Here is a 56623-nt window from a genome sequence, read left to right on the forward strand (position 1 = left end):
GCCACTGGGGCGGGGTCAAGGCGCTGACCGATGCCGAGCAGCGCGGCGACGCGGCGGCGAAGCAGAAGGCGATGGACGATCTCGTCGCCAACGGCAATGCGATCGCGGGTTTTCTCGCCTCGGCGAATCCGTACCTGAAAAAGGATGCGGTGCTGTCGCTGCTGACCACGCACGTCGGTCACCATGCCGTGCAGATCCGCGAGATCATGCAGGGTGACATGCAGGCCGAAGCGAAAACCTGGAGCGCGATGCAGGCGCACATGGACGTGATCGCCGATGCGCTCGCCGATGCCATCGCCCGGCAGTTCCCGGCCAGGGCGGCGTGAGGCGATGAGTCAGGCCCTGCGCCGGTTCGGACCTAGCGCGCGCAAGCTGTTGCGCACGCTGCTGGCTTCCGCGCAGGGCGCGAGCGTGGAGACCCTGTGTCAGGCGCTCGGAGTCACGCACAACGCCGTGCGCCAGCATCTTACCGCGCTGATCCACGCCGGTTGGGTCGAGCGTGGCGAAGCGCGGCAAAGCAGCGGCCGGCCGCAGATGCGCTACCTGCTGACCGAAGCCGGCCGCGAACTGTTCCCGCGCAACTACGCGCTGATCACCACCGGCATCCTCGATCGCCTGTATGCGAGTGCGGGGCCGTCCGGCGTGCAGGCAATGCTGACCGGCCTGGGGCGTGAATTGGGTTCGACCTCCGCGCGGCGCGTGCATGGCGACGATGCGGACGAAACGGCGCGGGCGCTGGCTGCCCAGCTCGACGCGCTCGGCTACGAGGCGCAAGCCGTGTCGCGCGACGGTGAAACACAGATCGAGGCCTACAACTGCGTGTTCCACGTGCTGGCACGTGCGCATCCGGAAATCTGCCGCTTCGACCTGGCTTTCATGGAAGCGGCAAGCGGGCACAAGGTCCAGCATCTGGAATGCATCGTGCGCGGTGGTGGCGCGTGCCGCTTCCGTCTGGGTGGGCGCAGCGAGGGGAACTGAAACGCGTCGCGGTCAGTTCGCTTCCTTGACCGCGGTGGAGTTGATGCTGTTCTCGGCCAGCGCGCGCTTCGTGGACTCGGTTTCGCTCGGCGACGCGAACGGCCCGAGGCGCACGCGGTGCCAAGTTTTGCCATCGACCGTGCCCGTATAGACCTTGGCGCTGAAGCCGAGCATGGCGAGCTTGGCCTTCAGCGCGTCGGCGGCGGCTGCATCGCTCGTCGCAGTGACCTGCAACATGTAGCGGCCGCCGGCCGCGACCGGTGCCGCCTGGTTGTTCGGATTCGCCGCATTCGCCTGCGTCTGCTGCTTGGCGCGCTGCTGTTCGGCCTTGGCCTTGGCCGAGAGTTCGGCATCGGGAATCACGACTTCCTTTTCCGGCAGTGTCGTGTAGAAGTCGTAATTGCTTTTCGGCGGCGCGGGTGGCGGCGCCTTGGCGGTGTCGTCGGCCAGCGCCTTTTCCGTTTCCTTCGGCGCGACCGCCTCGGGATTGGGTTGCGGCAGGTTCTTGCCGCCGCGCAGGGTCGGAATCCTGCCGCCGTAGAGCACGGCAACCGAGCCGATCACGCCGAGCGCGACGCCGAGCAGCACCATTGCCCAGGCCGGTATCTGCCGGCGGTCGCCGTTGCGCGAGGCTTGTGAATTCCGCTTTGCCATTACATCTGCTCCGGGGCGGAAACGCCCAGCAAATCCAATCCGTTCGCGAGAGCCTGTTGCGCGGCAACGGCCAGCGCAACGCGCGCGTCGCGCAGGTCGGCATCGTCGACGATGAATTGATGCGCGTGATAGTAGGCGTGCAGCGCGTTGGCCAGTTCGCGCAGATAGCTCGCGATCAGGTGCGGCTCGAGATTCAGCGCCGCGGCCTCGACCACTTCGGGATAACGCGAAATCTCCACCATCAGCGCGCTCTCGTGTTCGTTGTCGAGCCGCGCAAGTTTTGCCAGCCCGTTGTCGCGGTTCCATTTCAGCCCGCGCTCGTCGAGCTGGCGCAGCACGCTGCACACGCGCGCATGCGCGTACTGGATGTAGTAGACCGGATTGTCGTTCGACTGCGAACGCGCGAGGTCGATGTCGAACACCATCTGCGAATCGGACTTGCGCGCGATGAGGAAAAACCGCGTTGCGTCGCGGCCGACTTCATCGATCAGGTCGCGCAGGGTGACGTAGCTGCCGGCACGTTTGGAAATCTTCACTTCCTCGCCGCCGCGCATCACCGTGACCATCTGGTGCAGCACGTATTCCGGATAGTCCTTCGGAATACCCATGTCCAGCGCCTGCAGGCCCGCCTTCACGCGCGCGAGCGAACCGTGATGATCGGCGCCGAGCTCGGTGATCGCGCGCTGGTAGCCGCGCTGCCACTTCGACAGGTGGTAGGCGACGTCGGGCAGGAAGTAGGTGAACGTGCCGTCGGACTTGCGCATGACGCGGTCCTTGTCGTCGCCGAAATCGGTCGTGCGCAGCCACAGCGCGCCGCCTTCCTCGTAGGTGTGGCCATGCTTGACCAGTTCGCGCACGGTTTCCTCGACCTTGCCGTCGCCGTACAGCGAGGATTCGAGGAAGTAGACGTCGAACTTCACGCCGAACGCGGCGAGATCGGCGTTCTGCTCGCGACGCAGATAGGCGACCGCGAACTGGCGGATCGCATCGATGTCGTCGGGATTCTTTGCGCCGGTGACGACGTGATTTTCGAACTCCACGCGGTCGCCGCGCAGATAGGCCTCGGCCACGTCGCCGATATAGTCGCCGTTGTACGCGTCCGCCGGCCAGTCGGCAGCGCCGGGTTTGCTGCCCTTCGCGCGCGCCTGCGTGGAGCGCGCGAGATTCTCGATCTGCACGCCCGCATCGTTGTAGTAGAACTCGCGCGTCACCTCCGCGCCGCTCGCGGCGAGCGCACGCGCGAGGCAGTCGCCGACCGCAGCCGCACGGCCGTGGCCGATGTGCAGCGGCCCGGTCGGGTTGGCCGAGACGAACTCGACCTGGGTCCTGCGTCCCGCGGCCGTCGTGTTGCAGCCGTAGCGCACCCCTTCATCGAGCACGCGCCGCGTTTCCTGGTGATACGCCGCCGGACCAAGGAAGAAATTGATGAATCCCGGCCCCGCGATCTCGACCTTTTCCACCAGCGCGTTCGGCGCCAACGCCGCCACCAGCGCCTGCGCGAGCGCGCGCGGATTCGTGCGCGCGGGTTTCGCCAAGGCGAGCGCCGCGTTCGTGGCGAAATCGCCATGTTCGCGGCTCTTGGTACGTTCGAGGACGAAGGCGGCGCTGGCGTCGGCCGGCAGCGTGCCGGCGCTGCGCAGGCGGTCCAGCGCCTGCTCGATCAGGGTGCGGAGTTGTTCTTTCACTTGAAATCGGGATATCCGGTGCGTCGTCTATTGTACGGTCCCGCGGCGATTTGCGCGCGCCCGCGTCGGCCGGGCACTAACGCTTCGCGCTTTCGGCCCCGTATAGTCATGGCCGGGGCAGAATCGGGCAGCGGATGGACACGGTGCGGAAAGACAGGCATGCGCATACTCGTGATTGAAGACGACGCGCTGGTCGCCGATGCCATGGTGCGCGGGCTGGTGCAGAGTGGCTTCGCGGTCGACCGCGTCGATCGCGCGGAGCTGGCCGAGGCGGCGATGCAGCAGGAGACGTTCGACCTGCTCCTCGTCGATCTGGGCCTGCCGGGCATGGACGGCTTCGAGTTCGTGCGCCGGGTGCGGCGCGCGAACGGCACGGTGCCGGTGCTGATCGTGACCGCGCGCGATGGTCTTGCCGACCGCGTGAACGCACTCGACATCGGTGGCGACGACTACCTGGTCAAGCCGTTTGCCGTGCCCGAGCTCGCCGCGCGCTGCCGCGCGTTGATCCGGCGCAGCAAGGCCGCGGGCAACCCGCAGCTGGCCGTGGGCAGCCTGTACATGGATTTGCCACGGCGCGAGGTGCGCGTCGGCGGCGAGTCGCTCGAACTGACGCCACGCGAGTGGGCCGTGCTCGAATGTCTCGCGCTGCATGTCGGCCAGGTCGTGCGCAAGGAGCGCCTGCAACAGGCCGTGTCGAGCTGGAGCGACGACATCACGGCGAACGCGGTCGAGGTCTACGTATCGCGCCTGCGCGGCAAGCTCGGCGACGCGGTGTCGATCCGCACCGTGCGCGGGCTCGGCTACCGGCTCGACGAACCCTGAGGCCGGGGCAAGGGACTCGCATGGTCGCCGCCCGCGCGTTCTCGGTCCGCCGTCGCCTGCTGCTGCTGCTGTCGGCACCGCTCGGGCTGCTCCTCGCCGCCGGTGTGCTGATCGACTACTACTCGACCGCGTCGCCGCTGCATGCAGCCTACGATCAGGTATTGGCGAGTTCGATCGTCGCGGTGGCCGCGCATTTGAATATCGGCGTCGACGGCAGGGTGAAGTCGGAACTCTCCGATCAGGCGATCGCGGTGCTGCGCGCCGACAACCACGACGAGATCTACTACCTCGTGCTTGGTGCCGACGGCGAGTTCGTCGTCGGCGACGCGGGTCTGCCGGTCGCGCCGCCGGGGCGCGACAATCCCTCCTTCGCCGACGCGGAATTTCGCGACGCGCCTGTGCGCGTAGCCACGTATCGGCTGACGAATGCGAGCGGGGTCATTGCGATCAGCGTCGCCGAAACGACCAACAAACGCCGTGAAGCCCTGCACAGCATGCTCAGTTTCATCGTCGCCAGCGACCTCGCCCAGCTGCTCGGCACGTTGCTGCTGGTCTGGGTGGGTGTACGTGCGGGGCTGCGCCCGCTGCTCGCGCTGCGCGACCAGATCGCACGCCGTTCCGCGCGCGATCTCGCCGCACTCGACGAATCGCAGGTGCCGGGCGAGGTGCGCCCGCTGACCCGGGCGCTCAATCGCCTGTTCGCGACCGTCGCCGAGGCGGCGAACGCGCAGCACAGGTTTCTCGCCAATGCCGCGCACCAGCTGCGCACGCCCCTTGCCGGCCTGCAGGCACAGCTCGAATTGCTGTCGAATGACCTGCACGAGCAAGGCGCGAGCGATCCGGCCCTGCGCGAACGCGTAGCGCGCCTGCACGCGGGCATGCAGCGTCTCGGCCACACGGCGAACCAGCTCCTTGCCCTTGCGCGCGCGGAGCCTGCGGCGAACCTGCCCGGTGACTTCCGCGAACTGGATCTCGCCGACCTCGCCAAGGATGTTGTCGCCGCACACTTCGACCGCGCGCTCGCCGCGCGCATCGATCTGGGTCTCGACGCCGAGTCCGTGCGGGTACAGGCCAGCGATTGGCTGTTGCGCGAACTTCTGGCCAACCTGATCGACAATGCGTTGGCCTACACGCAGGCAGGTGGCAACGTCACCGTGCGCTGCGGGGTCGAGCGTGGATCGGGGAAAGCGGGATCCGGGCTGGCCGTCCTCGAAGTCGAGGACGACGGCCCCGGCATTCCCGAGAACGAACGCGCGCGCGTGTTCGAACGTTTCTATCGTATCGCCGGCGGCGAGCGCGAGGGCAACGGGCTTGGCCTTGCCATAGTCGAGGAGATCGCGCGCGCGCACGGCGCGACGGTCGAACTCACCGCCGGCGCCGGCGGACGCGGCACGTGCGTGCGCGTGCGCCTGGCAGCGACCCCGCCCGGGTATGGATGATGGCGAAGCGACAGCGCAGCCGAAAAATCACGAATTTTTGCCCCGGCCCAAGGTAAAGTACCGGCATGTATCTGGAGTTCTACGGCCTCAAGGAGGCTCCGTTCTCGATCACCCCCGATCCGCGCTACGTGTTCCTGTCCGAGCGCCACCGGGATGCGCTCGCGCATCTGCTCTACGGCATCGGCAAGGGTGGCAGTGGCGGCTTCGTGCAACTTACTGGCGAGGTCGGTACGGGCAAGACAACCCTGTGCCGGCTGCTGCTCGAGCAATTGCCGGAAAACACGCGTGTCGCGCTCGTGCTCAATCCGCGCCTGTCGCCGATCGAGTTGCTGGAATCGATCTGCGACGAACTGAAACTCGACATCGGCGACCGGAAGGGCAGCCTCAAGGGCCTCGTCGACACGCTCAACGCCTATCTGCTCGACGCCTATGCGCAAGGCCTGCGCGTGGTGCTGATCATCGACGAGGCGCAGAACCTGTCGACCGATTCGCTGGAGCAGGTGCGCCTGCTGACGAATCTCGAAACGCCGACGCAGAAACTGCTGCAGATCATCCTGCTCGGTCAACCCGAGTTGCGCGACAAGCTCGACGATCCCGAGTTGCGCCAGCTCGCCCAGCGCATCACCGCACGCTATCACCTGACTCCCCTCGACCGTGACGAGACCGAGGCCTATGTGCGTCACCGCCTTGCTGTGGCGGGGGCTTTGCGCTCGCCGTTTTCACGTCTCGGATTGCGTGCGTTGTACAAGCGCTCCGGCGGCGTGCCGCGCCTGATCAACATCATCGGCGACCGGGCGTTGATGGCCGGCTACGCTCGCGAACAGGCTGCGATCGGCGAGCGCCTGGTCGATCGCGCGGCGGACGAGACGCTGCCCGGGACGACGCGCTATCGCGTGCGCCACTACGGCCCATGGGCGGCGGCGGCGTGCCTGGTGATCGCGTTCGGCGCAGCGGCGTATTTCTTTCCGCAGTGGAAGCCGCCGCCGGCAATAGCGCCACCCCTGCCCACCGCGCCTGCCGCGACCGGGAGCGCGCCTACCACGGCGGCAGCCGAAGCGGCCAGGCCGGAGGAAAACCCGGCACAACGCAAACTCGCCGCGCTCGCCGAAACGTCCGCCGATTCCGAACTGACGGCATGGACCCAATTGCTCGCGCGCTGGCAGGCGACGTCGGCCGAGACTTCGGTGCGCGACGCCGCGCATTGTCGTGCCGTCGTCTTCCCGGGCATGAACTGCCTGCGCGGGCACGGTGCGATTGCCCAGCTCGTACGCTTCGACCGGCCGCTGATCCTGCCGATCAAGTGGCGGAACGCGAGTGCCTATGCGTTGTTGCAGGGCGTCAGCGGCGATCAGGTGCAGCTGAATCTCGCCGGCGAGAGCTTCCGCGTCGGCAAGGGCGATCTTTCCAGCGTGTGGGACGGCGAGTTCTTCGCCCTGTGGCGTCTGCCCGCCGACGTGCCGACGCAGCTGCACAACGGCGATGCCGGCCCGGGTGTTGCCTGGGTGAAGGCCGAGCTGGCACGCATGGACGGCGGCGCGGCCGATGCCGGACCGGCATTCTTCGACGACGCGCTCGCCGAGCGCGTGCGCAAGCTGCAGACCGCGTACGGTATCAAGCCCGACGGCATCGTCGGTCCGGAGACGTTGTTCGCGTTGTCCGCGCTGGATCCGGCCGGTCCGCATCTGATCCGCGGCGTGCAGTAGACGTGCGCCATGCGCAGAACGGTATAGCAGCATACGAATGACGAGCCCATGTCGCTGATCCTCGAAGCCCTGAAGAAATCCGAACAGCAGCGCCGGCTCGGCGAGATGCCGGATCTCGGCACGCCGATCGCGGCGACGCGGCGGCGGCGCAGCCCGCTGCCATGGCTGGCGGTGGCCGTTGTGTTCGCGCTGGCCGCGATCGGTGGCTGGCGCCACCTGCGTCCGCGCCCGGCGCCGACACCGGCGTCGGCGTCGCCCGCGCAACCCCGGACGGCGCCGGCCGCCGCGGCGATGCCTGCCGACGGTGTGGCGCAATCGCCGACACCGGTGCAGCGGGTGCCCGCGCCGAAGTCTGCCGCAACCCCGCCGCCGGCCGTCGTTGCGTCCGTACCGCCGGCCGCGGCAAGGAAGGAGCCTGCGCAGTCGCCGATCGCTGCGCCGCCGCCCGCCCTCGCTACGCCGCCGCCCACACCGCCACCCACACCGCCACCCGCACTGCCACCCGCACTGCCACCCGCACCGCCACCCGCACCGCCCGCCGCCGCGCCAGCGGCGAACGACGTGCCTACGCTCGACGATCTGCCGGCAGGCCTGCGCAGTGCGCTGCCCGCGCTGCCGATCACGATGCAGGTGTACTCGCCAGACCCCAAGCGTCGCTTCGTCATCATTGACGGCGCGCGCGTGGTCGAAGGTGACAGCGTGCGCGGCGTGACCGTGCAGGAGATCCGGCCGGCCGGGCTGGTTCTCGTGTTCAACGGCCATCGACTGCTGCTGCCGCGGCCGGGGTCCTGAGCGTAGTGTTCGTCACCGTCCACCGCCAGCACAAGCCAGCACTGCCCTGGGTGACACTCGCGCTCGTCGCCGCCTGCGTCGCGTTGTTTCTCTGGCTCGTGCTCTTGCCCGAGGCCGCGCGCTGGCAGTTCAGACGCGAGTGGGGCACGGTGCCTGCACGCCTGTTCGACACCGGCGTGCCGCTGGCACAGCAATTTGTCGGGATGCGTTGGCTCGGCCTCGTCACCGCGTTGTTCATCCACGCCGGCTGGCTGCATCTGGCCGGAAACCTGCTGTTCCTGATGATCTTCGGCGTTCCGGCCGAGCGTGCGCTCGGCCACGGGCGGTTCCTGTTGCTGTTCCTGCTCGGCGGCGCTCTCGCCAACTTGTCCGAAGCGGCAATCTTGTCGAGCGCGAATGCGCCGATCGTGGGTTCGAGCGGTGCGGTGTCGGCGATCATCGGCGCCTATCTCTGCCTGTTTCCGCGCGCGCGTCTCGGCCTCGTGCTGCCGCTGGGCATGTTCCTGGAATTCGTGCGCATCCCCGCGTCGCTGCTGATTGGATTCTGGGCGCTGTTGCAGGTCGCTTTCACCTTCGTCGGTCCGGCGTTCGGCGCGGTCGCGTGGTGGGCGCACATCGCCGGCTTCGTCAGCGGCGTGCTGTTCGCGCTCGTATCCAGGCCGGCGATTGCGCGCAGGCTGCGCTCGTAGCGCGTTGCGCCGCTTCACGAGCGTGCGAAAATAGGCGCATGAAAAACAAGAAACTGTTCAAGATCACCTTCCTCGACCAGGGCAAGACGCTGGAGCTTTATGCCCGCCACGTCGCCTCGAGCGCCCTGTGGGGCTTCACCGAGGTCGGCGACATCGTCTTCGACCAGCAGGAAGGCTTGGTGATCGATCCGACCGAAGTGCGCTTGCGCGAGGAGTTCGGCAACACGCGCGTGTTGCACCTGCCGATCCAGTGCATCGTGCGCGTCGAGGAGGTGCAGAAGCGCGAACCGCTCGTGATCCGCGACGCAGTCAGCGGCGAGAGGGTGGTGACGCCGTTTCCGCTCGCACCGTCGTTGCGCAAACCCTGACGGCGCGGATCTCTATCCTTTTTTCCCCGGCGTGCCGGCGGCCGCGTCGCGGTGCAGCGCCAGGCCCTTGAGCACGTTCATCGCCTCGCTGAGCGCGTAGTCGTCGGTGTTGCCGCGCTGACCAGGCGGCTTGTCCGCCACGTTGTCCTTTTCTTCGTCGCCCTTGAGGTGGTTGGGCAGGTCGCGCTCGCCGGTGATGAAGCTCGGCGGCGTGTCGCGCGCGACCAGCTTGAGGTCGCCCAGTTCGATGTCGGGCTGGATGCCCGCGGCCTGGATCGAGATGCCGCTCGGCGTGTAGTAACGCGCCGTGGTGAGCTTGATCGCATGCGTCTCGTCGAGTGGCAGCACGGTCTGCACCGAGCCCTTGCCGAACGTGCGCCGGCCCATGATCAGCGCGCGGTGGTTGTCCTTGAGCGCTCCGGCAACGATTTCGGCGGCCGAGGCGGTGCCGTTGTCGGTGAGCACGACGATAGGTGCGCCGTCGATCAGGTCGCCGGGCGTCGCGTTGAAGGCGAGGTCGGACTGCTTGAGCCGGCCCTTGGTCGTGACGATGAGGCCCGAGTCAAGGAAATCATCGCTGACTTCGACTGCAGAGGTGAGCAGGCCACCGGGATTGCTGCGCAGGTCGAGCACGAGACCCCGGATCCGCTCGCCGCCGCCCGGCTGGCTTTTGTCGCGCAACTTGGCCAGTTTGCGCTTGACCTCGGAGCCGGTGTCCTCCTGGAACTGGGCGATGCGCAGATAGGCATAACCGGGTTCGACCCAGCGCGCGCGCGCGCTCGCGACGCGGATCGGCTGGCGTGTGAGCTTGATCTCGACCGGTGCGCTCGCACCCTCGTGGACCACGCCGAGCGTGACCTGGCTGCCGACCTTGCCGCGCAGCATGTTCGAGGCCTCGCCCGCGTTCTCCGAGGTGATCGGCTTGCCGTCGATGCGCACGATCGTGTCGCCCGGCTTGATCCCGCCGCGCTCGGCCGGCGAGTCGTCGATGGGCGCGACCACGCGCAAGCTGCCGTCGACCGTGAGCACTTCGATGCCGAGGCCGTTGTAGCTGCCGGTGGTGTCCTCGGACAGCTCGGCCATCGCCTTCTCGTCAAGATACTCGCTGTGCGGATCCAGGTTGGCGAGCAGGCCCTTGACCGCCGACTGCAACAGGGTCTTGTCGTCGACCGGCTCGACGTACGCCTGTTTGACCAGCGCGAACACGGCGGCGAACTGGCGCACGTCGTTGATGTCGACGGTGACTTTCTTCGCCGCCTCGTTCGCGGGCGCGGGGGGCGCGTCGGGTCGGGCCTCGTCGGCGCGGGCGAGAGTGAGGCCGGCAACGGCGACGAAGGCAACAGCGAGGACTTTGGCCGACATGGAATGCACCTAGGGAATCAGCATGAGCAGTAGAACATAAACGCATCGGATCGAAGCGCGCGGACACGAGCGGAATCTACTCCTGCGCTTCGTGCGTCGCACGGCCGTCTTGCCCTGCATGCGGCCCGTCGCACGGCAATCAAGGCTTGAGCCAGGCGCGCGGATCGATCGGCTTGCCCTGCGCGCGCAGTTCGAAATACGTCCCCGGCGTCTTTTGTCCGCCGGTACTGCCGCTGGTCGCGATGGTTTCGTTCGCGTTGACCCAGTCGCCGACGTCCTTGAGCAGGGTTTCGTTGTAGCCGTACAGGCTCAGGTACCCGTCGCCGTGATCGAGGATCAGGAGCAGGCCGTAGCCGCGCATCCAGTCGGCGAACACAACGCGTCCGTGCGACACCGCATGCACCTCGGCACCGGCCGCTGCCGCGATCACGATGCCGCTGCTGACGCGCTCGCCCGCCCGTGCGCCGAACCCGTTCAACACCTTGCCGCGTACCGGCCAGTTCAATCGACCACGTTGCGAGGCGAACGGTTCCGCACCGGCGAGTTGCCTGGGGATGTCGGCGAACACATCGCGCAGCTTGGCGAGCAGGTCGGATAGCGCCTTTTCGTCCTGTCCAAGCGCGGCGAGGCGCGCCTGGTCGTACTTGAGTTGCTTCTCCAGGTCGGCCAGCGCCTGCGCACGTTGCATGCGCTCGACGTCGAGTTGCCCGGCCTCGTCGGCGCGTTGCGCGCGCGTCGCGGCGAGTTGCGTGGTCTCGGTGTCGATTGCCCTGTGCACCTGGGCGAGCGCGTCGAGATCCTCGAGCAAGGCCTGGATCTGGCCGACGCGTGCGCGCTCGAAGTAGTGGAAGTATTCGAGCATGCGGCCGATCTTGGCGATGTCTTCCTGCGCGAGCAGCAGCTTCAGTTCTTCGCCCCGGCCGACCACGTAGGCCGAACGCAGCAACGCCGCCAGCGTCTCGCGCTGCGCGGCGAGCTTGATGTCGAGCGCATCGCGCCGGGCTTCCAGTTGCCGCAGCTTGTCCTGCTGGTCGGCAAGCTTCTGCTCGATGGCGCGCAAGTCCTTCGCTGTCGCGGCGACTTTGAGATCCTGCTCGCGCAACGCAGCGACCGCAGCATCCTTCTGCGCGCCGGTTTCCTTCTGCGCGTCGACGATTTTCTTGATTTCGGTGCGGATGGCTTCCAGTTTTTCCCGGGTTTGCGCCTCCTGCGCGGCGTGCTGGGTTTCGTCGCTTTGCGCGTGGGCTGGACGCATGCCCGATGAAACCAGAAGCATCAACGTGATCGCCGCAGCGGCTTTGCTTGTCATTCCCGCGCAGGCAGGAATCCAGTTCTTATCTTGGCTTTTGATTTTCTCTGACCGCCTCCCTTCGCCTTTCCGTACGCCTCCTGCGCGCGATCCTGCGGACGTTTCCGTCACGCCCTCGCCGCCGCAAACGGGGACCCGAAGGCCAAAAGACGGATCAAGTGCCGAAGCTTGGCGCGCTGGAGCGTGCTGCTTCTGCTTTCGGCTCCCCATCGCCTCGCGGCGGCAGCGGTCGACAAGGCCCCGAAGGGGTGCGCGCGAGGATCGCACGCATTCCGCCGTTGCACGGGGATGTGCAATCAGCGGAACCCGGCCGATGTCGCGCACCCTTTGGGCAGGACGCGCAACGGGTGCAGGGCGCTGGGGCGTGCTCCCTTTGGTGACTTGGTCTTGCGCGAGCAAGAGAAAGTCACCCGCTCGTCCGCAGGACGGGTGGAAGTTGTGGCTCCTAACCAACCCATGATCAAAAACAAAGACACCGGATTCCGGCTTTGCTCGCGCCATCCCGGCGCCCGCCCTTCGAGCCAATCGCTGCGCGAATGTTCGCGCGCGCGACTGCGCCCGCAGTCGCCGGAATGATGAGAAAAAGCGGAGCAGTGGAACCCGATTCAAGCGAGGCGCACGAGCGAATGACCGGTCATCTCCGCCGGTTGCGCCAGCCCCATCAGCGCCAGCGCGGTCGGCGCGAGGTCGCGCAGCGCGCCGTGATCGAGCGTCGCCTTGCGCCCGACATAGACCAACGGCACCGGGCCGACGGTGTGCTGGGTGTGCGGCACGCCGTTTTCATCGAGCATCTGCTCGAAGTTGCCGTGGTCGGCGCTGATCAGCATCTCGCCGCCGGCGTCGAGGATCGCGGCGAGGATTTTCGCCAGTGCCGCGTCGACCGCTTCGGCGGCCTGGATCGCCGCGGCCAGTTTGCCGGTGTGGCCGACCATGTCGGCATTGGCGATGTTGCAGACGATGAAGTCGTAGTGCTGGCCGCGGATCGCCGCGACGAGCTTGTCGGCGACCTCGGGCACGCTCATTTCCGGCTGCAGGTCGTAGGTCGCGACTTTCGGGCTCGGCACGAGGATGCGTTCCTCGTGCGCGTACGGTTGCTCGCGACCGCCGGAGAAGAAGAAGGTCACGTGCGCGTACTTCTCGGTTTCGGCGATGCGCAGCTGACTCAGACCCTGCGCTGCGAGATATTCGCCAAGCGAATTCGTCAGCGACTGCGGTGGGTAGGCGATCGCGGTCACCGGCAAATCGGCGCTGTACTCGGTCAGGGTGACGAATGCGGACAGCCTGGGCTTGCGCGCCTCGAACCCGGCGAACTTGGTATCGACGAAAGCCTGGGTCAGCTGGCGCGCACGATCGGAGCGAAAGTTCATGTAGATCACCGCGTCGCCATCGGCGATCTTCGCGCCGGCGCCAATCACCGTCGGCTTGATGAACTCGTCGGTCTCGCCGCGCGCGTAGGCGGCAGCGAGTGCCGCGAGCGCATCGTCGGCATGGAACCCGGCCTGCGCATCGACGATCGCGTCCCAGGTCAGCTTGACGCGCTCCCAGCGCTTGTCGCGATCCATTGCGTAGTAGCGGCCGCTGACCGTGGCGATGTGTGCGTTGCCGAGCGCGACGCATTTCGCCTGCAATTTTTCCAGCGAGGCGCGCGCGCTTTGCGGCGGCGTGTCGCGGCCGTCGAGGAAAGCATGCACGGCGACGCGGGCGACACCGTGGCGCCTGGCCAGATCAAGCATGGCGAAAATGTGTTCTTCCTGACTGTGCACGCCACCGGGCGAGAGCAGACCGAACACGTGCAGGGTGGATGCCTTCGCCGCGGTGCAGGCGCCGACCAGGGCGGGATTGGCGTAAAAGCTGCCGTCCTCGATCGCCGCGTCGATGCGGGTCAGATCCTGATAGACGATGCGGCCGGCGCCGATGTTCATATGGCCGACTTCGGAATTGCCCATCTGCCCGTCGGGCAGTCCGACGAAGCGGCCGTGCGTTTCCACCAGCGTGTGCGGATACGTCGCGAGCAGGTGCCGCCAGGTCGGCAGCTTGGCCTGCGCAAGCGCGTTGTCGGCGGGGTCGTCGCGATGGCCCCAGCCATCGAGGATCAACAGAAGGACGGGTTTCGGAGCGGGCACTGCGAGTTTCCTTGAACGGTACGGCGGTATGCTCGCCATGGTAACGGAATTCGGCTTCGTGCCGACGGCAACTAAACCGTTTCCATCGCTGCCGCATCTGAAGATAGGCTTACACCACACCAGGGAGACTCCCATGATCCGCATCAAGCTCGCTCTGTTGCTTGCGCTCGGCTTCGCCGCACCCGCGTTCGCCGACGATCAGGGCGACGTCGACAAGGTCAACGGCGCCATCGCCGTCGACGACGGCGCCAACGGCGGCAAGCTGACCACGGTCAATGGCGGCATCCGCATCGGCGCGAACGCGCACGTGAAGAGCGCGGAAACGGTCAACGGCGGCATCCACGTCGGCGCGGGCTCGACGCTGGATTCGGTCGAGTCGGTGAATGGCGGCATCAAACTCGGCGCCAACGCCAAGGTTGGCAAGGCCGTCACCGTCGTCAACGGCTCGATCACGCTGGAACAAGGGGCCGACGTCGCCGGCAAGGCATCGAACGTCAACGGCAGCATCCAGCTCGACGCCGCGCACGTCGGCGGTGGCATCGACACGGTCAACGGTGACGTCACCGTCGGCGCGAACTCGCGCGTCGAGGGCGGCATCTTCGTCGACGAGAACCACAGTTGGTTCTCCTCCAGCTCGCGCAAGCCGCGCATCGTGATCGGCCCGCATGCGGTCGTGCAGGGCACGCTGAAGTTCAAGCGTGAAGTGGAGTTGTGGGTCAGCGACAGCGCGACGATCGGCACGGTCGACGGCGCGAGCGCGCAGAAATTCAGCGGCGAGCGGCCGCCGAACTGATCGCCCCATCACGTCCAAAACAAGAGCATTTACCGCGGATCAGAGCGGATAAAAGCGGATCTACGCGGATAGAGCTTTTCAGTTTTGCTCTATCCGCGTCGATGCTTTGCAAATCCGTCCTGATCTGCGTTAGAAATCTTCGATGCGGCGAGCGAATCACGCATGACGCGGTTTGTTATGATCCGCGCCCATGCCGATACTCGTCCTCGTTTCGCTCGCCCTGCAGGTCGCCTGCGCCGTGCACGTCGTGCGCACGCGCCGCGAGCTGTACTGGATCTGGATCATCCTGATCGGCTCGTTCCTCGGCGTCGCCATCTACGTGATCGCGAACGTGCTGCCCGACCTGCGCCACGACCCGCGCGCGCGCAAGACCGCGACGAAAGTACTCGACACCGTGGCGCCCGAACGCCGGCGCAAGCAGATCGAACAGCGTCTCGAACTCGCCGATACGGTCGACAACCGCCGCGCGCTGGCGGAGGAATGTCTCAACCTCGCCGACTACGCCAACGCCGCCGAGCTGTACCGCTCGATCCTGACCGGGATCAACGCGAACGACGCCGGTTTCTCGATCGGCCTCGCCCGCGCGCAGGTCGGCCTCGACGATTTCGCCGGCGCCAAAGAAACCGTGGACAAGCTCTACGCCGCGAATCCGCAACTGCGCTCGAACGACGCCGACCTGCTGCGCGCGCGCATCGACGAGGCGCTCGGCGATCCCGACGTGGCGCTCGCGCGCTATCGCGATCTTTCGACGAGCTATCCCGGCGAGGAGGCGCGCTACCGCTACGCGACGCTGCTCGTGCAGCGCTCGCACTTCCGCGAGGCGCGCGAGGTGTTCAACGACATGCTCAAGCGCGCGAAAGTCTCGCCGATCTACTACCGGCGCAAGGAAGCGCGCTGGCTCGACGCGGCCAAGCGCGATCTCGCCAGCCTCGGGCCAGGCTGACGCCGCGACGCTCGCCTCTGCGGAATCCCCATCCTTGAATCCCCGTTCCCTGCCGCCTGGCGCGGCAACGCGCGATCGCAACCGCGGCATCGATGCTTTGCGCGGCGCGTCGATTCTGCTCGTCGTCTTCAACCACCTCGGCATCCGCATTCCGCTCGCGAAAACCGCATTGGCGCAGATTCTGCCGATCTGGCTTCTGCGCGGATTGAACTGGAACGGCTACGAGTCGGTATTCCTTTTCTTCGTCATCTCCGGTTTCCTGATCGCACGCCGCTCGCTCGAACGCTGGGGCGAGTTGCCGCGCACATCGCTGCGACAGTTCTATCTGCTTCGCGCTTCGCGCATCCTGCCCACGCTCGTGCTCGTCGTCGCCTTGTTCGCCGCGTTCCATCTTGCCGGCGTGCCGAATTTCGTCATCGACAAACCCGGGCAATCGCTGGCCGGCGCGATCGCTTCGACCTTTGGCCTCTACCTGAACGTCTACGAAGCGCGCTACAACTATCTCGCGGGCGGCTGGGACGTGCTCTGGTCGCTGTCGATCGAAGAAGTTTTCTACCTCGCCTTCCCGCTGCTCTGCGTGACATTGGGCCGCGTGCGCTGGGCGTTTGTCGCCACGCTGACCGCGCTGGCCCTGTCGCTGCCGTACACGCATGCGCTGTTGCGCGCGGAGTACCTGCAGTCGCATTCGGACCTCGCCGAGATCTGGCTCGAAAAAGCCTATCTTCCCGGCATGGCGGCCATCGCGTTGGGCGTTCTCACCGCACTGCTCGCGCAGCGCGTTTCCTCGCCGCCGAAGGGGCTTCCGCTGGCCTGCTGCCTGATCGGCCTCATCGGCATCGGCGCGATTTTCTTTGCCGGTCAGCTCGTTTTTCCGTGGCTGCACGACGCCTACATGCTGCTGCTGACCGGCTCCGCGGCGAGCCTCGTGCTCGGCCTGCACTGGCAGGCGGCATCCGGCACGCCGTGGCGTCTGCGCGCATTCGGCTGGCTGTGTTCGTGCGGAAAACTCAGCTACGAAATCTATCTGTTCCACATGTTCGTCATGTTCGCGTTCGTCGGCATCGCGCGCGCGTGCGGACTCGACAAGGAATGGGGCTGGCTCTGGTACGCACCCGCGGCGGAGCTGTCGTGGCTGCTCGGCCTCATCGTATCGCGCGGCTTCTCGCAGCCGATCGAGCGCAGGATGCGGCAGCGGTTTGCGGGCAATAGCGCAAACACCGACCTGCAGGCAGCGACCGCAAGATGAACCGACGAGTGGCAAAACAAGCTTCAGCATTGCGGCGCTGGCATGTTCTGCCGCCAGCTGCGCTCGTTGCCGCATTGTTGCTTTTTATACTTTTCCACAAGTCGACAACCCAATCGCCTCCTACGTCCGCGCCCAAACCCGAACAGACCGCTACCCAACCGAAGCCGACCGCCGCGGGCTGGCCCGCACGCATCGCCCTCGTTTCGGGCGACGGCATCGACGGCCTGCGCGACGGACCGGCCGCGCAGGCGCGCTGGTCGGATCCCTGGGGCATCGCGATCGACGCGCATGGCGCGATGTACGTGGCCGACGCAGGCGGCAGCAATCGCATCCGCCGCATCGCGAGTGACGGCGTGGTCTCGACATTGGCCGGGGGCCGCGAAGGCTTCGCCGACGGCATCGGCGCCGCAGCCATGTTCCACACGCCTTCGGGCCTCGCGCTCGACAAGGCCGGCAATCTCTTTGTCGCCGACACCGGCAACCATGCGATCCGCAAGGTCACGCCGCAAGGCGCGGTGACGACGCTGGCCGGCACGGGCACGGCGGGCTGGCGCGACGGACCGGCCGCACAAGCGCAATTCAACGGGCCGATCGGCGTCGCCGTCGACGCGGCCGGCAAGGTCTACGTTGCCGACACGTACAACGACCTCATCCGCGTGATCGATCTCGACGGCATGGTGACCACGCTGGCCGGCGGCGACGCACCCGGCTACGCCGACGGTATCGGCGCCGCGGCTGGTTTCGATACGCCCTGCGCGCTCGCGGTCGACGCGGCCGGCACGCTTTGGGTCGCCGACACCGGCAACGGTGCGATCCGCCGCATCGCGCGCGACGACAAGGTCGACACCTTCGCGCGCGCGACGATGCTCGGCGACAAAGTGTTGCTGCGTCGGCCGCTGAGCCTGGCTTTGACCGACGACGGCTATCTCTACGTCGGCGACATGGCGCAGGGCAGGGTGCTGCAATTCGCGCCCGATGCGCAGATGGCGGTGCTTGCCGGCGCGCGCGACGGCGAGCGTTTCGTCCGCCCGGCCGGCATCGCGCTGGTCGCGGCCGGCGGGTTGCGCCTGACCGACGCCGCAAGCCATCGCGTGCATGAGCTCGTGCCTGCGGCGACCACGCCGGGAGTGCCATCTCCGCAGTCGATCGGCCCGGCGGCCGACGCGCCGCCGCCGGACACCGACGGGCGCTGGCCGGTGCGGCCGCAGAACGTGCGCCATGAAATCGTCGGCACGGTCGGCGAGGCGCGCGGTGCCTACCACGGTGATGCGCTCGATCATCTGCACGACGGCCTCGACATCCACAACAACGTCGGTGCCTCCGTGCTCGCGATCGCCGATGCCAAGGTCGAGGATCCGCTGCCGGTCTGGGGCGTCGGCGAACTGCGCGAAGGCCTTAGCATCGAGGCGTTGAGCTACATCCACATGCGCGTCGGTCGCAACCTCAAGGACGAAGCGCTCGATCCGGCGCGCTTCCAGCTGCTGCGCGACGCGGCCGGCGCGCTCGAGCGCGTGCGCGTGCGCCGCGGCACGCGCTTCAGCGCCGGCGACGTGCTCGGCACGACCAACGCGATGGCGCATGTGCACCTGACCTGGGGCGACTGGGGCTATACGCGCAACGCGCTCGCGCTAGGCTTCCGGGACTTCGTCGACCATGTACCGCCGCGCATCGACGGCGTGCAGATCGAGGACGCCGACGGCAAGGCGTTTGCGCAGAAGCGCCGGGGACGACTGGTTGTCCCCAGGGGCGCCCGCGGCGTCGCCATCGTCGTCGAGGCCTGGGACCAGGTCGACGGCAACGAAGCGCGACGGCGTCTGGGCCTCCACTCGTTGGGCTACCAGCTACTCGACAAGGACGGCAGTCCGCTGCCCGGTTTCGAGCAGCCGCGCATGACGCTGGTTTTCGACCGCATTCCGGCCGACAGCGCGGCAACGAAGGTTGCGTACGCGGCGAACAGCGGCATCACCGTCTACGGCAGCGCGGCGACGCGCTTCCGCTACGTCGTCACCAACACGGTGCGCGACGGCAACTTCGCGACGGGGTCATGGCGGACCGACCAACTCCCGGCCGGCGACTACACCGTGCGCATCATTGCCAGCGACTACGCGGGCAACGTGGCGAGCAGGGGTCGCGACCTGCCGATCGCGCTGATGGAACCCGCGGACATCGCGCCACCCAAGCCCGCGCGCAAAACTCCGCACGCGAAAAATTCGAACCGCTAGCGTGCTTCGATATCCGCGGGCGGTTGTGCCGAGAATCGCTTGTAGTGCCACTGGTATTGGCGCGGCGCGAGGCGGATGCAGTCTTCCACGCCGCGGTTGAGCGCAGCCACGGCCCGCGGCAACTCGGGATCGGCAATGCCTGCCGGCGCCGGCAGGATGTGCAGCACGCAGCCCGCGCCGCGCGGCAGACGTTCGGCGAAGGCGAACAGCACGGTCGCGCCGGTGCGCTGGGCGAGGCGCGAAAGCAGCACCATGGTCAGCGCCGGACGGCCGAAGAACGGGGCGAACTCGCCTTCGCCCTGCTTGGGTTCCTGGTCGGGCAGGATGCCGACGACTCCGCCCGCCGCCAGGCGCTTGAACAGCGTGCGCACGCCGGCCGTGCCTTCGGCGCGCACCTGCTCCGCGGCGAGGCCGCCGCGCGCCCGGATCAGCAGCGGCTCGAGTTCCGGTTGCCGCGGTGGCCGGTAGGCGATCGCGATCCGGGTGCGGCTGCACAGCCAGTAGTTGAGCAGCTCGAAGCAGCCAAGATGCGGCGCGGCGATGATGACGCCGCGCCGGGCCGCAAGTGCCGCATCGAACAGGTCGCCGCCGCGCACCTCGCGCACGAGGGCGAGCGTGCGCGCCGGATCGGCGGTCCAGATTTTCGCAACCTCGAAGAACGACTTGCCCGCTTCGACCAGTGCCGCGCGCAGGAAATGACGCTTTTCCTCGCCGAACGACGTATCGATTCGGGAAAGGGTGTGTTCGGCCTTGCGCCGCATCGGGTTGTCGGTGCGCGCGAGCAGCCCGCCGAAACCCGCGCCGAGTGCGTGCAGCGCGCGCAATGGCAGGTAGCCGAGCAAGCGCAGCAGGCCGTAGATGATCCAGATGTGCCAACGCATGGAGGAAAAGCGTGAAAAGAAGCGATTGTAGCCGTGCCTCTTCGGTCGCGCCGGCATTGACGCCGCCGCCTCGGCCCGCGAGCATCGACCCTGGCCTCCCTGTCGCGGCCGGCGCCGCATCGGAAACCCATGATCGCCCTGATCCAGCGTGTAGCCGAGGCACGCGTGGAAGTCGAGAACGAAACCGTTGGCAGCATCGGGCCGGGCCTGCTTGCGCTGGTCGGCGTGCAGCCGGGAGACGGGGAGATGCAGACCCGGCGCCTGCTCGAGCGCATGCTCGGTTATCGCGTGTTCGCCGATGCCGATGGCAAAATGAACCTTTCCCTGGCCCAGACCGGCGGCGGTCTGCTGCTGGTCTCGCAATTTACCCTGGCTGCGGACACGCGCTCGGGCATGCGCCCCGGCTTTTCGACCGCGGCGACCCCCGTCGAAGGCGAACGCTGGTTCAATCGCCTGATTGAATCGGCAAGAATTCGTCATCCGACCGTGGAAATCGGCCGTTTCGGTGCCCATATGAAGGTCAGTCTCGTCAACGACGGACCGGTGACGTTCTGGTTGGAGGCGCGTTAGTCCGCGCCGTAAACCGCGAAGGGTCGAACGATGGTTTCGCAACGGCAATTGGCCTCACTTTTGCTAGTCGTTTCAAGCGATTTCCCGACCGGGTCCGCGATTCCGGGCCCTCCTTGACACCCCTCCTATACTTTCCAGTCTTTGATCTTTGAGCCGTAGATTCCATGAACGCTGAAACCCGCAGCCAGCAGCAGTCCGAAATCAAGACCCTGATCATCAAGGGCAAGGAACAAGGGTTCCTCACCTACGCCGAGGTCAACGACCATCTGCCCGATGACATCGTCGATCCCGAGCAGATCGAAGACATCATCGGCATGATCAACGACATGGGCATCGAGGTGCACGAGGTTGCGCCCGAGGGCGATACGATCCTGCCCGATGCGCCTGTGGCGACGGACGACGAAACCGCGACCGAAGAGGCCGTGGCCGTGCTGTCCGCGGTCGACGCCGAAGTCGGCCGCACGACCGATCCGGTGCGCATGTACATGCGTGAGATGGGCACGGTCGAATTGCTCACGCGCGAAGGCGAAATCGCGATCGCCAAACGCATCGAGGAGGGGCTGGGCCAGGTTCAGTCGTCGCTCGCCAGCTTCCCGTGGTCGATCCAGCTGCTGGTCGAGGAATACGACCAGCACGTCGAAGGGCGCAAGCGCCTGTCCGAAGTGCTGACCGGCTTCGCCGACATCGAAGTACCGGGGCTCGAGGTCAACGAGGAGATGCTCGAATCCGAAAGTTCCGGCACGGCAGCCAAGGACGACGACGATGACGAGTCGGCCGACGGCGAAGAAGCCGGCCCCGGCGAGAGTGGCCCCGATCCGGCCGAGGTGACCCGGCGCATGGAGGAGTTGCGCACGCTCTACGTCAAGTTCCAGAAGAGCGCGGCCAAGGTCGGTACCCAGGACAGGAAGACGCAGAAGATCCGCACGCAGATGGCCGAGGCCTTCCTCAAGCTCAAGCTGCCCTCGATCATGATCGATGCCTTCGTACGCAAGCTGCGCGAAGTCGTCGCCTCGGTGCGCCAGCACGAGCGCGTGATCATGGACGTCTGCATCAAGCAGGCGCACATGCCGCGCAAGGACTTCATCAAGGCATTTCCGTCGAACGAGACGAATCCGAAGTTCGTCGACGACATCATCCGCAAGAAGCAGAAGTGGGCGTCGTCGATCAAGGCGCACAAGGAAGAAATCCTCGCCGAACAGGAAAAGCTCGTTGCGCTGGAACAGACGCTTTATCTGTCGCTGGCGGACGTCAAGGAAATCAACCGCGCGATGTCGATCGGCGAAGCCAAGGCTCGGCGGGCGAAGAAGGAGATGGTCGAGGCCAACCTGCGCCTGGTCATCTCGATCGCGAAGAAGTACACCAACCGTGGCCTGCAGTTCCTCGACCTGATCCAGGAAGGCAACATCGGCCTGATGAAGGCGGTGGACAAGTTCGAGTACCGTCGCGGCTACAAGTTCTCGACCTACGCGACCTGGTGGATCCGCCAGGCGATCACGCGTTCGATCGCCGACCAGGCGCGCACGATCCGCATCCCGGTGCACATGATCGAGACGATCAACAAACTCAACCGCATCAGCCGCCAGATGCTGCAGGAAATGGGTCGCGAGCCGACTCCGGAAGAGCTCGCGGTGAAGATGGAAATGCCCGAGGACAAGATCCGCAAGGTACTCAAGATCGCCAAGGAGCCGATCTCGATGGAGACGCCGATCGGCGACGACGAGGATTCGCACCTCGGCGATTTCATCGAGGACACCCAGGTCGAATCGCCGGTCGAGGCCGCCACCGGCACCGGCCTGCACGAAACCGTGCGCGACGTGCTCGGCGGCCTTACCCCGCGCGAGGCCAAGGTGCTGCGCATGCGCTTCGGCATCGACATGAATACCGACCACACGCTGGAAGAGGTCGGCAAGCAGTTCGACGTCACCCGCGAGCGTATTCGCCAGATCGAAGCCAAGGCGCTGCGCAAACTGCGCCACCCGAGCCGCTCGGAGCAGCTGCGCTCGTTCCTCGATCTGGAATGACTTTCGTTCGGATCGCTTGATGAGAAAAGGCTGCATTGCAGCCTTTTCTTTTCGCATCGTGGCAGGCGAGTCGAATCAGGTACGCAGCGTGAACGGCGTGAACTGCGTATTGCGATCGTAGTAGTCCTCGTTCTCCGCACGTTTGAGCGCGGCGATGAGGCGATAGGTCAGTGGCGTGGCGAGGATTTCCCAGACCACCTTCATCACGTAGTTCGACACCATCACGCTGAGCACGAGCCTGGTCTCCCACACGCCGAAGAATGCGATGGGGTAGAACACGAGACAGTCGACGCCTTCGCCGGCGATGGTCGAGCCGATGATGCGCGACCACAAGGCATTGCCGTTTGTCCACAATTTCATTTTTGCCAAAGTGTACGAATTGACGAATTCGCCGAGAAAGAACGCGGTGATCGAAGCGAACACGATGCGCGGGGTCTGGCCGAAGATCGATTCGTAGGCTTCCTGCCCGTGCCAGCCGGCGGCCGGCGGCAGCTTGACGACCACGGTCGCCATGACCGAAGCGAACACGAGTGCGGTCAGCCCCGACCAGATCACGCGCCGCGCGCGCGCGTAGCCGTAAACCTCGGTGAGGATGTCGCCGAACACGTAGGAGATCGGGAAGAACAGCACGCCCGCGCCGAAGCTGAAGTCGCCGATCAGGGGCAGGTGTGCGGTCGCCACCTTGGCCGGGCCGATCAGGTTCGAGCAGAGCAGGACACAGACGAACGCGCCGAGGATGAAGTCGTAGTAGCGATAGGTACGCGGCGCGGGAGTGGATGCGGGCATGGCGGGATCGATGGATCGGCGTTGGCCGCTAGCATGCCGGCTCGCACCGCTTTTCGCCAGCGTAAGGTTTCGCGCCGCAGCCGTGTCTATTGGGTACCGGCGCCACATGCATCCGCGGCGCCAGCAGAAGGAGATTTCCGCGTGAAGCGCGCACTGCTTTTCATTCTCTTCGCCGGCCTGGTCGGCGTATCCCCTGGCGCATCTGCGCAGGACGACGCGATCGCCTGGCAGGGCAGGACCGCGGACGGCACGACGATCCACTTCGATCCGCGACACCTTGCGCGCCCCGCGATCCTGCTGTTCTGGGCGACCTGGTGCCCGTACTGCGAGGCGTTGATGCCGTACGTGCAGCACGTCCAGGATGCGGCCGGCAGGGACCGGCTCGATGTCTACGCGATCGACATCAAGGACGACGGCGATCCGGTCAAGACGCTGCGCGGGCGCAAGCTCGGTTTCACGCCGATTCTCGATGGCGATGCGATCGCCGACCGTTACGCCGTGCAGGGCACGCCGGGGCTGTTTCTCGTCGATGCACGCGGGAAAATCATCTACCGCCGCAGCGGTGGCGATGCGCCGGAAAAAGTCGAGCAGGCGTTGCGCGCGAAGCTGCATCTCGCGGCCCCGACGCGTTGAAGACGCGCGGCATCACAACGTCCTAGTGGGCGACGAACAGCGGCACGTCGCTGTGCTGGAACAGGTGGCGGGTGGCGCCGCCGAGCACGAGTTCGGCGATGCGTGAGTGGCCCCAGGCACCCATGACGATCAGGTCCGACTGCGCCACGTGGGCCGCGTCGAGGATGGCTGCGCCATAGCCGCTGCCCACGGTGAACGGACGAAATTCCGCGTTCACGCCATGGCGCTCGAAATGTGCCGCGAGATCGAGCGCCGGCAGATGGCGCGCGCCGACCAGGTTGGTCTGCTCGGCACCGTCGAGCACGATCACCTGTTGCGCCCGACCCAGCAGCGGCAGCGCACCATGGATCGCGCGCGCGGCCTCACGGCTATGGTTCCAGGCGACGAGCACGCGTTCGCCCACGCTCGTCGGCTTCGCCGTCTCCGGCACGACGACGACCGGAACGCCCGCGCCGAACACGGTGCGCGAGACCACACCCCAGCCGACCGGCGCTTCGGCATTGAGCTGCGGGCGTTCGGCAACGACAAGGTCGCACCAGCGCGCAGCATGGCAGATCGCCTCGACCGGCTCGCCCTGGGCGACCAGCCACTCGCCCTCGACGCCCGCTGCGGCGAGACGCCGCAGCCAGCCTTCCTGCTGCGCCAATGCCGCGTTGTACAGATCGTCCGCCTCCTGCACCTGGAACACGACGGTTTCCAGCGTCGAGTAGGCGATCGTGCCCAGCGAAGCGACATGCAGGCCGCTGAGGTGCGCGTCGAGTCGCTTGGCCAGCGCGAGCGCAGCCGCGACGGCGAGCGAATCCCCTTCATGACGGCGCACGTGAACCAGAATATCGAAGCGAGCCATGACGTATCCCCGTTTCTGTCCGGAAACGCTACTTTACGCCTATCGAATCGGACGGTGCGGAGAAGCAGGAGCCCGGCTTGCGGAAGCCGCACGCGACCCCCGGCGCACTCCGCGTTTGCGCTTTCGTTCCGTTCGGGGAGGTATGATCGACGCTCCCTCAGCGCAAGGAGAAAGTCATGCGTACATGCCATGTGGTTGCCCTCGCCCTGATCGCCGCCGCATCGATGGGCTTGCCTGTCCCGCACGCCGAAGCAGCCGGCAAGATCGATTGCGAGATGCGCTTCAACCTGTCCGGCTGGGCGGCGATCTACAAGCACGCCGAAGGCAGCGGCACGATCACCTGCGACAACGGCAAGAGCTTCAGAGTGCACATAACCGCGGTCGGTGGCGGCCTCACCGCCGGCAAGTACAAGGTCGAGAACGGCAAGGGCAAGTTCGCCGAAGTGTCGAGTACCGATCAGTTGTTCGGCAGTTACGCGCAGGGCGAAGCCAATGCCGGGCTGGTCAAGTCGGGCACTGCGCAGGTGCTGACCAAGGGCACTTCCACGCTCGCGCTGTCCGGAGCCGGCGAGGGCGTCGACATCGGCATCTCGTTCGGCAAGTTCACGATCACGCGCGCTAAGTAACCCCATCCGCGCAATTTTCTTCGCCATGCTGCCGCGCTATGCTGGCCGGCATGGCGAAGATACTCACGATCGAGGACGATGCGCTGACCGCGCGCGAGATCGTCACCGAGCTTGCGAACAACGGCAACGAGGTCGAAAGCGTTGGCAACGGACGCGAAGGCCTCAAGCGCGCGCTGACCGGCGCTTACGATGCGATCACGCTCGACCGCATGCTGCCCGAGGTCGACGGCCTTACTCTCGTCACCGAGCTGCGCCGCGCCGGCATCGACACGCCGGTGCTGATGATCAGCGCTTTGTCCGACGTCGACGCGCGCGTGCGCGGTCTGCGCGCGGGCGGCGACGACTACCTGACCAAGCCGTTCGCGCCCGACGAGATGGCCGCGCGCGTCGAGGTGCTGCTGCGTCGCCGGCGTGCGGCGGCGCCGGAAACCCATCTTGCGATCGGCGACCTCGACCTCGATCTGATGACGCGCACCGCGAAACGCCGCGATGCCGAACTCGAACTGCTGCCGATCGAATTCCGGCTGCTCGAATTTCTCATGCGCAACTCGGGGCAGGTGCTCACGCGCTCGATGATCTTCGAGAGCGTGTGGGGTTACACGTTCGATCCGGGCACGAACGTGATCGACGTGCACATCGCGCGCCTGCGCCGCAAGGTCGACCCGGAAGGCCTGCCGCCGCTGATCCACACCGTGCGCGGTCGCGGCTACTGCATCGGCGGCGTCGATTGAAGCGGTGCGCATGATCCGGCCCGAGACTCCCGCGACCGCGCAGTCGCCCGGCGGCCACTGGCGTTCGGGCACGGCGCGGCTGATCCTGCTCTACGGCGCCTTCTTCCTTGTCTGGACCGTGCTGCTGGTCGCGCTGATCAGCTGGCAGACTTACCACTATCTCGAGCGCGTCGTCGACGAAATCCTCGAACAACGCATTGCCTACCTGTCCACGCTCGATCAGGACAAGTTGCCGACCGCGCTGGCGACGACCGCGGCGATCGACCTGCGCGGCGTGATGAGCTTCGGCCTGTTCGACGCAAGCGGTCGCTACGTCGCGGGCAACCTCGACAAGCAGCCGCCCGAGCTGCCGGTCGACGGCGGCATCCACGCGCTCGCGCACGGCGTCGTACGCACTGACGGCGAACACACCGGGCCAAGCCGCGGCGTCGCGCTGCAACTCGGCGGCGGCGAGCGCATCGTGCTCACGCGCACCACCCACGTGATCGACCGCGTCGGCATCATCATCCGCAACGGCTTCATCTGGGCGTTGTCGCTGACCCTGATCCCGGGCGTGCTTGGCGGCTTCCTGCTCGCGCGCGGCTCGCTCCAGCGCGTGCGCCGCATCGAGACCGCGGTCGCGCCGATCATGCGCGGGAGCCTGGGCGTGCGCCTGCCGATCTCCGAGCGACGCGACGAGGTCGACATGCTCGCGAGCATCGTCAATCGCATGCTCGACCGCCTCGAAACCCTGCTCGGCGAGGTCAAGGGCGTGTCCGACAGCATCGCCCACGACCTGCGCACGCCGCTGACCCGCCTGCGCGCGCAACTCCATCGCCTGCAGCGCGAGACGCCGGCCGACGACGCGCACGCCGCGACGATCGAGCGCTGCATCGCCGACACCGACAACCTGCTCAACCGTTTCCGCGCACTGCTGCGCATCTCCGAACTCGAGGACCTGCAACGCCGCGCCGGCTTCGGCGATGTCGACCTCGGCGAGAAGCTCGCCCGCGTGCACGAGCTCTATTCGCCGCTGGCCGAGAACAAGCGCATCGCGTTCACGCTCGAACTGCCCGCAAACCTGGCCAGCGTGCACGCCGACGGCGGCCTGCTGTTCGAGGCGATCTCCAACCTCGTCGACAACGCGATCAAGTTCACCCCGGATGGCGGGCGCGTCGTGCTGCGCGCGATCGAGGAGAAAACCGGACCACGCATCGACGTGATCGACAGCGGCCCCGGCATCCCCGCCGCCGAGCGCGAAGCGGTGCTGCACCGTTTCTATCGCACCAGGACCTGTCGCAACGAACACGAATGCGAGCCGGCCGGCTTCGGCCTCGGCCTGTCCATCGTCTCGGCGATCGTCAAACTGCACGACTACCGCTTCGAGATCGCCGACGCCGACGCGCCGCCGGGCACGCGCATGAGCCTGTATTGCCGGCACCCGGCATGATCCGGGCGCATCGTGGCCGGCATGAACGAAATTTCATGCAGTGGAAGTTGCGCTGCAAATCCTTGTCGGCTCGGGCGTTTGATGCCGTCGCGGACGCATCGGCCCTGCCCATCTAAACAATTCTTCATAACCGCAATGATGAAAACCGGCGGCGTGACAGCATAATTGCCTCGGCAAGTTTCTGTCCCAGGGTGTTTTCGTCCATGCAAGGCCTCGTCCGCATCGCGCTGTCGCGTCCGTACACGTTCGTCGTGCTGGCGCTGTTGATCCTCATCATCGGTCCGCTCGCCGCGCTGCGCACGCCGACCGACATTTTCCCGAACATCAACATTCCGGTGATCGGCGTGGCCTGGCAGTACACCGGCCTGCCGCCGGACCAGATGGCCGGACGCATCACCACGCCGTTCCAGCGCGCGCTGACCACGATGGTCAACGACATCGAGCACATCGAGGCGAACTCGTATACCGGCTTCGGCATCGTCAAGATCTACTTCCATCCTGGCGTCAACATCGCCACGGCGAACGCACAGGTAACTGCGGCATCGCAGACGATGGTGAAGAACATGCCGCCCGGCACGACGCCGCCGCTCGTGCTCAACTACAGCGCTTCGACGGTGCCGATCCTGCAACTCGCGTTGTCGGGCAAGGGCCTGACCGAAGCCAACCTGGCCGACCTCGCGATGAACTCGCTGCGCACGCGCCTGGTCACGGTCGAAGGCTCGGCGATCCCGTATCCGTTCGGCGGCAAGGCGCGCCAGGTGCAGATCGACCTCGACACGGCGGCGCTGCAGGCACGCGGGCTCACCGGCCAGGATGTGGCCAACGCGCTTGCCGCGCAGAACGTGCTCACGCCGGTCGGCGCGCAGAAGATCGACGCGTTCGAGTACGCGATCAACCTCAACAACGCGCCGTCGGATCTCAAGGATATCGCCGCGCTGCCGATCAAGGCGGTCAACGGCGCGATGGTGTACGTGCGCGACGTAGCCAATGTGCGCGACGGCAACGCGGTACAAACCAACATCGTCCACGTCGACGGCGGCCGCTCGGTGCTGATGAACGTGCTCAAGAGCGGCGCGACCTCGACGCTGGCGATCGTGGACGGGATCAAGTCGATGCTCGAGGAGGTCAAGCCGTCGCTGCCCGAGGCGCTCGTGGTCAAGGCAGTTGGCGACCAGTCCGTTTTCGTGCGCAATGCGATCGGCGGCGTGGCCAAGGAAGGCGTGATCGCGGCCGTGCTGACCAGCCTGATGATCCTGCTGTTCCTGGGCTCGTGGCGCTCGACGACGATCATCGCGATCTCGATTCCGCTGTCGATCCTCGGCGCGATCATGATCCTGTCCGCGCTCGGCGAAACGCTCAACATCATGACCCTGGGTGGCCTCGCGCTCGCGGTCGGCATTCTCGTCGATGACGCCACGGTGACCATCGAGAACATCAACTGGCACCTCGAACACGGCAAGGACGTGCGCACGTCGATCGTCGACGGCGCGCAGCAGATCACCACGCCGGCGCTGGTTTCAATGCTGTGCATCTGCATCGTGTTCGTGCCGATGTTCTTCCTCGAAGGCATCGCGCGTTTCCTGTTCGTGCCGATGGCCGAAGCGGTAATGGCGGCGATGGCGTGTTCGTTCCTGCTCTCGCGCACGCTGGTGCCGACGATGGCGAACTACCTGTTGCGCCCGCACGCGGCGCATGCCGGCGAGCACGGCAACGGCGCACGACTGCCGCCGTCGCGCAATCCACTGGTGCGCTTCCAGCGCGGCTTCGAGGCCCGCTTCGAGCGCATGCGTGCGGGCTACCATGACCTGCTCGGCCTCGCGCTTGCGCATCGCCGGGCGTTCGTCGGCGGTTTCCTTTTCTCGGTCGCCGCTTCGTTCCTGCTGGTGCCGTTCCTCGGCCGCAACTTCTTCCCGTTCGTCGACGCGGGCCAGATGTCGATCCATGTGCGCGCGCCGGTCGGCACGCGCGTGGAGGAAACCTCGGCGCGCTTCGCCGCGGTCGAGCAGGCGATCCGCGAGATCATCCCGGCGCGTGAAATCAACACGATCACAGACAACGTCGGAGCGCCATTCCTGTCCTCGATCAACACCGTCTACAACAATACCGGCACGATCGGCGAACAGGATGGCGACATCCAGGTCGCGCTCGCCGAAGGCCACGCGCCGACCGCCGACTACCTGCGCCGCCTGCGCGAGGAACTGCCGCGGCGTTTCCCCGGCATGACCTTCGCTTTCCTGCCAGCCGACATCGTCAGCCAGATCCTCAACTTCGGTGCGCCTGCGCCGATCGATCTGCAGGTGCGCGGCAACAACCTCGCCGAGAACTTCGCCTACGCGAACAAGCTGCTTGCGCAGATCAAGCGCATACCCGGCATCGCCGACGCGCGCATCCAGCAGACCGGCCGCGCGCCGGCGCTCAAGGTCGACGTCGACCGCACGCGCGCACAGTACGCGGGCGTGACCACGCGCGACGTGACTTCGAGCCTCGTCGTCAATCTCGCCGGGTCGAGCCAGGTCGCGCCGACGTTCTGGCTCAACCCGGCCAACGGCGTGACCTATCCGATCGTGATGCAGACGCCGCAGTACAGACTCGACTCGCTGGAAAAGCTGCGCAACCTCTCGATCAACGCGCCCGGCGGCACCACCGCCGTGCTCGGCGGCATCGCCGACATCAACCGTACCCAGGTCAACGGCGTGTTCAGTGAATACGACATACGCCCGCTCGTGCAGATCTACGCGACCACGCAGGACCGCGACCTCGGCGGCGTCGCCGCGGACATCCAGAAGATCATCGACGCCAACGCGAAGGATGTGCCCAAGGGCGCCAACGTGGTCCTGCTCGGCCAGGTGAAGACGATGAACGGCGCATTCTCGGGCCTCCTGTTCGGTCTCGCCGGCGCGATCGTGCTGATCTACTTTCTCATCGTGGTCAACTTCCAGTCGTGGAGCGATCCGTTCGTCATCATCACCGCGCTGCCCGCGGCGCTGGCCGGCATCGTCTGGATGCTGTTCGCCACCCACACCACGTTGAGCGTGCCCGCGTTGACCGGCGCGATCATGTGCATGGGCGTGGCGACCGCGAACAGCGTGCTCGTGATCTCGTTCGCGCGCGAGCAGCTCGACGAACTCGGCGATGCCACCGCGGCCGCGCTCGAGGCCGGGTTCGTGCGCCTGCGTCCGGTGCTGATGACCGCGCTCGCGATGATCATCGGCATGGCGCCGATGGCGCTGGGCCTCGGCGAAGGCGGCGAGCAGAACGCGCCGCTCGGCCGCGCGGTGATCGGCGGTCTCGTGTTCGCCACGATCGCCACGCTGTTCTTCGTCCCGGTCGTGTTCAGCATCATTCATCGGCGGCACGGTGAGAAGCCGGCGCCGCGAGTTTCGTTCGGAGAGTCCCATGCCACAGCCTGATCCCATCCCATCCACGCCACGCCGTGGCCTGCGCTTGGCCGGTATCGCAGCCGCGCTGATCGCCGCCGTGATCGTCGTCTACGGCATCGCCACGCGTGCCGCCGAGTCGCAGCGTCTGCACGACTGGACCGAGGCGCAGGCGTTGCCCACGGTCGCGGTCAATCCGCCGTCGGCCGCGGCGAACGCGGCCGGCCTCGAACTGCCCGGTCGCATCGAAGCCTGGCAACGCGCGCCGATCTACGCGCGCGTGCCCGGCTATGTCCGCGAGTGGAAGTACGATATCGGCGCAAAGGTGAAGGCCGGCGACGTACTCGCCGAAGTGGAAACGCCCGATCTCGACCAGCAACTCGCGCAGGCGCGCGCCGACCTCGCCACCGCGCAGGCGAACGCCTCGCTCGCGCGCACGACCGCGCAACGCTGGCAGACGCTGGGCAAGACCAACGTCGTCGCCAGGCAAGACGTCGATGAGAAGACCGGTGACCTCGCCGCCAAGCAGGCCGGCGCGAATTCGGCGCAGGCAAATGTGGCGCGCCTCGTCGCGATGAAGGGCTTCGCCCGGCTCACCGCGCCGTTCGACGGCACCGTCACCGCGCGCAACACCGATGTTGGCGCGCTGATCAACGCCGGCAGTGCGGCCGGTTCGGAACTGTTCGTCGTCTCCGACACGCACAAGGTGCGCGTCAACCTCGCCGTGCCGCAGAACTACGCGACCAGTGTGGCGCCCGGCACCAAGGCGACGTTGAGCGTACCCGAGTATCCGGGCAAGACCTGGACGGCCGAAGTCGCGGCATCCTCGCAGGCGGTCAACGTGCAGTCGGGCACGACACAGATGCAACTGCTCGTCGACAATCCCGACGGCGAACTGTTGCCCGGCGGCTACGCCAGCGTGCGCCTCGACGTGAAGGGCAAGGCCAACGTGCTCAGCGTTCCCGGCAGCGCGCTGATCATCGACGCCCGGGGCATGAGCGTGGCCACGGTCGATGCGAACAACAAGGTCGTGGTCAAGCCGGTGACGATCGCACGCGATCTCGGCAAGGTCGTCGAGATCGGCTCCGGTCTCGCGGCGACCGATCGGGTGATCGAGAACCCGCCCGACGGCGTTGTCACCGGCAGCGAAGTGCGTATCGCCGGAACCACCAAGGCCCAGGTCGCCGAGAACGGCAACGCGAAGGGCAGGAAAGGTTGAGCCACAGCCGACCGCGCGCATCGGCGCGGTCCCGGCGAATCGCGGGGATTGAAGAACGGGGGCGCCGGCCGAATCTCCCAGGCATCCACCGCTGGTTTCGTTCACTCCATGTCCGACCTTCGTTGCGCCGCTGCGCCGCTCTCCATCCTCGACCTCGCGCCGATCTGCGCGGGCGGCAGTGCCGCACAGTCGCTGGCGAACACACTCGATCTCGCACGGCACGCCGAGCGCCTCGGCTACCGCCGCTACTGGCTGGCCGAGCACCACAACATGCCCGGCATCGCGAGCGCAGCGACTTCGGTGGTGATCGGCCACGTCGCTGCGGGCACGCGCACGATCCGCGTCGGCGCAGGCGGCATCATGCTGCCGAACCACGCGCCGCTGGTCATCGCCGAACAGTTCGGCACGCTGGCGACACTGCATCCGAACCGCATCGACCTCGGTCTCGGCCGCGCGCCGGGCACCGACCAGCGCACGATGGTGGCGTTGCGCCGCCATCTCGCTGGCGACGTCGACCGGTTCCCGCAGGACGTGCTCGAACTGCAAGCGTACTTCGCCGTGCCTGAATCCGGTACCGCACCGGCACCGGTGCGCGCGATTCCGGGTGAAGGCACGCGGGTGCCGATCTGGATCCTCGGTTCGAGCCTGTACGGCGCGCAGCTCGCCGCCGCGCTCGGCCTGCCGTTCGCGTTCGCCTCGCACTTCGCGCCGGTCGAACTCGACGATGCGCTCGCTCTGTACCGCCATCGCTTCAAGCCATCGGCTACGCTCGCGCAGCCATATGCGATGGCTGCACTCAACGTGTTCGCCGCCGCCAGCGACGACGAAGCACGGCGTCTGTTCACGAGCCTGCAGCAGGCCTTCCTCAATCTGCGTCGCGGCGCGCCGGGACGATTGCCGGCGCCGATCGAAGACATCGGCATGGTTGCCACGATGCCGGAGAAGGCGGTGCTCGAACAGTCGCTATCGTGTTCGGTTGTTGGCGCCGCCGACACGGTACGCAAGGGCGTAGCCGATTTCCTCGCGCGCACGCAAGCCGATGAGATCATCGTCACCGCGATGATCCACGACCATGCCGCGCGCCTGCGTTCATTCGAAATCCTCGCCGAGGTCGCTGCGACATGACGCCGCGGCTGTATTTCAAACGCGACGTGGGTTAAGGTCGCGCGATGAATGTATCGATCGCCGCCGTGCAAACCGACCGCGAGGAAATCGCCAACACGCTGACCCACGGCCTCGGCATCATCCTCGCCGTCGCCGGCACAGCCGTCCTCCTGACTGCCGCGCAGGCGCGCTCGGCGCCACATGCGACCATTGCCTGCGCGGTGTACGGCGCGACCATGATCGTGCTCTATCTCGCCTCCACGCTGTACCACGGCGCCGGTATCCAGCACGCGAACGGTACCGCGCCGCCACGCCCGCGCCTGCGCGCGTTTGATCACATCGCGATCTTCCTGCTCATCGCCGGTACCTACACGCCGTATGTGTTGATCACCTTGCGTGGAGTCTGGGGCTGGAGCCTGTTCGCGATCGTCTGGTCACTCGCCGTGCTCGGCACGGTGTTCGAACTGACCCACCTGCGGCGCTATCGTGGCGCGATGGTCGCGCTCTACATCGGCATGGGTTGGGTCGGCATAGCCGCGATCAAGCCGCTCGTCGCCGCACTCGCCCCCGCGGGACTGTGGCTGCTGTTCGGCGGCGGCGCGGCATACACGCTCGGCGTGATCTTCTACAAGATGAAGTCGCTGCGCTATCACCACGCGATCTGGCATGTGTTCGTGCTGGCCGGCAGCGCGATGCAGTATTTCTCGATCCTGCGCTACGTCGTTCCCGCGCGCGCGTGAGCGATCTCGTTACCCACCGCGGCGGTTGCCACTGCGGCGCGGTGCGCTTCGAAGTCGACGCGCCCGCGCGCATCGCCGCGCTCGACTGCAACTGTTCGATCTGCCGCATGGCGGGATTCCTGCACCTGATCGTGCCACCCGCGCGCTTCCGCCTGCGCGCCGGCGCCGACGCGCTGAATGAGTACACCTTCAACACCGGAACCGCGAAGCACCGCTTCTGCCGTGACTGCGGCATCAAGTCGTTCTACATCCCGCGCTCGAACCCGGACGGTTTCGACGTCAACGTGCGCTGCCTTGATCCGGCGACGATCGACGCCGTCGACGTGCAGGCGTTCGACGACGCCGATCGCGACGCGGCCACCGCGGCGATTGCGCATCTGTCGCATTGAATCTTGCGACACGAAGGAGGCCGCTCAATCCAGATGCGGTCGCATCAGCGCTTCGAACCACTCCACAAACGCGACGAGGCGGCGCGAACGTTGCGCGCGATGCAGGTAGAGCACGGATACCTCCATCGCGGCGGCGCGATGTGCAGGCATCACTTCGACGAGCTCGCCGCTGCGCAACAGATGCTGCACGTCATAACGGGGTACCTGGATCAGGCCGAGGCCGGCCTGGCAGCAGGCGATATAACTTTCGGCGTTGTTGACGATGACGCGGCTCGGCACCGCGAGGTGTTTTTCGCCTTGCCTGGTTTCGAATTCCCACTGCGTTTCGCGCCCGGTCGCAGGCGAGGCATAGCCGACCATCCAATGCCCGTGTTTCAGATCCTCGGGTTTGCGCGGCATGCCGAACTTGCGCAGGTAGACGGCACTGGCACAATTGATCAGGGCCAGGCGCCCGAGCGGATGGGCGACGAGGCTGCTGTCGTGCAGGCTGCCGATACGCACGACGCAGTCGACACCTTCGTGCACGAGGTCGATCTGGCGGTCGCTGGAGCCCAGGGCCAGTTGCAGGTGCGGATGGCGCTGCAGGAACTCCGGCAAAGCCGGGGCGACGAGGCGGCGTGCGATGCGGCTCGGCACGTCCACCTTCAAACGTCCGGAGACGCGTCGCGGTTCGGTCTGGAAGAGCTGGACGACGGCGTCGGCGTCGGCGAGCAGCCCGCGCGCTCGTTCGAGCAGTGCGGCGCCATCGGCGGTCATCGTCACCTCGCGCGTGGTGCGGTGTAACAGGCGCACGCCCAGCGCGTTTTCGAGCTGCCGGATCGCCGCCGACACCGACGCACGCGGCAGGTCGAGCGCGTTCGCGGCCTTGATGAAACTGCCCATCTCGGCGATGCGGACGAACAGGCGGTATTGATCGAGCGTGTCCATTCCGATGCGCTTTCTCCGGGCTTTGCCCAAGATATCACCCGGAGAAACCGCCTTCATCCAGCCAGGCCCGTTCCTGCGGCGTCGTTTCGCGACCGAGCACGGCGTTGCGGTGCGGAAAACGGCCGAAACGCCGGACGATGTCGCGATGCCGGCGCGCGTGCGACAACCATGGCTCGCCGAGTTCCAGATGCAGTTGGAGCGAGCGGTCCTGATCGGCCAGCGCTTCGGAATGCGCGAACGGCAGGCAGAAGAAGACGCGCAAATCGTGCTCGACCCCTTCCATCTGCCCCGCCGCGGTGGCGCTGGCCGCGAAATGGCGCGCGAGCGCATCGGTCGCGTACATCTGCGCAGTGCCGCGAAAGGCGTTGCGCGGGAATTGATCGGTCAGGATCAGCAGCGCCAGGCTGCCGATGGCGTTCGATTGCCAGTGATCGAGCTCGCGCCGCGCCGCGGCGAGGTGGGCATCCAGGAATGCAGCGCGAAACTGCCGGTCGAAGTCGGCGTCCTTGGTGAACCAGCGGGAGGGGCCGGCGTTCTTCCAGAACCGGACGATCTCTTCGGCGGACGAGTGAGTCATGCAGCGTTCGCGGGAACAGGACTGGCCATCGATCGTGGGTCGCTTTCAGGAAAACACGCTCAAATTCTTCGCGATGTCCTTGCCGGCATACGTCGGGAACACATCCAGCTCGAGATCGGGATTGCCGATCAGCATCGCCTTGGTATTGCTCAGCGCGTCGAACCCGGCTTTGCCGTAATACTTGCCCATGCCGCTGTAGCCGACGCCGCCGAACGGCAGGCTGTCGATCCAGCAATGCAGGTTGGTCTGATTGACGCAACCGCCGCCGAACGACAGGCTGCCGAGCACGAAGTCGATGGTGCTCGGGTTCTTGCTGAAGACATAGGCTGCCAGCGGCTTCGGTCGACGCTTGATGATGCCGACGGTCTGCGCGAGATCGCGATAGGCCAACACCGGCAGCACCGGGCCGAACACCTCCTGCTGCATCGCCGGATCGTCCCACGCCGATGGATACAGTACCGTAGGCTCGACGTAGCGCGCCTGGATATCGCTGCGCCCGCCATGCACGACCTTGTGCGGCAGGATATACGAAACGACGCGCGCAGCGTCGTGCGTGCCGATCATGCGCGCAAAGTCGGGGCTTTGCTGCGGATCCTCACCATACATCTTGACGATGGACGCCTTGAGCTTGCCGATGAACGCGTCTGCGACGTGTTCGTGCACGCAGACGTAACCCGGTGCAATGCACCACTGTCCGGAAATCGCATTGTGCCCCCAGGCAATCCGATCGGCAGCGATGTCGAGGTTGGCCGTCTCGTCGACGATCGTGGGATTCTGCCCGCCGAGTTCGAGCAGCACCGGCGTGAGATTCTCCGCCGCCGCGCGCATGACGACCTTGCCGACCGAGGAACTGCCCGTGAAGAAAATGAAATCGAACGGCAGTTGCAGCAGATCGGCGATCTCCTCGCGCCCGCCCGTCACCACCGCGACATTTTCCGGCGCGAAGTATTGCCCGATGTATTTCTGCAGCAGCGCGGCGGTGGCCGGCGTGGTGTTCGCCGGCTTGAGGATCACCGTGTTTCCGGCGGCGAGCGCGGCGATGGCGGGGTCGAGCAGCAGCAGGATCGGCGCGTTGAACGGACCGATCACGAGCGTAACGCCGTACGGTTCCTTGTAGATGACGCCACGATTGCCGGTCGCTTCCAATCCCCGCGGGATCGGCACCGGCTGCGGAGCCATCAGCTCCTTCAAGTGTTCGCGATAGTACCGGATCACGCCTGACGGCACGGTCATCTCGAACAACTGCTCGAACGGCGGCTTGCCGAAATCCCGATACAGCCCGGTGCAGAATTCGTCCTGATGGTCGCGCAGCATGCGCTCCATGCGGTCGAGCTGATCGATGCGCCATTCGTACGACTTGGTCGCGTCGCCGAGAAAATGCTCGCGCTGCGCATCGAACAGAAGCTGGAATCGGTTTGCCATCGCGGCATAGCCCGCTATTTCGTCGTATAGCCGCCGTTGATCAGGATGGTCTGGCCTGTGATCCACCAGCCGTCGGAGACGAGAAAGCGGATGAACGGAACCACGTCGTGGATGTCGGTCAAGCCGGTCTTGGAGAACTTCGACAACGCCGCGGCCGTCTTGTGGTAGGCCACCGCGTCGGCGCCTTCGGCCGGATAGAAGAATGGCGTATCCATCGGCCCGGGGCCCACCGCCGTCACCGAGATGCCGCGCTCGCCGAACTCCTTCGACGCCGCGCGGGTGAAATGCTCAACCGGCGCCTTCGTGCCTTCGTAGGCGGCGTAATACGGCGTGTAGGCGCCAAGCAGCGACGTCACCAGGGTGACGACCTTGCCGTTGTCGTTGACCTGCTTGCCGGCTTCCTTGAGGAAGAAGAACGCGGATTTCGAATTCACCGCGGTCATTTCGTCGTATTCGGCCTCGCTGATCTCGACCATCGGTTTCTTCAGCACCTTGCCGACGGTGTTGATCGCGATGTCCGGCCGGCCGATGGCGGCAACGGTATCGGCGAACAATTTCTCGACCGCAGCCGCCCTCGTCAAATCCGCCTGGAATGCCACGGCCTTCGCGCCGGCCGCCTTGATCGCGGCCACGGTGGCCTCTGCCTCGGACTTCGTTGCAGCGCTGTTGTAATGGACCGCGACAGCTTTCGCGCCGTTCGCCGCCAGATCGCGCGCGATCAAACCACCGAGGTTCTTCGCGCCGCCGGCGACGAGCGCGACTTTGCCTTTTATGGAATGGTCTGCCATGGGAATCTCCGTGTCGTTGCGGGGATCCCGATTCTAGTTGGCACGCAAGTGCGGATTGGACAGCGCGGCGTGGATGGATCATCCAGGATTTCCGACCAATCCGACGACTGCGATCGGGCCGCCGCGGTCAGAGCATGAAACTCAGCGCGAACACGCCGAGCATGGTGAAGCACAGCGCGATCTTCGCCAGCGTGCCGAACAGCAGGCCGAGCCAGGTGCCGACGCCGACGTGTGCCGCGCGATCCAATCGGCTGCCGACCAGCAATTCGCCCGCGACCGCGCCGAGAAACGGCCCGAACACGATCCCGGGCAGGCCGAAGAACAGGCCGACCACGGTGCCGATCATCGCCCCCCAGATCGCATGCGGGCTCGCGCCGACGCGCTTGGCGCCGAGCAGGCCCGCGACGAAATCGATCGCCAGCGCCAGCAGCGACAAGCCGCCGAGCACGATCAGGGTGAACGTGCCGACGTGCTGGAAGTGGTCGGCCCACGCCGCGAGCAGCATGCCTGCGAACACCAGCGGCACGCCGGGCAGCGCCGGCACGACGGTGCCGGCGAGTCCGGCAAGGATCAGGATCGCGCTGAGGGCGAAATACAGTGCTTGCTCGGTCGGCATGTCGTGGCGTTCAGTGCGGGCCCGAGCCCGGGGTCGGCGCGGACGGCGTTGCGCTGTCCTTGTCGAACGCGTCGCGGTACTCCGGCTTGATCGCATCGATGAACAATTTCACCGGCACCTCGATCTGCTGCGCGCCGTCGGTCTCGGCGGCGACCTGGCCGGGTGCGAAGATCAGGGTGATGCCGATCGCCTTGCCGTCGACGCCGTCGACGAGAAATGCGGCGAAATTTTCCGCCTTGGGCTCGGTGCCCTTGTCGACCAGCGCGTGCATCGCCTTCATCCGCGCGGTGAGTTCGGCCTGCGGCAGGTTCTGGTTGTACAGGCGCGCCTCGTATTCGGCGTACAGGCGGCGGCGCGCTTCTTCGCTGAAGGTGTTCAGCGCGGCCGCCGGATCGGTGAACAGGTCGCCGAACGCGACGATCTTGCCGCTGCCCAGATGCTGGGTGAACGTGGCGCGCAACGGTGTCGGTTTGCCGTCGCCGACATCGGCCTGGCCCTGCGTGAGCGCGCTGACGAAGGCGACGGTCTGGGTGGCGATGGTGAAATCGAGATCGAGCTTGCCCGGCCGCTCGGCGCGCTCGGCTTCGGGTTTGAGCTTCTTGATGCGCGTGGCGAGTTCGGCCTGCTGCGCCTGCGTGTAGGCGTGCATTGCGGCGTCGAGCGGGGCGAGCTCGCTGCGCATGGACGGATAGCGCGCGTCGACCTCGACGCCGTCGCTGCCGGCGGCTTCGACCTTGTCGGTGATGCGCGGAATGGACGGTGCCGACGATTGGGGCTGTGCGGCAGGAGCAGGCGCGGGTGCCTGGCTGCAAGCTGCGCAGGCGAGGACGAAGGCAAGGAACGGCGCAAGTTTGAGGCTTCGCGACGCAGCGCGAAGTATCGGGGAAAACGTCATGGACACGGCGAATTTCAATACGGCGGCGACGCAGTGTAGTCGTTGCAACGTCTGCATTCCACGCATCCCTATTGAATTGACAAGGCGCTTAGAAATTCTTAACGCAAAAGCAACGCTTCTCACCCATTCGCAGCCTCGCGGCGCCTGCGCCACGCACCGTCACGGCAATGTTTTTCGCCATACGTTTCAGGCTGATAGGATGGTGGGAATCGCAACGCGCAGGCGGCGCGAATCTCGCCGGAAGGAACTGATGCATGGGCATTCGATATCTTTCTCTCACGTTTGCCGCTTGCGTACTTTTCCTGACCGTCGCATCAACCACCGCGGCCGGGCCACAGCTCGAAGTGCGCCTGCCCGACACCGGGCCGGGGCGGCTGGCGGACGGATGGCTGAAAGTCTGCCGAACGCACGACGCTGTGAAGATCAAGGCCTGGACGCTCGCGCATCTGTCCGTCGAAACCGCAAAGCACGCTCCTGTCGATGCGATCGCGCAACAGGAAGCCGAAACTTGTTCGCTCAACGGCGGCTACCGCGTCGCCGAAATCAAGCGCTCGGAAGATCAGGCGGTTGAATGGTCTATGGTCGGTTTGAAAACCAGCATCTGGTATCAGATGAAGTTCGATGCCGACGCCTCCGGCAAAATCATGAATGCCGGCATCTGGCCAATCATGCCCGCGGAATCGGCCCTGCCAAAGGACTTGAGCGACAGCGCACTCGCGACGCAGGTGAAAAGCATCGTCGCCCAACGCGCAAAACTCGGATTGTTTTCCGGCATCGTCAGCGTCGCACGCGGCACCCAAGTCATCGCGAGCGCGAGCGGCGGTTACGCAAATCGCGAGAAGAAAACACCGATCACCGGCTCGACTCAATTCGCCCTCGGATCGATGGGCAAGATGTTCACGGCAGCCGCGGTCGGCCAGCTCGTCGATCAAGGCAAGATGACGCTGGACGACAACGTCGGAAAGTTCTTCCCCGACTATCCGAACCAGTCCGTGCGCGACAAGGTGACGATGCGCATGCTGTTGTCTCACACCGCAGGCATGGGTGATTTTCTCCGCAAAGCTACGCCGGCCATGGTGAAAGAAGGGATCAAACGTGCTTCGGAGATCATGCCGCTGTTCGATAAAGACGAACCGCTGTTTGAACCAGGCACGAAGTGGGACTACAGCAACGCCGGCCTTGCGCTCGTTGGCGCGATTGTCGAGAAAGCCTCAGGCGAGGACTATCCCGACTACCTGCGCAAGCACATCTTCGCCGTCGCGGGGATGACGAACAGCGACCCCAACAATATCCCGCATACCAGCTCGCTGCTGGCCACGCCATACACGAAGATGACCGAGAAAGGTCGGTCGCTCGACTGGCATGCAACCGAACCTGGTATGGGTCTTGTCGGCACCCCGGCGGGCGGAGCGCTTTCGACCGCCGATGATCTGATCCGTTTCGCCGACGCCTTGCGCAACGGCAAACTCGTGAGCAAAGCCGTGTTCGCCGAGATGACGAAGCCTTGGCGCACGAGCGAGCACTACGGCCTGGCGATGGAGATCGAAGATGTTTTCGACCGCCCCGTGGTTGGTCACGGCGGCGGATTTCCCGGCGTCAGCACGCATTTGTATCTGCTCCTCGATTCACCGTATACGGTCGTGGTACTCGCCAATCAGGATTCGCCATATGCAGTCATGGAACTGGCCAATCAGGATCCGCGTTCGGACGTGCTTGCGGGTTGGCCAGCGCTCGCTTTGACGGTCGAAAAAGCGAAAGCGGAATCGAAACGAAATCCATAGCCGAAATTTGCGAGCCTAATCGAGCCGCTTGCGTGTGCGCAGCACCGCGATCGTCAGAGTGATGACGCAGAACGCGGCGAGCGCGGCCAACTCCGGCCACAGTTCGCGGAGATGAGCCCCGCGCAGCATGATGCCGCGGATCAGGCGGATGAAATGCGTCATCGGAAAGATTTCCGCAAGGTATTGCGCCGGCCGCGGCATGCCCGCGTAGGGGAACATGAAGCCCGACAGCAGGATCTGCGGCAGGAAGGTGAAGAACGCGAGTTGCATCGACTGGAACTGCGTCTTCGCCAGCGTCGAGATGAATACGCCCAGCGACAGCGAGGCGACGATGAAGACCAGCGCCGCGCCGTAGACATCGGCCAGCGTGCCGCGGATCGGCACGTGGAAGATCAGCATGCCGAGCAGCAACACGACGGTCACCTGCACTAGGCCGATGCCGACGAAAGGCAGCACCTTGCCCAGCGTCAGTTCGAACGGAGAAACCGGCGTTGCGATGAGGAATTCGAGGTTGCCGCGCTCGCGCTCGCGCACGATCGCCATCGCGGTGAACAACACCATCGTCATGGTCAGGATCACGCCGATCAGGCCGGGTACGGTGTTGACCGGCGCGAGCCGCGCCGGGTTGTAGAAATTCACGATCTCGACATTTTTCACCGGCGCCGCCGTGGTCGGATCGAGCAACTTCTGCAGCGGCAGCAGAGCAAGCTGCGCCGCCGCCTGCTGCACGACCTGGTCGGAGCCGTCGACCACGATCTGCAACGGCGGGCGCACGAACGCACGCGGGTCGGCTGGCGGGCGCGGCAGGGCCTGCTCGGCCAGGCGCCGCTCGAAGTCGGGCGGGATCACCAGCGCGGCGCTGACCTTGCCGGCACGGATCAGGTCGTCGAGTTCCTGCGGTGTCCGCAGCCGGTAGCGGAAATCCATCACGTCGGTCTGCGCGAGCGCGGCGGTGACCTCGCGCGCGTGCGCCGTCTGCGCCTGATCGAGCACGGCCGCGGGCAGGTGGCGGATGTCGAGGTTGATCGCATAGCCGAACAGCAGCAGCTGCATTGTCGGGATGCCGACGATCATCGCGAACGTGAGCCGGTCGCGGCGCAACTGGCGCAGTTCCTTGAGCACAATGGAAAACAGGCGGCGCAGGTTCATTGTAGCGCGGCCTCGCGTTGCGGCTTCTGCGTGGCGACGACGAACACGTCTTCGAGGTTGGCTTCGACTTCGCTGACATGCGCCTCGATGTCTTGCTGCTGCAGCCTCGCAGCAATCGCCGTGCGCGCCTGCGCGCCTGAGCGCACGAGCACCCGCAAGTGCGCGCCGATCTGCGCCATCGACACGATCGCGACATCGCCTTCGAGTGCCTGCTGCGCGCGGCGCGGGTTTGCGCATTCGATCAGCAGCACGCTGCCGGGCAGCGCCGCGCAGAGTTCGCGCGGACTGCCGTCGGCGACGAGACGGCCGCGGTCGAGGATGGCCAGACGATGGCAGCGCTCGGCCTCGTCCATGTAGTGCGTGGAGACGAGGATCGTCGTGCCGGCGTCGGCGAGCGCGAACAGCGAATCCCAGAACTCGCGCCGCGACTGCGGATCGACCGCGGAGGTTGGCTCGTCGAGCAGCAGCAGCTCGGGCTTGTGCAGCACTGCCGCGGCGAGCGCGAGGCGCTGCTTCTGCCCGCCCGACATGGTGCCGGCGAGCTGGTCGTGCTGCTGCGTCAGCCAGTACGTCTGCAGCAGTTCCTCGATGCGCTGCTTCGCGTCGCTGCGCGAAAGCTCGTGCACGGCGGCGACGAAATCGAGGTTCTCGACCACGCTCAGGTCATCGTAGAGCGAGAACTTCTGCGTCATGTAGCCGATGCGCCGCTTGAGCGCCTCGGCGTCGCGCGGAATCGTGCAGTCGAGCACGCGCATGTCGCCGCTGGTCGGCAGGAGCAGGCCGCAGAGCATGCGAATCGTCGTCGATTTGCCCGAGCCGTTCGGCCCGAGGAAGCCGTAGACCTGCGCACGTGCCACGGTGAGGTCGACGTGATCGACCGCGACGAGCCCGCCGAACTTCTTGGTCAGGCCGCGCGCGACAATGGCGTTGCTTTCAGTCATGTGCGGGAGGAGCAAAAGCGCTGAACGCAGTTAAAAGGCGGATTGCCGCGGATAAGAGCGGATAGAACAAAAGTGATCATATTTTCCTTTGCAACATCCGCTTTGATCGGCTCTCTATCTGCGCAAATCTGTGTTCAACGCTTTTTTTCTTCGGCAAGACTCGCGCGGCACGGCAGGCCCGCGGGCAACTCCTTCGTCTTGTCCGTGGCATCGAGCAGCAACTCCGCGCGCCAGGCGAGCCGGCTCGCATCGTCGCCGCTGAGCGCGTAGTACGGGGTGAACGTCGGTTCGCTGGCGATGCGCTGCACGGTTGCGTCGAACGCCGCGGCGGCACCGTCGATGCTGACCTTGAAGCGCGCGCCCTGCGTGAGGTTCGCACGCAAGGTCTCGGGCACGTAGACGCGCGCATACGGCGCGTCGCCGACGAGCAGGCTGACCAAGCTTGCGCCTTGCGCGGGGCGGTCGCCGAGCTTGTACGGCAGCAAATCGACGCGGCCGGCGCGGGTCGCGCGCACGCTCAGGCGCGACAGCGTAACCTGCAATTGCGCGAGCTGTGCCCGGGCCTGCGCGAGCGCGGCCTCGCCCTGGCTGACGTCCTCGACGCGCGTGCCGTGCAGCAGCTCGTCGAGACTGGCGCGTGCGGAATTCGTTTCGGCGTTGGCCTGGCGCAGCGCGGCATCGGCGTTGTCGAGATCGGCCTGGCTGTTGAGTCCGCGCTTGCGGATTTCGGCCGCGCGGTCGCGCGCGAGTTTCGCGTTGACCGCGCCGGCCTGCGCGCGCGCGAGTGCCGCGCGCGAAGCGTCGATCGTTTCGATGCGCGCACCGTGGCGCAGTTCGTCGAGGGCCGCGGTGAGCCGCGCGACATCGGCCTGCGCCGCGTCGACCTGCGCCTGCGTGCGGCGCGGATCGAGCGTGAGCAACAGCTGGTCGGCAGCGACATGCTCGCCTTCCTTGACCAGGATCTGCGTGATCGGCTCGGACACCTCGGCGGGCATTGCGATGCGATCCCATTCGAGCGTGCCGAGCAGCGCGCCGGCATCGTTTTCGCGTGCGCAGCCGGCGACGGACAAGGCGACGATGCAGATGAACAGACTAGCGTTTCGGTTTCGCATGGATCGGCTCCAGTACGCTGTCGATGACGGTCAGAGTGTGCGCGATCAGCGCCTCGTTGACGCCGTCCTCCAGGAGGGGCTGCTGCGCGGCCTTCGTTCTGGCCCAGGTGCGCAGGGTCTGCGCCTTGCCGGCGGCGACGCCGTCGAGCATCGCCGTGGCCATGCCGCGCCACACCGGCAGCGCGGCGAACGGAAACACGACGAGGCTGATCAGCGACAGACCGAGCAGCAGCGGCTGCAGGTCGTTGCGGATTTCGCCGCGACGCTGCGCCGCGGCGATCTGGTACAGCGCCATCGGCGCGATCGTGGCCATGAACTGCGCCTGCATCTGCGCGCGCAGCGCGCCGCCCTCGCTGAGTACCTCGCGCGCCATCAGTCGCGGCATCCATGGATTGGCCGCGATGTTGCGCATGTGCGTTTGGACAAAGCGGCGCAGGGTGGCGCGCGGGCTCGGCAAGGGCTCGCGCAGCGGCGCCACCGACACGGCGATGAACGGCGCGATGCGCTCGTCGAGCACGGTTTGCACGAGTGTGTCCTTGCTCGCGAAATAGTAGTGCAGCAGGGCCGGCGTGACCCCGGCGCGGCGTGCGATCTCGCGCAGCGGCGTCGCCGCGATGCCGCGTTCGCCGAACAGCGCGATCGCCGCGTCGAGCAGGCGCAGGCGCTGGTCGATGCCCGCCGCTGCGCTCGGCCGCCCGGGGCCGCGCGGCGCCGCGGCAACGGCCTTTGCCGCGCGCGGCCGTATCGCCTTCGCCTTGCTCGCGGCGGTCAGCCTCGTCGATTTCGCGGATATTCTGCCGGGCATGGAAAGGATAATAATTGAATAGTTAATTAATTTCAATCGCGGTCGTGGCAGCGCGACGCGCGACGGTTGCTTCAGCGGCGGTCGGCGTCGCCGGCCCCGCGTCCCGCCTGCGGCATCGCGGCGGACAGGTGGGCGGCGACGAAATCGACGAACGCGCGCACCTTGGCCGGCACGAAGCGCGCGCTCGGGTAGACGGCGTAAACATCGCGCGCCGCGGTCGACCAGCCGGGCAGCACGCGCTTGAGCTTGCCGCTGCGCAGATCGTCCGTGGCGAGCACCTCGGCGACGAGCAGGATGCCGACGCCGCTGCGGCAAGCGGCGAGCAGCGCGAGCGCGTTGTTCGAGCGCAACGGGCCGTTCGCGTCGTGTGCGCAGCGCGCATCGCCACGCACGAATTCCCAGCGCCCCGGCGGAAACGTGCCGCCGACATGGACGAGGCAGTCGTGCGTGGCGAGCTGCTGCGGCCGCCGCGGCACACCGCGGCGCGCAAGGTAGCCGGGGCTGGCGACGAGAATCTGCCGGTTCGGCGCAAGCCGCCGCGCGATCAGCTGCGAGTCGGCAAGCTCGCCGATGCGCAGGGCCAGGTCGAAACCTTCCTCGACCAGGTCGACGAAGCGGTTGGACAAATCCAGGTCGAGCCGCAACTGCGGATGCGCGGCGAGGAAACGGTCGAGCACCGGTGCGATATGGGTCAGGCCGAAGCCGCTCGGCAGGCTGACGCGCAACGTGCCGGTCAGCGTCGAACCGAGATCGCGTACCGCGGCGTCGGCGCCATCGAACTCGCCGAGCAGAGTTTCGCAGCGCTGGAAATACGCGCGCCCGGCCTCGGTCGGCGCGACGCTGCGCGTGGTCCGCTGCAGCAGGCGCACGCCGAGCCGCTTCTCGAGCGCGGCGACCGCGCGGCTGACCGCGGAGACGTGCCAGTCGAGCTCGCGTGCCGCGGCGGCGAAACTGCGCCGACGTGCGACCTCGACGAACGCCACGACTTCGTTGAACCGGTCCATTATTGCAGATTCCACAATAGTTCATTGCATTCTATCCCGTTTATCGCGAACTCGCGCGCGCCTATCCTGCCCGCGACTGGAGATCGGAACGTCGCAATGAAACTCGAAATGCCACCGCTGGCCGCCGTTTCCGCGCCGAAGCTTGCGCCGCCGACCGCGCTGCTCGGCGGCGCATTCGTGCTGCTCTGGTGCACGGGCTACCCGGCAGCAAAGCTCGCGCTCGCGCATGCGGCGCCGCTTACCTTGCTCGTGCTGCGCTTCGGCAGCGCCGCCGTGCTGCTCGCGGCACTGGCCCTGTTCGCGCGCGCGCCATGGCCGCGCGGCCGCGCGGTGCTGCACAGCGCGGTGACCGGCGCATTGTCGCTGGCGTTGTCGTTCGGCGCGCTGTACGTCGCCGTCGCCCTCGACGTCAACGTCGGCATCGCCGCGCTCGTGATCGGCATGACCCCGATCGCGACCGCGCTGATTTCGCGAGCGCTCGGCGAAGCGCTGGCGCCGCGCCAATGGCTCGGGTTCGCGTTCGGCGCCGCCGGCGTGGCGCTCGCGGTCGCCGACCGCATCGGCAGCAACGATGCGCCGTGGATCGCTTACGCGCTGCTGCTGCTTGGCCTTGCCGGCATCGGCGCAGGCACGGTGTACCAGAAGCGCTTTGCGGTCGACGTCGATCCATGCGCGGGGCTCGCGATCCAGCAGGCCAGCGCGACCGTGCTGCTGCTGCCATTCGCGCTGCACGAAGGTTTCCGTTTCGACGCCTCGACGGCGCTTCTCGGCAGCCTGGGCTGGCTCATCGTGGTCAATTCGCTGGTCGGGTTCGCGCTGATGTTCGTGTTGCTGCGGCGTGGCGCCGCGAGCCGCGTGGCCGCACTGTTTTTCCTGGTGCCGCCGGTCACCGCGATCATGAACTACTTCGTGCTTGGCGATGCGCTGACCCTGGCCAAGATGGCCGGCTTCGCCCTCGCTGCATTCGGCGTCCGGCTGGCGACGCGCGAAGCCGCTATGCCACGCGCGTCCTGAGCGCGCCGTCGATAATGGTGTGCGACCGCCCGCCGACCCAGACCGCATCGCCGCCGTCGATGCGCACGTCGATCGTGGCGTCGTGACCCATTTCGCGGCCCTGGCTGACGCGATAGCCGCGCGCGAGCGCACCCTGCGGCTCGCGCTGCGCGATATAGGCAGCGATCAATCCGTTCGCCGCGCCGGAGGCGGGGTCCTCGACGATGCCGACGCCGGCCGGGAATGCGCGCACGACGAGCTGATAGTCGTCGGGGGCGCCGCCCGCGCGCGCAAAAGCGCACAGGCCGAGACTGTCGCCCGCGCGCGCGAGCGCGAGGATCGCCGCATGATCCGGCTTCCACGCGCGCAACGAGGCCTCGTCGGCGAGCTCGGCCACCCACCAGCGACGCCCGCCCTCGATGAACGCGGGCGGCAGCGCGCCGAGCGGCGTATCGCCAAGCACCGCGCGCAGCAGCGCATCGTCAGCGCCGCTGCGCAACACGCGCGCCGCCGGCGCCTGGACAAATAGACGTCTGGACGTCCCTTCGCCATCGATGCGTACAGGCAGCAGGCCCGCGCCGCATTCCTGAATCAGCTCGCCGTCGCGCGCCTGCACGCGGCCGATTTCGAGCGCGGCATGCGCGCTGCCTATGGTCGGGTGGCCGGCGAACGGGATTTCCCTGGACGGCGTGAAGATGCGCAGGCGATAGCTCGCGCGCGCGTCGCTCGGTGCGAGCACGAAAGTGGTTTCGACCAGATTGGTCCACCTGGCGAAACGCTGCATGTCGGCATCGCCCCACGCTTCCGCGCCGAAGACAACGGCAAGTGGATTGCCACCGCCGGCGCGTTCCGAGAAAACATCCACTTGCAGGTAGCGCAGCGCGACCGGATCAACGTTGTTCATGTGCTTGGATTGCTTCTCACTTCATCGCCAGCGACACGGCGATGCCCACCCATAGCGCCATGCCGACCCAGTTGTTGTTGCGGAATGCGGCAAAGCATGCGTCGCGATCACGCTTGCGCATGGTCCACAGCTGCCGGGCGAACAAGCCCGCGGCGATGGCGACGCCGGCGAAATACGGCCAGTGCAGATGGCCGCGCTGCGCGACCAGTGCCATCGCCAGCAGGAACGTCGCCATGAGCACGCCGAGAATGGCGAGGTCGGCGTCGCCGAACAGGATCGCGGTCGACTTCGCGCCGACGCGCCGGTCGTCGTCGCGGTCGACCATCGCGTATTCGGTGTCGTAGATCGTCGAGAACAGCACGTTGGCGAGAAACAGCAGCCAGCACAGCGGCGGCGTCGAGTTCGTCACCGCGGCGAAGGCCATCGGAATGGCCCAGCCGAAGGCGGCACCGAGATAGACCTGCGGCAGGTGCGTGTAGCGTTTGGTGAACGGGTACGTCGCGGCGAGGAAAGCGCCGACGAAAGACAGCTCGATCGTCAGCCGATTGGTGAACAGCACGAGCACGAAAGCGCTCGCCAGCAAAGCGACGAACACGAACAACGCTTCGTGCGGCCCGATTTTCCCGGCCGCGATCGGTCGTTCGCGCGTGCGCTTGACCTGTGGATCGAGCTTGCGGTCCGCGTAGTCGTTGATCACGCAACCGGCCGAGCGCATGAGGAATACGCCGAGAGTGAAGATCAGCAGCGCGCGCCATGGCGGAAAATCGCCGGCGGCAAGCCACAGCGCCCACCAGGTCGGCCACAGCAGCAGCGCCGCGCCGATCGGGCGGTGCATGCGCGCGAGCTTCGCGTATTCGACCAGACGCTCGCGCCAACCTGCCCAGTCGATGCCCGCATGTGCCGGTTTCTCGATTTCGGCCTTGCCGAGCGAGCGTTTGACCGCGCCGACCGGCGGCACGGAAATCCGCGGGCGCGCGCCGAGGTCGGCCCGCCTCGCCTTCGTCGGGCTCGCCGCCACGGTGGCGCTTTTCGCCGCGGGCGGGGCGAGCGGCAGCGAATCCTGCGCATCGGATTTCGCTTTCGTTCGCGAACGGCGAAGTTTCTGCGGCGGAGACGGCTGATCCATTGCGTCAAGTGTAACCTGCCGGCCTTGCCTTCTCCCATCCCGAGGATCGACAGCCGCGCATGCGGCAAACGCAACGGAGTATCCTCGCGCGGGTCCTCCATCGAGACGCAAACATGCTGCCCTCGCGCTACCTTCCCTTCGCGCTTTGCCTCGCGCTGTTCGCACTGTCGGTCGCCATGCTTTGGGACGGATGGTTGTGGCGCTGGACGGCGGTCATCTGCGGCGCGCTGTCGCTGCTCGGTGTGCGCGACCTGTTGCAGACCCGGCATACGCTGCAGCGGAATTTTCCGGTCACCGGCCACCTCCGCACCTTCTTCGAATTCTTCCGCCCGATGATGCGCCAGTACGTGGTCGAGTCCGACACCGAGGAAGTGCCGTTCTCGCACGCACAGCGCTCCGTCGTCTATCAGCGCGCGAAGAACGTCGAGGACAAGCGTCCGTTCGGCAGCGAGCTGAATTTGTATGCAGCGCAATACGAGTGGATCAATCATTCGCTCGCGCCTTCGATGATCGCCAGCCACGACTTCCGCATCACGATCGGCGGCCCGCAATGCACGCAGCCGTATTCGGCCAGCGTGTTCAACATCTCGGCGATGAGTTTCGGTGCGTTGAGTGCGAATGCGATCCGCGCGCTCAACGAAGGCGCCAAGCGCGGCGGCTTCTACCACGACACCGGCGAGGGTTCGATGTCGCGCTACCACCGCGAGATGGGCGGCGACATCTGCTGGGAGATCGGCTCGGGCTACTTCGGCTGCCGCAACGACGACGGCAGTTTCAGCCTCGACAAATTCGCCGCGAATGCGATCGACCCGCAGGTGAAGCTGATCGAGATCAAGCTCTCGCAGGGCGCAAAGCCCGGCCATGGCGGCGTGTTGCCCGGGGTCAAGGTAAGTGCGGAAATCGCCGAAGCGCGCGGGGTGCCGATGGGCGTCGACTGCGTTTCTCCGGCCGCGCATTCGGCGTTCTCGACGCCGCTGGGATTGCTCCAGTTCGTCGCCCGACTGCGCGAAAAATCCGGTGGCAAGCCGACCGGTTTCAAGCTCGCGCTCGGCCATCCGTGGGAGTGGTTCGGCATCGCCAAGGCCATGCAGGAATCGGGCATCCTGCCCGATTTCATCGTCGTCGACGGCGGCGAAGGCGGCACCGGCGCGGCGCCGCCCGAATTCACCGACCATGTCGGCGCGCCGCTGCGCGAGGCGCTGCTGCTGATCCACAACACCCTGGTCGGGCTGAACCTGCGCGACAAAATCAGTCTCGGCGCGAGCGGCAAGGTGATCACCGCGTTCGATCTCGCGCGCACGCTCGCGCTCGGCGCCGACTGGTGCAACGCCGCGCGCGGTTTCATGTTCGCGCTCGGCTGCATCCAGTCGCAGAACTGCCACACCGACCGCTGCCCGACCGGCGTCGCCACGCAGGATCCGGGGCGCTGGAAGAAACTCGATGTACCGGGCAAGTCCGAGCGCGTGCACAGGTTCCACGACAACACGCTCAAGGCGCTCAAGGAACTGATCGCCGCCGCTGGCCTGACCCATCCGGGCCAGCTCGGCCCCGAGCACATCATCCGTCGCGTGTCCTCGACCGAAGTGCGCTCGCTCGCCACGCTCTATCAATACGTTGAACCCGGCGCGCTGTTGAACGGCGGGGTGCCGGCGCATGCCGTGTTCCAGTCGTTCTGGCGCGAGGCTCGCGCCGACACGTTTGCCGCGCCGCGCGCATTGCTCGACTTACAGAAGACCAAATCGCGGTAGCTGCTACGCGGTGGCCGCCAGCCTGCGCCTTCGCGCCGGCGTGCCGACCAGGTCCAGGAAGTTGTTGAATACCGCATGCGCGCGTTGCTGCATCGCTTCGATGCGGGCGAAGGTGTCGGCGCGGATCGAATCGGCGTCGCGGCCGAGACCGGCGGCGATCAGCTCGTCGCGATAGGCCGGCAGCTCGAGCCAGCGCTCGATCAGCGGCTTGTCCATCTCGAGGTGGAACTGGAAACCGTAGGCGTTGCCGCCGTGGCGGAAGGCCTGGTTCTCGCACGTGCCTGTGCGCGCGAGATGCGTGGCGCCCGCGGGGAGGTCGAAGGTATAGCCGTGCCACTGGAAGATCGGCGCGATGGCGCCGAGCGGCGCGAGCACGGGATCGCTGCGGCCCGCGTCGGTGGTCGCGAGTTCGTACCAGCCGATTTCGCTGACCGCGTTGCGCCGCACCTCGCCGCCGAGGGCGTGCGCGAGCAGCTGCGCGCCGAGACAGATGCCGAGCACGGGCTTGCCCTGCACGAGCGCCTCGCGGATCACCTCGATCTCGGTCTGCAGATGCGCGCGCGCGTCGCGTTCCTCGACGTTCATCGGCCCGCCGAGCACGATCAGGCCCTGGTAGCGGTCGAGCCGCGGCTTGGCCTCGGGCTGGCGTTCGAAGTTGACGAACTTGACCCGGTGCCCGCGCCGCCGGATCAGCGGATCGAGCGTGCCGAGCGGTTCGGCGGCAACGTGCTGGAAGACGAGAATGCGCGACATGGCTTTTGTTGGGAGGTACGGTTGCGATTGACCGCTACTGACATTTGCGTTCAACGACCAGCGCAGAGGCAAGCCACAAAAAAACGGGCCCGCGAGGAGCCCGTTTTACTTGAATCAAACCGCACTGTCGATGCCGATCAGAAGCCGTAGACGAGATTGGTCGTCAGCAGCTGGTCGGTTTTCTTGCCGACGGTCACGTCGGTGTTGTGGCGCACCTGATAGCCGGCCTTGAGTGCGAGGCGATCGCTCATCTTCACCTGCAGGCCGAGATCATTCTGCAGATACGTGTTGTCGCCATTGCCTTCGACAAGGAGCGTGTTCACGAGCGAGGTCGACTCGTTGAAGTTGTGCTTGTAGTTGACCAGGCCGCGCAGGACAACACCACTCTCGGAATCCGGTTTCGGACCCTTCGTGATCAACGGCGGATTCACCGAATTGTCGACGAAGGTCGGCGCGATCGGCTGAATCACCTTGTAGCCGGGGCCGACTTCGAACGACAGTTCATCCGCGGCGTTCTTCAACACCTGATAGCCGTAGCCGATCGACGCGGTGTACTGATACGTGTAGGGCGAGAACGCATCGTGCTCGTAACGCAGCGCGCCAACGATGTAGCTGCGGTCATCGAACTTGTAGCCGGCCGATGCACCCGCGTTGTAGCGATTGGCGGTCAGATCGTAACTCGAACCCGTGCCGATGGTGTAAGCACCACCTGCCGTCGCCGGCGGAATGACGTAGTACGTCTTCACGTTGGCCTTGCTGCGCTGCGCCTCGAGGAAGAAGTCGTACTTCCACAGATCGTCTTCCTTCTTCAACGTCAGCTTGGCGTTGAGGTTCTGCGACTTGGCGTTGCCGCTCGCGAGGGCAAGGCCGGCTTCGCCGCTGCCGTGCCAGTTGCCGTCGTTCGTGTCGGCCGCATGCGCGGCGAACGGGAGGGCCAGCGCGAGCGCGCAGGCGAGGATGGTCTTGTTCATCGGGATCTCCTTGTTGGTTCTGTGAGCGGATTCGAAAAGGGGGCGCATTATGTCCCACGTTTTCAGCATCGAACCCGCGTCAGCTTCCGTTCATTCAGGTATACATCAGGAAAACGTTAATTTGTATTTTATGGGATAAATATACAATTTGCATTTGTATCATCCCTTCGGGATCGCCCGCGTGTCTTCTTCGCGCGAAGACGCGCGGACGCGTGCGGCGATGCGTCTGCACCAGGGCGAAATCCGCCGCGCCGGGCATTCCCGAGTTCGCGTACCATAGCCGCATGGACCGCTATGAACGCATTCTGACCCTGCACCGCATCCTCAAGTCGGCGCGCCGGCCGGTGCCGCTGGCACGCCTGCTCGACGAGCTTGAATGCTCGCGCGCGACCGCTTATCGCGACATCGCCTTCCTGCGCGACGCGCTCGGCGCGCCGATCGAAAGTGACGGCGAGAACGCGGCTTACAGCTATGCCGTCGAGGAAGGCGAGTGTTTCGAACTGCCGGGTCTGTGGCTGACCAGCGAAGAGTTGCAGGCCTTGCTTGCGCTCAACGAGCTGATCGGCCGCACCGGTCCCGGCGTGCTCGCCTCGGCGCTCGCGCCGTTCCGTTCGCGCATCGACAAGCTGCTGACCAGCCAGGTCGACGGCGGCGCGCGCAAGGCGCCGCTCGAGCGCATCCGCGTGATCGGCTACGGTACGCGCAAGATCGACGAGGCGACGTTCCGCCATGTCGCCAGCGCCGTGCTCGAACGCAAGCGCCTCAAGTTCGCCTATCGCGCGCGTTCGACCGACCAGGCGACCGAGCGCGCGGTATCGCCGCAGCGCCTGACCCACTACCGCGACAACTGGTATCTCGATGCCTGGGACGAAAGCCGCGACGGACTGCGCAGCTTCGCCGTCGATCGCATCAAGGATACGCAGGTGCTCGATGCCGTCGCGAGCGATCGCGATGACGAGGAATTGAACAAGCATCTCGCCTCGAGCTACGGCATCTTCTCCGGCGCGCCAAAAAACTGGGCAACGGTGCGTTTCTCCGCGCACGCCGCGCGCTGGGTCGCCGACGAGCACTGGCACTCGCAGCAGCAGGGCGCCTGGCTCAAGGACGGGCGCTATGAGTTGAAACTGCCGTACAGCAATTCGAAGGAGCTGCTGATGGACGTGCTCAAATACGGTCCCGATGCCGAAGTCGTCGCGCCGCTGAGCCTGCGCGAGGAAATGAAGATCCTGCTGCAGCTGACGATCGGCGGCTACGCCGGGGACCCGGCATGAGCAACTCACGCGCTGCGCCGACGGTTTCGCTCGTGCTCGGTTCGGGCGGTGCGCGCGGCTACGCGCATATCGGCGTGATCGAGGAACTGCGCGCGCAGGGTTTCGACATCCGCAGCATCGCCGGTTGCTCGATGGGCGCGCTGGTCGGCGGCATCTACGCCGCAGGCAAGCTCGACGACTACCGCGACTGGTCGCGCACGCTGCAGCGCCTCGACGTGCTGCGCCTGCTCGACTGGACGCTTTCCGGCGGTGGTTTCATCAAGGGCGACCGCGTGCTCGGCCAGATCAAGAACCTGATCGGCGAGGTGCGCATCGAGGAGTTGCCGGTCAACTTCACCGCGGTCGCGACCGATCTCTACGCGCAACGCGAGGTGTGGTTCTCGCGCGGACCGCTGTTCGACGCGATCCGCGCCTCGATCTCGATCCCGACCGTTTTCCGCCCGCACCACTACGAGGGGCGCACGCTCGTCGACGGCGGACTGCTCAATCCGGTGCCGGTCACGCCGACGCTGCGCGATCTCACCGACTGCACGATCGCGGTCGACGTCAATGGCCCGGACGAAGATCCGGCCGGCCAGCCGGGCACAACGACGGGCGATGCGACCTTCGGCGACATGGACGAGGCGCTGGCCGCGAACGAGCACGTCGAGGCGTTGCCCGCGCCCGCGAACGAGGCCGGCGGCGCGCTGACGACGTCGCGGCGCAAGATCGCGAGCTTCATCGACGGGCTGCTGGAGAAGCGCGAAAAGCGGCATGCCGAACGCGCCGCCGATCCAGGCGCGCTCGAACTGTTCGCGCGCACGCTCGACGTGGTGCAGCAGACGGTCACGCGCTACAAGCTTGCTGCGCAGCCGCCGGATCTGATCGTGCGCGTGCCGCGCAATGCCTGTGCGTTCTACGAATTCCATCGCGCCGACGAGTTGATCGAACTCGGCCGGAAATGCACGCGCGAGGCCATGCAGCATTGGCAGGTGCCGGTGCGGCGGCGATCCTGAAGCAACGGCTTCCGGGCGCCCCGGCACCATTTCCGCCAGCGTTCGCCCGCGCCGCACTCGTGCGGTTGCCGCCTGCCGCTGTCGAAAAAAAACGGCCCGCTGGGGAGAGCGGGCCGTTCGGGGTCGCAATGCAGAGGCCGGGGGTAGCGGCCTGGGGAGTCCTGCACTACGGGGCACACGATACCCGGACAAAGCTTACAAAAGCCTGACGATGGCGTAAGAGTTGTGCGAATTCGCGGGCTTTCCTGCGTTGGGCCGCAGCCGGCGTTCGCCCGCGGCTGGTAGCGGTGGCGGTTGGCGTCGCGCGGTGGGGCGCCTCGCGTCGGCCGCGTCTACGCTAACATCACGCGCATGACGATCAGCGATGTGAATGCCGCGGCCGGCGGCCTGCGCGGCCTGCTCGATGTGCTCTGGCGCATCCACGCGCGCAACGAGACCGCGGTGCTCGGCATCGTGACCGCGACCCAGGGCTCGACCTACCAGAAACCCGGCGCGCTGGTGCTGCTCGACGGCAAGGGTTTGCGCCACGGCGTGATCAGCGGAGGCTGCCTGGAACCCGCGCTTGAAGACGCGTCGCGCGAAGTGCACAAGTCCGGGCGTGCGGCCATTGTCGAGTTCGATACGCGCAGCGATGAGGATCTGCTGTTCGGCAGCGGCATCGGCTGCCGCGGCCACGTTGCCTTGCTGTTGTTGCCGTTGCCGCCGCAGGCGCCACTCGCACGCGCGCTGTTCGCTGCGCTCGATCGCGGCGTCGGCCTGCATCTGTCGTTTGCGCTGGACGCAGCCGCGCCGGGCGCGGGCAACGCCGGTTTCGTCGGGGCGGCCTCGCCCGAACCTGCCGCACGGTGGGATAGCGAAGGCCGCGCATCGCCGACGTCCCCTGTCACGAGCTTGAGCATCACCATTCCCGCGCCGCCGCGCCTGCTTCTGTTCGGTGCCGGGCCGGAAACGGCACCGCTGGCGCTGATCGCACGCAGGCAGGGCTGGTTCGCCGATCTCGTCGAACATCGCGGACGCTGGGCCGCGTTCGCCAAGGACGCCGCCATCGATCGTCTGATCGATCAGCCGCCCGCCGTGGCGGCCGCCGCACTGGCCGGCGAGCGCTACGACGCGATGCTGCTGATGAACCACAACTACTCGCTCGACCGGGACTGGTTGCGTTTTTGCGCCGCAGGCGAGGCCGGCTACATCGGCCTGCTCGGTCCCGCGGCACGGCGCGATGCGCTGCTGGGCGAACTTGACGAGGCAGCGCGCGCACGCCTCGCGTCGCGTCTGCGCGCGCCGGTCGGGCTCGATCTCGGCGGCCACGGCGGCGAAGCCGTCGCGCTAGCGATTGCGGCGCAGTTGCAGCAGCACTTCTGCGC

52 protein-coding genes (1 of these 52 cut by a window edge) are annotated in these 56623 nt (G+C 66.4%); 29 read left to right on the forward strand and 23 right to left on the reverse strand.

The genetic code is table 11. The features are described 5' to 3' along the window. A partial coding sequence (locus tag AC16HO_RS13175; RefSeq protein WP_484335539.1) for a hypothetical protein occupies nt 1-326 on the forward strand: 326 nt, incomplete at its 5' end. A 4-nt stretch (nt 327-330) separates the two neighbouring features. Next, the gene (locus tag AC16HO_RS13180; RefSeq protein ID WP_395643225.1) at nt 331-978 is read left to right on the forward strand and encodes a helix-turn-helix transcriptional regulator; all 648 of its coding nucleotides are present in this window, start codon (nt 331-333) and stop codon (nt 976-978) included. Between the two features lie 12 nt (nt 979-990). On the opposite strand, the gene AC16HO_RS13185 is transcribed toward AC16HO_RS13180, so the two are convergent. Together AC16HO_RS13185 and argS are read right to left on the reverse strand one after the other, a co-directional pair. Then, nucleotides 991-1632 (reverse strand): SPOR domain-containing protein, encoded by a 642-nt coding sequence (locus AC16HO_RS13185; protein ID WP_395643224.1) that lies wholly within the window; start codon nt 1630-1632, stop codon nt 991-993. Then, complete coding sequence (gene argS / locus AC16HO_RS13190; protein WP_395643223.1) at nt 1632-3317, reverse strand: arginine--tRNA ligase; 1686 nt, start codon at nt 3315-3317, stop codon at nt 1632-1634. Before argS ends, AC16HO_RS13185 begins: the two co-directional genes overlap by 1 nt. A 159-nt stretch (nt 3318-3476) precedes the next feature. Between argS and AC16HO_RS13195 the strand changes: the two genes are divergently transcribed. From AC16HO_RS13195 to AC16HO_RS13220, 6 genes are all read left to right on the forward strand, one after another. Beyond that, complete coding sequence (locus tag AC16HO_RS13195) at nt 3477-4139, forward strand: response regulator (protein ID WP_395643222.1); 663 nt, start codon at nt 3477-3479, stop codon at nt 4137-4139. A 20-nt stretch (nt 4140-4159) separates the two neighbouring features. Then, nucleotides 4160-5578 (forward strand): sensor histidine kinase, encoded by a 1419-nt coding sequence (locus AC16HO_RS13200; protein ID WP_395643221.1) that lies wholly within the window; start codon nt 4160-4162, stop codon nt 5576-5578. A 65-nt stretch (nt 5579-5643) separates the two neighbouring features. Continuing rightward, on the forward strand, nt 5644-7281 hold the full coding sequence (locus AC16HO_RS13205; protein WP_395643220.1) for an AAA family ATPase: 1638 nt from the start codon (nt 5644-5646) through the stop codon (nt 7279-7281). A 48-nt stretch (nt 7282-7329) separates the two neighbouring features. Continuing rightward, the gene (locus tag AC16HO_RS13210; RefSeq protein ID WP_395643219.1) at nt 7330-8073 is read left to right on the forward strand and encodes a general secretion pathway protein GspB; all 744 of its coding nucleotides are present in this window, start codon (nt 7330-7332) and stop codon (nt 8071-8073) included. Between the two features lie 5 nt (nt 8074-8078). After that, the gene (locus tag AC16HO_RS13215; RefSeq protein WP_395643218.1) at nt 8079-8762 is read left to right on the forward strand and encodes a rhomboid family intramembrane serine protease; all 684 of its coding nucleotides are present in this window, start codon (nt 8079-8081) and stop codon (nt 8760-8762) included. A 38-nt stretch (nt 8763-8800) separates the two neighbouring features. Then, on the forward strand, nt 8801-9130 hold the full coding sequence (locus AC16HO_RS13220; protein WP_395643217.1) for a DUF1820 family protein: 330 nt from the start codon (nt 8801-8803) through the stop codon (nt 9128-9130). 12 nt (nt 9131-9142) lie between these two features. On the opposite strand, the gene AC16HO_RS13225 is transcribed toward AC16HO_RS13220, so the two are convergent. The 3 genes from AC16HO_RS13225 to gpmI form a co-directional block, all read right to left on the reverse strand. Then, a complete protein-coding gene (locus AC16HO_RS13225; protein WP_484335540.1) occupies nt 9143-10492 on the reverse strand; it encodes a S41 family peptidase in 1350 nt (449 codons plus the stop codon). 139 nt (nt 10493-10631) lie between these two features. Further along, on the reverse strand, nt 10632-11801 hold the full coding sequence (locus AC16HO_RS13230; RefSeq protein ID WP_395643215.1) for a murein hydrolase activator EnvC family protein: 1170 nt from the start codon (nt 11799-11801) through the stop codon (nt 10632-10634). A gap of 605 nt (nt 11802-12406) precedes the next feature. Continuing rightward, nucleotides 12407-13924: a 2,3-bisphosphoglycerate-independent phosphoglycerate mutase gene (gene gpmI, locus AC16HO_RS13235; RefSeq protein ID WP_484335541.1), complete on the reverse strand. Its 1518-nt coding sequence runs from the start codon at nt 13922-13924 to the stop codon at nt 12407-12409. A 133-nt stretch (nt 13925-14057) separates the two neighbouring features. Between gpmI and AC16HO_RS13240 the strand changes: the two genes are divergently transcribed. The 4 genes from AC16HO_RS13240 (at nt 14058) to AC16HO_RS13255 (ending at nt 19128) form a co-directional block, all read left to right on the forward strand. Next, a complete protein-coding gene (locus AC16HO_RS13240) occupies nt 14058-14717 on the forward strand; it encodes a DUF4097 family beta strand repeat-containing protein (RefSeq protein ID WP_395643213.1) in 660 nt (219 codons plus the stop codon). A 190-nt stretch (nt 14718-14907) separates the two neighbouring features. Next, complete coding sequence (locus AC16HO_RS13245; protein ID WP_395643212.1) at nt 14908-15660, forward strand: hypothetical protein; 753 nt, start codon at nt 14908-14910, stop codon at nt 15658-15660. 34 nt (nt 15661-15694) lie between these two features. Further along, nucleotides 15695-16906, forward strand: a complete 1212-nt coding sequence (locus tag AC16HO_RS13250; protein WP_395643211.1) for an acyltransferase family protein — start codon at nt 15695-15697, stop codon at nt 16904-16906. A gap of 8 nt (nt 16907-16914) precedes the next feature. Then, nucleotides 16915-19128 (forward strand): NHL repeat-containing protein, encoded by a 2214-nt coding sequence (locus AC16HO_RS13255; protein WP_395643210.1) that lies wholly within the window; start codon nt 16915-16917, stop codon nt 19126-19128. Here AC16HO_RS13255 and AC16HO_RS13260 read toward each other — a convergent pair. Beyond that, a complete protein-coding gene (locus AC16HO_RS13260) occupies nt 19125-20009 on the reverse strand; it encodes an LpxL/LpxP family acyltransferase (protein WP_395643209.1) in 885 nt (294 codons plus the stop codon). The two genes, AC16HO_RS13255 and AC16HO_RS13260, sit on opposite strands and share 4 nt — an antisense overlap. A gap of 129 nt (nt 20010-20138) precedes the next feature. On the opposite strand from AC16HO_RS13260, the gene dtd reads away from it, so the two are divergent. After that, complete coding sequence (dtd, locus tag AC16HO_RS13265) at nt 20139-20579, forward strand: D-aminoacyl-tRNA deacylase (protein WP_395643208.1); 441 nt, start codon at nt 20139-20141, stop codon at nt 20577-20579. A 164-nt stretch (nt 20580-20743) separates the two neighbouring features. Continuing rightward, nucleotides 20744-22600, forward strand: a complete 1857-nt coding sequence (gene rpoD, locus AC16HO_RS13270) for an RNA polymerase sigma factor RpoD (protein ID WP_395643207.1) — start codon at nt 20744-20746, stop codon at nt 22598-22600. Between the two features lie 75 nt (nt 22601-22675). Here the strand turns inward: rpoD and AC16HO_RS13275 are convergent, their stop codons facing one another. After that, nucleotides 22676-23386 carry a queuosine precursor transporter gene (locus tag AC16HO_RS13275; protein ID WP_395643206.1) on the reverse strand — a complete coding sequence of 237 codons (711 nt, stop codon included), beginning with the start codon at nt 23384-23386 and terminating at the stop codon, nt 22676-22678. Between the two features lie 141 nt (nt 23387-23527). Between AC16HO_RS13275 and AC16HO_RS13280 the strand changes: the two genes are divergently transcribed. Next, nucleotides 23528-24019, forward strand: coding sequence for a TlpA family protein disulfide reductase (locus tag AC16HO_RS13280; protein WP_395643205.1), 492 nt, complete (start codon nt 23528-23530; stop codon nt 24017-24019). A 22-nt stretch (nt 24020-24041) separates the two neighbouring features. Here AC16HO_RS13280 and AC16HO_RS13285 read toward each other — a convergent pair whose 3' ends face one another. Continuing rightward, nucleotides 24042-24866 carry a universal stress protein gene (locus tag AC16HO_RS13285; RefSeq protein WP_395643204.1) on the reverse strand — a complete coding sequence of 275 codons (825 nt, stop codon included), beginning with the start codon at nt 24864-24866 and terminating at the stop codon, nt 24042-24044. Nucleotides 24867-25042: 176 nt separating this feature from the next. On the opposite strand from AC16HO_RS13285, the gene AC16HO_RS13290 reads away from it, so the two are divergent. From AC16HO_RS13290 to AC16HO_RS13325, 8 genes are all read left to right on the forward strand, one after another. After that, complete coding sequence (locus AC16HO_RS13290; RefSeq protein WP_395643203.1) at nt 25043-25492, forward strand: hypothetical protein; 450 nt, start codon at nt 25043-25045, stop codon at nt 25490-25492. Between the two features lie 50 nt (nt 25493-25542). Beyond that, a complete protein-coding gene (locus AC16HO_RS13295) occupies nt 25543-26223 on the forward strand; it encodes a response regulator transcription factor (protein ID WP_484335542.1) in 681 nt (226 codons plus the stop codon). A 10-nt stretch (nt 26224-26233) separates the two neighbouring features. Beyond that, the gene (locus AC16HO_RS13300; protein WP_395643201.1) at nt 26234-27652 is read left to right on the forward strand and encodes a HAMP domain-containing sensor histidine kinase; all 1419 of its coding nucleotides are present in this window, start codon (nt 26234-26236) and stop codon (nt 27650-27652) included. Between the two features lie 203 nt (nt 27653-27855). After that, nucleotides 27856-31062 (forward strand): efflux RND transporter permease subunit, encoded by a 3207-nt coding sequence (locus AC16HO_RS13305; protein WP_395643200.1) that lies wholly within the window; start codon nt 27856-27858, stop codon nt 31060-31062. Further along, the gene (locus AC16HO_RS13310) at nt 31049-32248 is read left to right on the forward strand and encodes an efflux RND transporter periplasmic adaptor subunit (RefSeq protein ID WP_395643199.1); all 1200 of its coding nucleotides are present in this window, start codon (nt 31049-31051) and stop codon (nt 32246-32248) included. Before AC16HO_RS13305 ends, AC16HO_RS13310 begins: the two co-directional genes overlap by 14 nt. A gap of 108 nt (nt 32249-32356) precedes the next feature. Then, on the forward strand, nt 32357-33373 hold the full coding sequence (locus AC16HO_RS13315) for an LLM class flavin-dependent oxidoreductase (protein WP_395643198.1): 1017 nt from the start codon (nt 32357-32359) through the stop codon (nt 33371-33373). Nucleotides 33374-33417: 44 nt separating this feature from the next. Beyond that, on the forward strand, nt 33418-34092 hold the full coding sequence (gene trhA, locus AC16HO_RS13320) for a PAQR family membrane homeostasis protein TrhA (RefSeq protein ID WP_395643197.1): 675 nt from the start codon (nt 33418-33420) through the stop codon (nt 34090-34092). Then, entirely contained in the window at nt 34089-34481 is a 393-nt protein-coding gene (locus tag AC16HO_RS13325; protein WP_395643196.1) for a GFA family protein, read from the forward strand. Before trhA ends, AC16HO_RS13325 begins: the two co-directional genes overlap by 4 nt. A gap of 24 nt (nt 34482-34505) precedes the next feature. Here the strand turns inward: AC16HO_RS13325 and AC16HO_RS13330 are convergent, their stop codons facing one another. The 6 genes from AC16HO_RS13330 to AC16HO_RS13355 form a co-directional block, all read right to left on the reverse strand. Then, the gene (locus tag AC16HO_RS13330; protein ID WP_395643195.1) at nt 34506-35408 is read right to left on the reverse strand and encodes a LysR family transcriptional regulator; all 903 of its coding nucleotides are present in this window, start codon (nt 35406-35408) and stop codon (nt 34506-34508) included. Between the two features lie 34 nt (nt 35409-35442). Beyond that, a complete protein-coding gene (locus AC16HO_RS13335) occupies nt 35443-35985 on the reverse strand; it encodes a DUF924 family protein (RefSeq protein WP_395643194.1) in 543 nt (180 codons plus the stop codon). 45 nt (nt 35986-36030) lie between these two features. Further along, complete coding sequence (locus tag AC16HO_RS13340; RefSeq protein WP_395643193.1) at nt 36031-37407, reverse strand: aldehyde dehydrogenase family protein; 1377 nt, start codon at nt 37405-37407, stop codon at nt 36031-36033. 14 nt (nt 37408-37421) lie between these two features. Further along, nucleotides 37422-38195 carry an SDR family oxidoreductase gene (locus AC16HO_RS13345; RefSeq protein WP_395643192.1) on the reverse strand — a complete coding sequence of 258 codons (774 nt, stop codon included), beginning with the start codon at nt 38193-38195 and terminating at the stop codon, nt 37422-37424. A 127-nt stretch (nt 38196-38322) separates the two neighbouring features. Beyond that, nucleotides 38323-38811, reverse strand: a complete 489-nt coding sequence (locus AC16HO_RS13350; RefSeq protein WP_395643191.1) for a DUF456 domain-containing protein — start codon at nt 38809-38811, stop codon at nt 38323-38325. 10 nt (nt 38812-38821) lie between these two features. Beyond that, a complete protein-coding gene (locus tag AC16HO_RS13355) occupies nt 38822-39706 on the reverse strand; it encodes an RsiV family protein (protein ID WP_395643190.1) in 885 nt (294 codons plus the stop codon). 344 nt (nt 39707-40050) lie between these two features. On the opposite strand from AC16HO_RS13355, the gene AC16HO_RS13360 reads away from it, so the two are divergent. Further along, a complete protein-coding gene (locus AC16HO_RS13360; RefSeq protein ID WP_484335543.1) occupies nt 40051-41487 on the forward strand; it encodes a serine hydrolase domain-containing protein in 1437 nt (478 codons plus the stop codon). A gap of 15 nt (nt 41488-41502) precedes the next feature. On the opposite strand, the gene AC16HO_RS13365 is transcribed toward AC16HO_RS13360, so the two are convergent. The 5 genes from AC16HO_RS13365 to AC16HO_RS13385 form a co-directional block, all read right to left on the reverse strand. Further along, entirely contained in the window at nt 41503-42636 is a 1134-nt protein-coding gene (locus tag AC16HO_RS13365; RefSeq protein WP_395643188.1) for an ABC transporter permease, read from the reverse strand. Beyond that, entirely contained in the window at nt 42633-43577 is a 945-nt protein-coding gene (locus tag AC16HO_RS13370; protein ID WP_395643187.1) for an ABC transporter ATP-binding protein, read from the reverse strand. Before AC16HO_RS13370 ends, AC16HO_RS13365 begins: the two co-directional genes overlap by 4 nt. Nucleotides 43578-43711: 134 nt before the next feature. Further along, entirely contained in the window at nt 43712-44689 is a 978-nt protein-coding gene (locus AC16HO_RS13375; protein WP_395643186.1) for an HlyD family secretion protein, read from the reverse strand. After that, nucleotides 44670-45494, reverse strand: a complete 825-nt coding sequence (locus tag AC16HO_RS13380) for a TetR/AcrR family transcriptional regulator (protein ID WP_395643185.1) — start codon at nt 45492-45494, stop codon at nt 44670-44672. The genes AC16HO_RS13375 and AC16HO_RS13380 overlap by 20 nt, the downstream gene beginning before the upstream one ends. Nucleotides 45495-45565: 71 nt before the next feature. Further along, the gene (locus AC16HO_RS13385) at nt 45566-46498 is read right to left on the reverse strand and encodes a LysR family transcriptional regulator (RefSeq protein WP_395643184.1); all 933 of its coding nucleotides are present in this window, start codon (nt 46496-46498) and stop codon (nt 45566-45568) included. 96 nt (nt 46499-46594) lie between these two features. Between AC16HO_RS13385 and AC16HO_RS13390 the strand changes: the two genes are divergently transcribed. Beyond that, nucleotides 46595-47512, forward strand: a complete 918-nt coding sequence (locus AC16HO_RS13390; RefSeq protein WP_395643183.1) for a DMT family transporter — start codon at nt 46595-46597, stop codon at nt 47510-47512. Here AC16HO_RS13390 and AC16HO_RS13395 read toward each other — a convergent pair. Together AC16HO_RS13395 and ubiA are read right to left on the reverse strand one after the other, a co-directional pair. Beyond that, nucleotides 47493-48395 carry a PhzF family phenazine biosynthesis protein gene (locus AC16HO_RS13395; RefSeq protein ID WP_395643182.1) on the reverse strand — a complete coding sequence of 301 codons (903 nt, stop codon included), beginning with the start codon at nt 48393-48395 and terminating at the stop codon, nt 47493-47495. The two genes, AC16HO_RS13390 and AC16HO_RS13395, sit on opposite strands and share 20 nt — an antisense overlap. 16 nt (nt 48396-48411) lie before the next feature. Then, nucleotides 48412-49521: a 4-hydroxybenzoate octaprenyltransferase gene (gene ubiA, locus AC16HO_RS13400; protein WP_395643181.1), complete on the reverse strand. Its 1110-nt coding sequence runs from the start codon at nt 49519-49521 to the stop codon at nt 48412-48414. A gap of 113 nt (nt 49522-49634) precedes the next feature. On the opposite strand from ubiA, the gene AC16HO_RS13405 reads away from it, so the two are divergent. After that, nucleotides 49635-51269: an FMN-binding glutamate synthase family protein gene (locus AC16HO_RS13405; RefSeq protein ID WP_395643180.1), complete on the forward strand. Its 1635-nt coding sequence runs from the start codon at nt 49635-49637 to the stop codon at nt 51267-51269. A gap of 3 nt (nt 51270-51272) precedes the next feature. Here the strand turns inward: AC16HO_RS13405 and AC16HO_RS13410 are convergent, their stop codons facing one another. Beyond that, complete coding sequence (locus AC16HO_RS13410) at nt 51273-52022, reverse strand: type 1 glutamine amidotransferase (RefSeq protein WP_395643179.1); 750 nt, start codon at nt 52020-52022, stop codon at nt 51273-51275. A 137-nt stretch (nt 52023-52159) separates the two neighbouring features. Further along, a complete protein-coding gene (locus AC16HO_RS13415) occupies nt 52160-52993 on the reverse strand; it encodes a DUF481 domain-containing protein (protein ID WP_395643178.1) in 834 nt (277 codons plus the stop codon). Between the two features lie 284 nt (nt 52994-53277). Between AC16HO_RS13415 and AC16HO_RS13420 the strand changes: the two genes are divergently transcribed. From AC16HO_RS13420 to AC16HO_RS13430, 3 genes are all read left to right on the forward strand, one after another. Beyond that, on the forward strand, nt 53278-54264 hold the full coding sequence (locus AC16HO_RS13420; RefSeq protein ID WP_395643177.1) for a helix-turn-helix transcriptional regulator: 987 nt from the start codon (nt 53278-53280) through the stop codon (nt 54262-54264). Beyond that, a complete protein-coding gene (locus AC16HO_RS13425) occupies nt 54261-55259 on the forward strand; it encodes a patatin-like phospholipase family protein (RefSeq protein ID WP_395643176.1) in 999 nt (332 codons plus the stop codon). Before AC16HO_RS13420 ends, AC16HO_RS13425 begins: the two co-directional genes overlap by 4 nt. Before the next feature lie 351 nt (nt 55260-55610). Beyond that, a protein-coding gene (locus AC16HO_RS13430; protein ID WP_395643175.1) for an XdhC family protein crosses the window boundary here: on the forward strand, nt 55611-56623 show its 5' portion. 49 nt of this gene lie beyond the right edge of the window; the window shows 1013 of its 1062 coding nt (coding positions 1-1013); its start codon is at nt 55611-55613; the stop codon falls past the right edge of the window.

It is taken from the genome of Rudaea sp., assembly GCF_057139185.1.

Excerpts from the sequence above, each read along its gene's own strand:
- AC16HO_RS13180 (WP_395643225.1), top strand. The coding sequence starts at position 331 with ATGAGTCAGGCCCTGCGCCGGTTCGGACCTAGCGCGCGCAAGCTGTTG.
- AC16HO_RS13185 (WP_395643224.1), bottom strand. The coding sequence starts at position 1,632 with ATGGCAAAGCGGAATTCACAAGCCTCGCGCAACGGCGACCGCCGGCAG.
- AC16HO_RS13195 (WP_395643222.1), top strand. The coding sequence starts at position 3,477 with ATGCGCATACTCGTGATTGAAGACGACGCGCTGGTCGCCGATGCCATG.
- AC16HO_RS13200 (WP_395643221.1), top strand. The coding sequence starts at position 4,160 with ATGGTCGCCGCCCGCGCGTTCTCGGTCCGCCGTCGCCTGCTGCTGCTG.
- AC16HO_RS13205 (WP_395643220.1), top strand. The coding sequence starts at position 5,644 with ATGTATCTGGAGTTCTACGGCCTCAAGGAGGCTCCGTTCTCGATCACC.
- AC16HO_RS13210 (WP_395643219.1), top strand. The coding sequence starts at position 7,330 with ATGTCGCTGATCCTCGAAGCCCTGAAGAAATCCGAACAGCAGCGCCGG.
- AC16HO_RS13220 (WP_395643217.1), top strand. The coding sequence starts at position 8,801 with ATGAAAAACAAGAAACTGTTCAAGATCACCTTCCTCGACCAGGGCAAG.
- AC16HO_RS13225 (WP_484335540.1), bottom strand. The coding sequence starts at position 10,492 with ATGTCGGCCAAAGTCCTCGCTGTTGCCTTCGTCGCCGTTGCCGGCCTC.
- AC16HO_RS13230 (WP_395643215.1), bottom strand. The coding sequence starts at position 11,801 with ATGACAAGCAAAGCCGCTGCGGCGATCACGTTGATGCTTCTGGTTTCA.
- AC16HO_RS13240 (WP_395643213.1), top strand. The coding sequence starts at position 14,058 with ATGATCCGCATCAAGCTCGCTCTGTTGCTTGCGCTCGGCTTCGCCGCA.
- AC16HO_RS13245 (WP_395643212.1), top strand. The coding sequence starts at position 14,908 with ATGCCGATACTCGTCCTCGTTTCGCTCGCCCTGCAGGTCGCCTGCGCC.
- AC16HO_RS13260 (WP_395643209.1), bottom strand. The coding sequence starts at position 20,009 with ATGCGTTGGCACATCTGGATCATCTACGGCCTGCTGCGCTTGCTCGGC.
- dtd (WP_395643208.1), top strand. The coding sequence starts at position 20,139 with ATGATCGCCCTGATCCAGCGTGTAGCCGAGGCACGCGTGGAAGTCGAG.
- rpoD (WP_395643207.1), top strand. The coding sequence starts at position 20,744 with ATGAACGCTGAAACCCGCAGCCAGCAGCAGTCCGAAATCAAGACCCTG.
- AC16HO_RS13275 (WP_395643206.1), bottom strand. The coding sequence starts at position 23,386 with ATGCCCGCATCCACTCCCGCGCCGCGTACCTATCGCTACTACGACTTC.
- AC16HO_RS13285 (WP_395643204.1), bottom strand. The coding sequence starts at position 24,866 with ATGGCTCGCTTCGATATTCTGGTTCACGTGCGCCGTCATGAAGGGGAT.
- AC16HO_RS13290 (WP_395643203.1), top strand. The coding sequence starts at position 25,043 with ATGCGTACATGCCATGTGGTTGCCCTCGCCCTGATCGCCGCCGCATCG.
- AC16HO_RS13295 (WP_484335542.1), top strand. The coding sequence starts at position 25,543 with ATGGCGAAGATACTCACGATCGAGGACGATGCGCTGACCGCGCGCGAG.
- AC16HO_RS13300 (WP_395643201.1), top strand. The coding sequence starts at position 26,234 with ATGATCCGGCCCGAGACTCCCGCGACCGCGCAGTCGCCCGGCGGCCAC.
- AC16HO_RS13305 (WP_395643200.1), top strand. The coding sequence starts at position 27,856 with ATGCAAGGCCTCGTCCGCATCGCGCTGTCGCGTCCGTACACGTTCGTC.
- AC16HO_RS13310 (WP_395643199.1), top strand. The coding sequence starts at position 31,049 with ATGCCACAGCCTGATCCCATCCCATCCACGCCACGCCGTGGCCTGCGC.
- AC16HO_RS13315 (WP_395643198.1), top strand. The coding sequence starts at position 32,357 with ATGTCCGACCTTCGTTGCGCCGCTGCGCCGCTCTCCATCCTCGACCTC.
- trhA (WP_395643197.1), top strand. The coding sequence starts at position 33,418 with ATGAATGTATCGATCGCCGCCGTGCAAACCGACCGCGAGGAAATCGCC.
- AC16HO_RS13330 (WP_395643195.1), bottom strand. The coding sequence starts at position 35,408 with ATGGACACGCTCGATCAATACCGCCTGTTCGTCCGCATCGCCGAGATG.
- AC16HO_RS13335 (WP_395643194.1), bottom strand. The coding sequence starts at position 35,985 with ATGACTCACTCGTCCGCCGAAGAGATCGTCCGGTTCTGGAAGAACGCC.
- AC16HO_RS13340 (WP_395643193.1), bottom strand. The coding sequence starts at position 37,407 with ATGGCAAACCGATTCCAGCTTCTGTTCGATGCGCAGCGCGAGCATTTT.
- AC16HO_RS13345 (WP_395643192.1), bottom strand. The coding sequence starts at position 38,195 with ATGGCAGACCATTCCATAAAAGGCAAAGTCGCGCTCGTCGCCGGCGGC.
- AC16HO_RS13350 (WP_395643191.1), bottom strand. The coding sequence starts at position 38,811 with ATGCCGACCGAGCAAGCACTGTATTTCGCCCTCAGCGCGATCCTGATC.
- AC16HO_RS13355 (WP_395643190.1), bottom strand. The coding sequence starts at position 39,706 with ATGACGTTTTCCCCGATACTTCGCGCTGCGTCGCGAAGCCTCAAACTT.
- AC16HO_RS13365 (WP_395643188.1), bottom strand. The coding sequence starts at position 42,636 with ATGAACCTGCGCCGCCTGTTTTCCATTGTGCTCAAGGAACTGCGCCAG.
- AC16HO_RS13370 (WP_395643187.1), bottom strand. The coding sequence starts at position 43,577 with ATGACTGAAAGCAACGCCATTGTCGCGCGCGGCCTGACCAAGAAGTTC.
- AC16HO_RS13375 (WP_395643186.1), bottom strand. The coding sequence starts at position 44,689 with ATGCGAAACCGAAACGCTAGTCTGTTCATCTGCATCGTCGCCTTGTCC.
- AC16HO_RS13380 (WP_395643185.1), bottom strand. The coding sequence starts at position 45,494 with ATGCCCGGCAGAATATCCGCGAAATCGACGAGGCTGACCGCCGCGAGC.
- AC16HO_RS13385 (WP_395643184.1), bottom strand. The coding sequence starts at position 46,498 with ATGGACCGGTTCAACGAAGTCGTGGCGTTCGTCGAGGTCGCACGTCGG.
- AC16HO_RS13390 (WP_395643183.1), top strand. The coding sequence starts at position 46,595 with ATGAAACTCGAAATGCCACCGCTGGCCGCCGTTTCCGCGCCGAAGCTT.
- AC16HO_RS13395 (WP_395643182.1), bottom strand. The coding sequence starts at position 48,395 with ATGAACAACGTTGATCCGGTCGCGCTGCGCTACCTGCAAGTGGATGTT.
- ubiA (WP_395643181.1), bottom strand. The coding sequence starts at position 49,521 with ATGGATCAGCCGTCTCCGCCGCAGAAACTTCGCCGTTCGCGAACGAAA.
- AC16HO_RS13405 (WP_395643180.1), top strand. The coding sequence starts at position 49,635 with ATGCTGCCCTCGCGCTACCTTCCCTTCGCGCTTTGCCTCGCGCTGTTC.
- AC16HO_RS13410 (WP_395643179.1), bottom strand. The coding sequence starts at position 52,022 with ATGTCGCGCATTCTCGTCTTCCAGCACGTTGCCGCCGAACCGCTCGGC.
- AC16HO_RS13415 (WP_395643178.1), bottom strand. The coding sequence starts at position 52,993 with ATGAACAAGACCATCCTCGCCTGCGCGCTCGCGCTGGCCCTCCCGTTC.
- AC16HO_RS13420 (WP_395643177.1), top strand. The coding sequence starts at position 53,278 with ATGGACCGCTATGAACGCATTCTGACCCTGCACCGCATCCTCAAGTCG.
- AC16HO_RS13425 (WP_395643176.1), top strand. The coding sequence starts at position 54,261 with ATGAGCAACTCACGCGCTGCGCCGACGGTTTCGCTCGTGCTCGGTTCG.